This window comes from Kroppenstedtia guangzhouensis, assembly GCF_014637345.1.
GTDB classification, from domain to species: domain Bacteria; phylum Bacillota; class Bacilli; order Thermoactinomycetales; family DSM-45169; genus Kroppenstedtia; species Kroppenstedtia guangzhouensis.
The window spans coordinates 1-57,671 of record NZ_BMEX01000009.1 but is presented as its reverse complement, the minus strand read 5'-3'; the positions used below and the strand labels follow the sequence as shown (position 1 = coordinate 57,671).

Annotated in this window: 53 protein-coding genes and 1 pseudogene; 10 read left to right on the top strand and 44 right to left on the bottom strand. The window is 51.7% G+C overall.

The features are described 5' to 3' along the window. Positions 1-64: 64 nt before the first annotated feature. From codY to IEV46_RS12295, 3 genes are all read right to left on the bottom strand, one after another. On the bottom strand, positions 65-844 hold the full coding sequence (gene codY, locus IEV46_RS12305) for a GTP-sensing pleiotropic transcriptional regulator CodY (protein WP_188432853.1): 780 nt from the start codon (positions 842-844) through the stop codon (positions 65-67). A gap of 245 nt (positions 845-1,089) precedes the next feature. Then, on the bottom strand, positions 1,090-1,617 hold the full coding sequence (gene lepB, locus IEV46_RS12300) for a signal peptidase I (RefSeq protein ID WP_188432852.1): 528 nt from the start codon (positions 1,615-1,617) through the stop codon (positions 1,090-1,092). Between the two features lie 11 nt (positions 1,618-1,628). Next, positions 1,629-2,171 (bottom strand): DUF402 domain-containing protein, encoded by a 543-nt coding sequence (locus tag IEV46_RS12295; protein WP_188432851.1) that lies wholly within the window; start codon positions 2,169-2,171, stop codon positions 1,629-1,631. 462 nt (positions 2,172-2,633) lie between these two features. Here IEV46_RS12295 and proC point away from each other — a divergent pair, with 462 nt between their 5' ends. Continuing rightward, positions 2,634-3,464 (top strand): pyrroline-5-carboxylate reductase, encoded by an 831-nt coding sequence (gene proC / locus IEV46_RS12290; RefSeq protein ID WP_188432850.1) that lies wholly within the window; start codon positions 2,634-2,636, stop codon positions 3,462-3,464. A 59-nt stretch (positions 3,465-3,523) separates the two neighbouring features. On the opposite strand, the gene IEV46_RS12285 is transcribed toward proC, so the two are convergent. The 3 genes from IEV46_RS12285 to IEV46_RS12275 all read right to left on the bottom strand — a co-directional run bounded on the left by IEV46_RS12285 (position 3,524) and on the right by IEV46_RS12275 (position 6,310). After that, the gene (locus IEV46_RS12285) at positions 3,524-4,813 is read right to left on the bottom strand and encodes a S8 family peptidase (protein ID WP_188432849.1); all 1,290 of its coding nucleotides are present in this window, start codon (positions 4,811-4,813) and stop codon (positions 3,524-3,526) included. Between the two features lie 173 nt (positions 4,814-4,986). Further along, on the bottom strand, positions 4,987-5,433 hold the full coding sequence (locus tag IEV46_RS12280; RefSeq protein ID WP_188432848.1) for a GNAT family N-acetyltransferase: 447 nt from the start codon (positions 5,431-5,433) through the stop codon (positions 4,987-4,989). Positions 5,434-5,590: 157 nt separating this feature from the next. Then, the gene (locus IEV46_RS12275) at positions 5,591-6,310 is read right to left on the bottom strand and encodes a hypothetical protein (protein WP_188432847.1); all 720 of its coding nucleotides are present in this window, start codon (positions 6,308-6,310) and stop codon (positions 5,591-5,593) included. 216 nt (positions 6,311-6,526) lie between these two features. On the opposite strand from IEV46_RS12275, the gene yfhS reads away from it, so the two are divergent. Next, a complete protein-coding gene (gene yfhS / locus IEV46_RS12270; RefSeq protein WP_188432846.1) occupies positions 6,527-6,769 on the top strand; it encodes a mother cell protein YfhS in 243 nt (80 codons plus the stop codon). Between the two features lie 60 nt (positions 6,770-6,829). Here yfhS and IEV46_RS12265 read toward each other — a convergent pair whose 3' ends face one another. The 3 genes from IEV46_RS12265 to IEV46_RS12255 form a co-directional block, all read right to left on the bottom strand. Beyond that, positions 6,830-8,044 (bottom strand): VanW family protein, encoded by a 1,215-nt coding sequence (locus tag IEV46_RS12265; RefSeq protein WP_188432845.1) that lies wholly within the window; start codon positions 8,042-8,044, stop codon positions 6,830-6,832. A 150-nt stretch (positions 8,045-8,194) separates the two neighbouring features. Continuing rightward, positions 8,195-9,331 (bottom strand): A/G-specific adenine glycosylase, encoded by a 1,137-nt coding sequence (gene mutY, locus IEV46_RS12260; protein WP_229736082.1) that lies wholly within the window; start codon positions 9,329-9,331, stop codon positions 8,195-8,197. 23 nt (positions 9,332-9,354) lie between these two features. Continuing rightward, positions 9,355-10,764, bottom strand: coding sequence for a WD40 repeat domain-containing protein (locus IEV46_RS12255; RefSeq protein WP_188432843.1), 1,410 nt, complete (start codon positions 10,762-10,764; stop codon positions 9,355-9,357). Between the two features lie 375 nt (positions 10,765-11,139). Between IEV46_RS12255 and IEV46_RS12250 the strand changes: the two genes are divergently transcribed. After that, the gene (locus IEV46_RS12250) at positions 11,140-12,087 is read left to right on the top strand and encodes a mechanosensitive ion channel family protein (protein WP_188432842.1); all 948 of its coding nucleotides are present in this window, start codon (positions 11,140-11,142) and stop codon (positions 12,085-12,087) included. Between the two features lie 36 nt (positions 12,088-12,123). On the opposite strand, the gene IEV46_RS12245 is transcribed toward IEV46_RS12250, so the two are convergent. Beyond that, positions 12,124-12,270: a hypothetical protein gene (locus tag IEV46_RS12245; protein ID WP_188432841.1), complete on the bottom strand. Its 147-nt coding sequence runs from the start codon at positions 12,268-12,270 to the stop codon at positions 12,124-12,126. 255 nt (positions 12,271-12,525) lie between these two features. Here IEV46_RS12245 and IEV46_RS12240 point away from each other — a divergent pair, with 255 nt between their 5' ends. Further along, entirely contained in the window at positions 12,526-12,750 is a 225-nt protein-coding gene (locus IEV46_RS12240; RefSeq protein ID WP_188432840.1) for a hypothetical protein, read from the top strand. Positions 12,751-12,760: 10 nt separating this feature from the next. On the opposite strand, the gene IEV46_RS12235 is transcribed toward IEV46_RS12240, so the two are convergent. The 15 genes and pseudogenes from IEV46_RS12235 to IEV46_RS12165 all read right to left on the bottom strand — a co-directional run bounded on the left by IEV46_RS12235 (position 12,761) and on the right by IEV46_RS12165 (position 27,576). Further along, positions 12,761-13,645, bottom strand: a complete 885-nt coding sequence (locus tag IEV46_RS12235; RefSeq protein ID WP_188432839.1) for a DNA-3-methyladenine glycosylase family protein — start codon at positions 13,643-13,645, stop codon at positions 12,761-12,763. A 459-nt stretch (positions 13,646-14,104) separates the two neighbouring features. Next, on the bottom strand, positions 14,105-14,731 hold the full coding sequence (locus IEV46_RS12230) for a 3D domain-containing protein (protein ID WP_188432838.1): 627 nt from the start codon (positions 14,729-14,731) through the stop codon (positions 14,105-14,107). A 121-nt stretch (positions 14,732-14,852) separates the two neighbouring features. Further along, the gene (locus IEV46_RS12225) at positions 14,853-16,523 is read right to left on the bottom strand and encodes a putative ABC transporter permease subunit (RefSeq protein WP_188432837.1); all 1,671 of its coding nucleotides are present in this window, start codon (positions 16,521-16,523) and stop codon (positions 14,853-14,855) included. Then, a complete protein-coding gene (locus IEV46_RS12220; RefSeq protein WP_188432885.1) occupies positions 16,520-17,257 on the bottom strand; it encodes an ABC transporter ATP-binding protein in 738 nt (245 codons plus the stop codon). Before IEV46_RS12220 ends, IEV46_RS12225 begins: the two co-directional genes overlap by 4 nt. Before the next feature lie 16 nt (positions 17,258-17,273). Beyond that, positions 17,274-17,735: pseudogene (locus tag IEV46_RS12215) on the bottom strand (RNA-guided endonuclease TnpB family protein); the annotation flags it as partial. Positions 17,736-17,902: 167 nt separating this feature from the next. Beyond that, positions 17,903-19,255: a tripartite tricarboxylate transporter permease gene (locus IEV46_RS12210; RefSeq protein ID WP_188432836.1), complete on the bottom strand. Its 1,353-nt coding sequence runs from the start codon at positions 19,253-19,255 to the stop codon at positions 17,903-17,905. After that, positions 19,252-19,662 carry a hypothetical protein gene (locus IEV46_RS12205; RefSeq protein ID WP_188432835.1) on the bottom strand — a complete coding sequence of 137 codons (411 nt, stop codon included), beginning with the start codon at positions 19,660-19,662 and terminating at the stop codon, positions 19,252-19,254. Before IEV46_RS12205 ends, IEV46_RS12210 begins: the two co-directional genes overlap by 4 nt. 3 nt (positions 19,663-19,665) lie before the next feature. Next, positions 19,666-20,931 carry a hydroxymethylglutaryl-CoA reductase, degradative gene (locus IEV46_RS12200; protein WP_188432834.1) on the bottom strand — a complete coding sequence of 422 codons (1,266 nt, stop codon included), beginning with the start codon at positions 20,929-20,931 and terminating at the stop codon, positions 19,666-19,668. Between the two features lie 6 nt (positions 20,932-20,937). Beyond that, positions 20,938-21,480, bottom strand: a complete 543-nt coding sequence (locus tag IEV46_RS12195) for a helix-turn-helix domain-containing protein (protein WP_268235899.1) — start codon at positions 21,478-21,480, stop codon at positions 20,938-20,940. A gap of 305 nt (positions 21,481-21,785) precedes the next feature. Next, positions 21,786-22,373 carry a 5'-deoxynucleotidase gene (yfbR, locus tag IEV46_RS12190; RefSeq protein ID WP_188432883.1) on the bottom strand — a complete coding sequence of 196 codons (588 nt, stop codon included), beginning with the start codon at positions 22,371-22,373 and terminating at the stop codon, positions 21,786-21,788. A 19-nt stretch (positions 22,374-22,392) separates the two neighbouring features. Next, positions 22,393-23,706 carry an O-antigen ligase family protein gene (locus IEV46_RS12185; RefSeq protein WP_188432833.1) on the bottom strand — a complete coding sequence of 438 codons (1,314 nt, stop codon included), beginning with the start codon at positions 23,704-23,706 and terminating at the stop codon, positions 22,393-22,395. 60 nt (positions 23,707-23,766) lie between these two features. Continuing rightward, a complete protein-coding gene (locus tag IEV46_RS12180; protein ID WP_188432832.1) occupies positions 23,767-24,945 on the bottom strand; it encodes an MGDG synthase family glycosyltransferase in 1,179 nt (392 codons plus the stop codon). A gap of 363 nt (positions 24,946-25,308) precedes the next feature. Continuing rightward, positions 25,309-26,334, bottom strand: a complete 1,026-nt coding sequence (locus IEV46_RS12175; protein ID WP_188432831.1) for an HPr family phosphocarrier protein — start codon at positions 26,332-26,334, stop codon at positions 25,309-25,311. Positions 26,335-26,416: 82 nt separating this feature from the next. Continuing rightward, positions 26,417-26,881, bottom strand: coding sequence for a DUF6114 domain-containing protein (locus tag IEV46_RS12170; protein ID WP_188432830.1), 465 nt, complete (start codon positions 26,879-26,881; stop codon positions 26,417-26,419). Between the two features lie 143 nt (positions 26,882-27,024). After that, entirely contained in the window at positions 27,025-27,576 is a 552-nt protein-coding gene (locus IEV46_RS12165; protein ID WP_188432829.1) for a DUF6230 family protein, read from the bottom strand. A gap of 726 nt (positions 27,577-28,302) precedes the next feature. Between IEV46_RS12165 and IEV46_RS12160 the strand changes: the two genes are divergently transcribed. Together IEV46_RS12160 and IEV46_RS12155 are read left to right on the top strand one after the other, a co-directional pair. Next, positions 28,303-29,517, top strand: coding sequence for a helix-turn-helix transcriptional regulator (locus tag IEV46_RS12160; RefSeq protein WP_188432828.1), 1,215 nt, complete (start codon positions 28,303-28,305; stop codon positions 29,515-29,517). Between the two features lie 298 nt (positions 29,518-29,815). Then, positions 29,816-30,157 carry an IDEAL domain-containing protein gene (locus tag IEV46_RS12155; RefSeq protein WP_188432827.1) on the top strand — a complete coding sequence of 114 codons (342 nt, stop codon included), beginning with the start codon at positions 29,816-29,818 and terminating at the stop codon, positions 30,155-30,157. A gap of 77 nt (positions 30,158-30,234) precedes the next feature. On the opposite strand, the gene IEV46_RS12150 is transcribed toward IEV46_RS12155, so the two are convergent. From IEV46_RS12150 to IEV46_RS12125, 6 genes are all read right to left on the bottom strand, one after another. Then, positions 30,235-31,851 carry an ABC-F family ATP-binding cassette domain-containing protein gene (locus IEV46_RS12150; RefSeq protein WP_188432826.1) on the bottom strand — a complete coding sequence of 539 codons (1,617 nt, stop codon included), beginning with the start codon at positions 31,849-31,851 and terminating at the stop codon, positions 30,235-30,237. 381 nt (positions 31,852-32,232) lie between these two features. Beyond that, complete coding sequence (locus tag IEV46_RS12145) at positions 32,233-32,451, bottom strand: hypothetical protein (RefSeq protein ID WP_188432825.1); 219 nt, start codon at positions 32,449-32,451, stop codon at positions 32,233-32,235. Positions 32,452-32,727: 276 nt separating this feature from the next. Further along, positions 32,728-33,063 carry a hypothetical protein gene (locus tag IEV46_RS12140; RefSeq protein ID WP_188432824.1) on the bottom strand — a complete coding sequence of 112 codons (336 nt, stop codon included), beginning with the start codon at positions 33,061-33,063 and terminating at the stop codon, positions 32,728-32,730. 213 nt (positions 33,064-33,276) lie between these two features. Beyond that, positions 33,277-33,540 (bottom strand): hypothetical protein, encoded by a 264-nt coding sequence (locus IEV46_RS12135; RefSeq protein ID WP_188432823.1) that lies wholly within the window; start codon positions 33,538-33,540, stop codon positions 33,277-33,279. Positions 33,541-33,612: 72 nt separating this feature from the next. Next, a complete protein-coding gene (locus tag IEV46_RS12130; RefSeq protein ID WP_188432822.1) occupies positions 33,613-33,861 on the bottom strand; it encodes a hypothetical protein in 249 nt (82 codons plus the stop codon). Between the two features lie 28 nt (positions 33,862-33,889). After that, positions 33,890-34,027, bottom strand: a complete 138-nt coding sequence (locus IEV46_RS12125) for a hypothetical protein (RefSeq protein ID WP_188432821.1) — start codon at positions 34,025-34,027, stop codon at positions 33,890-33,892. 461 nt (positions 34,028-34,488) lie between these two features. Here IEV46_RS12125 and IEV46_RS12120 point away from each other — a divergent pair, with 461 nt between their 5' ends. Both IEV46_RS12120 and IEV46_RS12115 read left to right on the top strand, forming a co-directional pair. Further along, positions 34,489-34,806, top strand: a complete 318-nt coding sequence (locus IEV46_RS12120; RefSeq protein ID WP_188432820.1) for a helix-turn-helix domain-containing protein — start codon at positions 34,489-34,491, stop codon at positions 34,804-34,806. Further along, positions 34,791-35,756 carry a tetratricopeptide repeat protein gene (locus tag IEV46_RS12115; protein WP_188432819.1) on the top strand — a complete coding sequence of 322 codons (966 nt, stop codon included), beginning with the start codon at positions 34,791-34,793 and terminating at the stop codon, positions 35,754-35,756. The genes IEV46_RS12120 and IEV46_RS12115 overlap by 16 nt, the downstream gene beginning before the upstream one ends. 232 nt (positions 35,757-35,988) lie before the next feature. On the opposite strand, the gene IEV46_RS12110 is transcribed toward IEV46_RS12115, so the two are convergent. From IEV46_RS12110 to brxF, 6 genes are all read right to left on the bottom strand, one after another. Further along, positions 35,989-36,138, bottom strand: coding sequence for a hypothetical protein (locus tag IEV46_RS12110; protein WP_188432818.1), 150 nt, complete (start codon positions 36,136-36,138; stop codon positions 35,989-35,991). A gap of 13 nt (positions 36,139-36,151) precedes the next feature. Then, positions 36,152-36,859, bottom strand: coding sequence for a hypothetical protein (locus IEV46_RS12105; protein ID WP_188432817.1), 708 nt, complete (start codon positions 36,857-36,859; stop codon positions 36,152-36,154). Positions 36,860-36,872: 13 nt separating this feature from the next. Beyond that, positions 36,873-38,831, bottom strand: a complete 1,959-nt coding sequence (pglZ, locus tag IEV46_RS12100) for a BREX-3 system phosphatase PglZ (RefSeq protein WP_188432816.1) — start codon at positions 38,829-38,831, stop codon at positions 36,873-36,875. Between the two features lie 105 nt (positions 38,832-38,936). Beyond that, complete coding sequence (locus IEV46_RS12095; RefSeq protein ID WP_188432815.1) at positions 38,937-41,783, bottom strand: DNA methyltransferase; 2,847 nt, start codon at positions 41,781-41,783, stop codon at positions 38,937-38,939. Further along, complete coding sequence (locus IEV46_RS12090; protein WP_229736080.1) at positions 41,743-45,480, bottom strand: DUF6079 family protein; 3,738 nt, start codon at positions 45,478-45,480, stop codon at positions 41,743-41,745. The genes IEV46_RS12095 and IEV46_RS12090 overlap by 41 nt, the downstream gene beginning before the upstream one ends. A gap of 22 nt (positions 45,481-45,502) precedes the next feature. Next, complete coding sequence (gene brxF, locus IEV46_RS12085; RefSeq protein ID WP_188432813.1) at positions 45,503-45,958, bottom strand: BREX-3 system P-loop-containing protein BrxF; 456 nt, start codon at positions 45,956-45,958, stop codon at positions 45,503-45,505. Positions 45,959-46,468: 510 nt separating this feature from the next. On the opposite strand from brxF, the gene IEV46_RS12080 reads away from it, so the two are divergent. Next, positions 46,469-46,633 carry a hypothetical protein gene (locus tag IEV46_RS12080; RefSeq protein WP_188432812.1) on the top strand — a complete coding sequence of 55 codons (165 nt, stop codon included), beginning with the start codon at positions 46,469-46,471 and terminating at the stop codon, positions 46,631-46,633. A 240-nt stretch (positions 46,634-46,873) separates the two neighbouring features. On the opposite strand, the gene IEV46_RS12075 is transcribed toward IEV46_RS12080, so the two are convergent. The 4 genes from IEV46_RS12075 to IEV46_RS12060 all read right to left on the bottom strand — a co-directional run bounded on the left by IEV46_RS12075 (position 46,874) and on the right by IEV46_RS12060 (position 51,408). Further along, complete coding sequence (locus tag IEV46_RS12075; RefSeq protein WP_188432811.1) at positions 46,874-47,713, bottom strand: hypothetical protein; 840 nt, start codon at positions 47,711-47,713, stop codon at positions 46,874-46,876. 24 nt (positions 47,714-47,737) lie between these two features. After that, positions 47,738-48,514, bottom strand: a complete 777-nt coding sequence (locus IEV46_RS12070; protein WP_188432810.1) for a hypothetical protein — start codon at positions 48,512-48,514, stop codon at positions 47,738-47,740. A gap of 179 nt (positions 48,515-48,693) precedes the next feature. After that, positions 48,694-49,533: a hypothetical protein gene (locus IEV46_RS12065; RefSeq protein ID WP_188432809.1), complete on the bottom strand. Its 840-nt coding sequence runs from the start codon at positions 49,531-49,533 to the stop codon at positions 48,694-48,696. A gap of 24 nt (positions 49,534-49,557) precedes the next feature. Continuing rightward, positions 49,558-51,408: a hypothetical protein gene (locus IEV46_RS12060; RefSeq protein WP_188432808.1), complete on the bottom strand. Its 1,851-nt coding sequence runs from the start codon at positions 51,406-51,408 to the stop codon at positions 49,558-49,560. 327 nt (positions 51,409-51,735) lie between these two features. On the opposite strand from IEV46_RS12060, the gene IEV46_RS12055 reads away from it, so the two are divergent. After that, positions 51,736-52,653 carry a DMT family transporter gene (locus tag IEV46_RS12055; RefSeq protein WP_009710116.1) on the top strand — a complete coding sequence of 306 codons (918 nt, stop codon included), beginning with the start codon at positions 51,736-51,738 and terminating at the stop codon, positions 52,651-52,653. A 513-nt stretch (positions 52,654-53,166) separates the two neighbouring features. Here the strand turns inward: IEV46_RS12055 and rlmD are convergent. From rlmD to IEV46_RS12040, 3 genes are all read right to left on the bottom strand, one after another. Then, positions 53,167-54,561 (bottom strand): 23S rRNA (uracil(1939)-C(5))-methyltransferase RlmD, encoded by a 1,395-nt coding sequence (gene rlmD / locus IEV46_RS12050; RefSeq protein ID WP_188432807.1) that lies wholly within the window; start codon positions 54,559-54,561, stop codon positions 53,167-53,169. 121 nt (positions 54,562-54,682) lie between these two features. After that, positions 54,683-56,422: a type IV secretory system conjugative DNA transfer family protein gene (locus IEV46_RS12045; RefSeq protein ID WP_188432806.1), complete on the bottom strand. Its 1,740-nt coding sequence runs from the start codon at positions 56,420-56,422 to the stop codon at positions 54,683-54,685. A 470-nt stretch (positions 56,423-56,892) separates the two neighbouring features. Continuing rightward, positions 56,893-57,204 (bottom strand): hypothetical protein, encoded by a 312-nt coding sequence (locus IEV46_RS12040; RefSeq protein ID WP_188432805.1) that lies wholly within the window; start codon positions 57,202-57,204, stop codon positions 56,893-56,895. Positions 57,205-57,671: the final 467 nt, after the last annotated feature.

Here is a 57,671-nt window from a genome sequence, read left to right as displayed (position 1 = left end):
CAGGGTATGCCCCTTTCCCCGACAACAGCAAAAAAGCCGCCTGATTGGCGGCCATTTTGCCGAGTTAGCTCCGCGCTTTTTCAAGAGCGGGAAGCAATTTGTTGTTCAAAATCTTGATATAGGTTCCCTTCATCCCCAAAGAACGGGATTCCACCACACCTGCACTCTCCAGTTTGCGAAGGGCATTGACAATCACCGAGCGGGTGATGCCCACACGGTCGGCAATTTTGCTGGCAACCAACAGACCTTCTGTACCCTCCAGCTCATTGAAAATATGTTCTGCAGCCTCCAACTCGCTGAAAGAAAGCGAGTTGATCGCCAACTGGACCACTGCCCGGCTGCGTGCCTCTTCTTCAATTTTACCTGCCCGTTCGCGCAGAATCTCCATCCCGACCACTGTTGCACCGTACTCCGCAAGAACCAGATCATCATCCACAAACTTATCATTGATCCGGGACAGAACCAGTGTCCCCAGATGGTCCCCACCGCCCACAACGGGCACCAGGGTGGTGTACCCGTGTTTAAACATATCTTTCATTTCCACGGGATAAGCCGTCAACGGATCATCCACGCTCACATTGGGAGAGGTTTTTTCCACACCCATCAGCATGGTAGCATACTCTTCCGGAAATTGACGGTCCTTGAGATACTTCTGCATCCGCTCATTTTCGATCTCATGGTTGACAGCCAGACCGAGGATTTCCCCCTCGGGGCTCACCACATACAGGTTGGCACCGATCACATCACACAGCGCTTCCGCCACCTGATCAAAGTCCACCAAGTGGTGGCCTACATTTTTTTGAAGAATTTTTGAGATCTTACGGGTTTTGTCCAACAAATCCATTTTCCGTTCCCTCCATGGGCATGTAAGTTTTTCTGTGCTTTTATTCACAAATTGCACCGGAATTTTGTAGAATTACAATGGTGAATGGAGATGTACCGGGCAAAGCCGAATTGTAAATTATGTGAGAAAGTGGACGAAATCTCTACACTTCTCCTATTATGCAATGTTCCCAGCGAATTGGCATCAGCTTTTTGTGAACAGTTTTTGACTCTTGATATTATTTGAAATTGTTTCCACTGTTTCCATCAGAGGAATTTTTTCAACGACGGTCGCCAGAGGATAAATTCCACCTTCCCTTCAAGAAGTTCTTCCGGCACTTGCCCCACTCCGGGGTAGCGACTGTCCCTGCTCGCATAGCGATGACGGTTGTCCCCCATGACGAAAATGCTCCCTTTTTTGACTGTCACCGGCCCAAAATCCCCATCTTCGATGTCTGTGTCGATATAGGGCTCATAAACCTCTTTTCCATTACGATACAATCTTCCTCCCTTAATCTCAATCCGGTCTCCGGGCACTCCCACCACCCGCTTGACCAGATACTTTCCATCCCGGGAAGGATCCTTGAAGGTGACCACATCATTCCGTTGAGGACGGTTGAAGATAAAGTGTAATTTGTTGATCAACAATCGATCCCCATTCTCCAATGTGGGCATCATGGAGGTTCCGTTGACCACGGACAGTGCCAGCCCAAACTGGTTGATGACCAGCGCCGCCGATACAGCCAACAGGACCGTTCGCAACCAGGATCCAAACCGGGGCCTACCACCCTTCATCTCGCATCACTTCACCCCATCAGTTGTTTTTCATAGGAAAGGAATCGATGAACCCCCTTTTGCACAAACCCGGACGTAAAGGGCTCTTTGCCTTCCGTGACGAGATGTTCCAGTTGAGAAACCGCCTCTTCCACACGTTGTGTAATCTCACGGGAATAGCCGAGACGGCTCCGATTTCTTTCATAATCGTCACGATCCAACCAACGGTATGTCAGATCCGGTTCCACCAACAGGTCCAAATCGTAGTCTGTGTAGACCAACCCGTGACTCTCCAAGCTGCAAGGCGAAGCGATATTGCAATAGAAACGATGAGAGCCGGTGGTATCAATCATTATTATCGTATTGAACCAATGGTTTCTATGAAACTGACAGAGTGCCAACCCTTTGGAAAACCACTTGTGCCCATCAGACTCCGTCACTTCCACATCACGATTGGCCAACAAGAGGGGTTCCCCTGGATCCAACACCACCGATCGCTTCCATGAACGGTGGAAAGCACCTCCGTGTTTTCTGCTTTCAATCCGGAGGATTTCCCCCGCCCGAATGGATTTCATCGTTTGAATCTCCTTCCTACTCACTTTTATCTCCAAAAATGTCGGATTATAAAACATAAAAATCAGAATTGATCTGATGGACTGTAACTGTAAATCCCTTTTCCGGTTTTATTTGCAGACCGGAATCCTTGACATCCCTTCACAACCCGGTCATAATAGGTAAAAATCATAAGCGGAAGCAAAACGCGATGAAGGGGCCAGCGAGGCCGGATGTCCGTTCAGAGAGCCAACCCCGTCGGCTGAAAGGGTTGCCGGCAACATCCACCTCCGACCCACCCCGGAAGCGGGCGGCGATGAGCCGTGACGGACCTCTCCGTTATCGACGGGGAAGACAACCATTGTCTTTCATGAGTGGGACACAATCGTGTCAATAAAGGTGGTACCGCGGAAGAAACCCTCTTTCGTCCTTGGGACGGGAGAGGGTTGTTTTTTTACACTGAAATCCAAGGGAGGAGTGGAATCATGACGGATCGTCCAACATACTGTTTCATCGGTGCCGGCTCCATGACGGAAGCACTTTTGTCCGGCCTGCTGAGCCGGGGGATGTTGACGGGGGAGAGAATCACCATCATGAATCGCCAAAATCATGAACGGGTCCGTCAACTGGCCCGGCAGTACGGGGTCATTCTTCCCGCTGACCGTAAAAGCGCTGTTTCCCAGGCAGATATCGTCATTCTGGCGATCAAACCGAAAGATGCTGCCGAAGCATTGGAACAATGGGGCCGATATATTCGTCCCGGACAGCGAGTCATCTCCGTGATCGCCGGGATTTCCACTTCATTTATCGAGGAGCGACTCGCCACGGGAACCGCTGTCATTCGGGCCATGCCCAACACATCCGGTACTGTGGGTCTGTCAGCCACGGCTCTTTGTCCCGGCCTTTACGCCGAGGAAGCCGACCTGGAGGAAGCCGCCCGTTTCTTTTCCTCGATCGGAATCACCGTGGTGGTGAAAGAGGAAGATATGGATGCTGTCACCGGTCTTTCCGGAAGCGGCCCCGCCTATATCTACTATCTGGTGGAGGCACTGGAGAAGGCTGGGGTCTCCATGGGTCTCACCCCCGCCGTCTCCCGCCGCCTCACATTGCAAACCCTGCTGGGAGCCGCCAAAATGTTGCAGGAAACCGGGGAAGATCCGGCGGAGCTTCGACGAAAGGTCGCTTCACCCGGCGGTACGACAATGGCCGGTCTGGAGACACTTGCCCAACACAAGTTCCAAGATGCATTGATTCTGGCTGTGCAACAAGCGCGCAGGCGATCTCTGGAACTGGGTCGCTCCACTGCAGGCAAATAAAAGTCCCCTCCGACAGAAGAAGGCTTTTCCCTCGTTGGCACTGTATGGATGGTTACCTTTCAGACCGAAACCTCCCGGGATGAGAGATATTCCTTGGCCAAGTCGATCGCTTTGCCCACACGGAGATATCCGGCTTGATCCCCTGTCATCTCCCGGGTGGTAAACATCAAGATGCTTTTCACATCATTGGGACTCAATTGGGGGTTGGCTTCCAACAGAAGGGCCACAACCCCCGCACAGAAAGGAGTCGCCATCGACGTACCGGAGAGATTGATGTAATGTTCACCCACCCGATTTTCCGGCAATTGCCGCTCCAAGGGTGAATCCGGTACCGACAGGGAGATGATATGGGTCCCGGGAGCATAAACATCCGGTTTCACCAACAGATCGACAGTCGGCCCCCGACTGGAATAAGAAGCTTTGATATCGTCACTGTCATCGGGAGTGTTCCGGTCATCTGCGGCTCCAACAGTCAGGATGAGGGGATCCAGTCCCGGGGTGCTGATTGTTCCCGGGAGCGGACCTTCGTTGCCCGCTGCGGCCAAAACCACAATTCCTCGGTGCCAGGCCGCTTCCACCGCTTGTGCGAGGGGATCGTCCCGATAAGATTCAACAGCCGGTGCTCCAAGTGAGAGGGAAATAATGCGGATTCCGTATTTCTCCTTGTTCACCACACACCAGTCCACACCCTTGATCACTGTGGAGAGCTGGCCGCTTCCTTCCTTGTCGAGAACCTTCACCCCGACCAGTTTGGCTTCCGGAGCGGGACCGGCATACAAACCTTCCGATCGGTACCCGTTGCCGGCAGCATCCCCAGCACAGTGAGTCCCGTGTCCTTGATCATCATAGGGCTCTTTGCGACCATGGATCAGATCTTCAAAAGCGACAATGCGGGGGACTGGCTTCATCAGGTCATCGTGGGGATGGATCCCCGTGTCAACCACGGCGATCGTCACCCCTTTTCCTGTCAAACCTTCCCGAACCCGGACATCAGTCACCCCGACAGATTTGGTGCCAATATCGAGAAAAGCCCGCACTTCCCGGTCATGATAAATTTTGTAGACTCCTTCGTGATCCGCCATCTCCCGAATGGTGTTCGGGCTGACTTTGCCGTAAATACCGCCCACCAATCCCAACTCGCCGCCATATCGGTTACAGGAGGAATTTTTGCAGAGATCGATCACGTCCTGGTGCCGGCGGGAATCCGCCTCCCGGTTCAACCTGATGATCACCGGAATCACATCTCGTTCCTCATGGCCGCCAATCTCCCGAAACCGCCTCAACTCCTGGATAAGTCCCGGATCAAAGCGGTCCGGTTTCTCAAACCAAGCTGTCTCTCTCATGCTCATGACTCACACCTCCTACCCCGTAAATTGGTGATTGTTATATAAATCACCTGCCTGGTTAAGATTAAATAATTTAAAAATTACGATAATAAATTCCGAAAACGGGCCTGCCCGGTGATCAACGAGGACATCAGCAAATATGCCGACTTTGGCTCCTTGACGGCCCCCCATTGGATTTAATTGGCGGAATCCAACGCATCCTGCAGATTATAAAGCCATTTTTTCTCCAAAATCGAAGATTGGCGGGTTCCCTGATAACCGAGATGATGGTAAAAAGGATACAGTTTTTCCGTCCCTTCATCCACCATCACCTGAATCCGACGGACACCCTTACTGTAAAATCGTTTCTCCAACAGCTCTGCCAGCTGACGTCCCACTCCACACCCTTGGAACTCGGGATGTACCGCCAGGCAGTAGAAAAAGCCGGTGTCTTTTTCCATCGTCCCCACGATGGCACCGACCACCCGTCCCTCTGATTCAGCCACCACCACCAAATCCCGGTCACAGGCCAGCTGCTTTGACAAAATTTTCAATGTCTCCTGTTCCCGTTGACGGGAAGCCGTCAACTGCCAAATGGACATTACAGCATGGATATCGGAAAGTTGAAAAGAACGCAGGTTCATAGATAAGTCCTCCTGTGACGATGGTTAGATAAGTGTACTAAAAAGGGAACCGCCAATGCAATTGTGATCTTTCTGTGAAGAAAACGCTTACTCACCTTCGATGAATCTCATTTCTCCCGTTTTTTAATCCATTCTCTTTTCCTGAAAACCAAGGGGATCAAGCCCCGGAAACAGCTGTCCGGTCCGAATCCCGCTGTTTGATCCGGGAAATTTCCCCTGCCAATAACCAGGTCCAAATCACCAGCATAAACAAGGAACAAGCGATGAACCAGAGTACCAGCCGTTCTTCCCAGCGAAAGATGATAGCCGAGATCAGCAGAAAACCCCAAACACTGGAGGAAAACCCCGCAAATCGGCTGGTGAATTGCGCCGTACGATACATGATGGCGGTGTATATAAATCCACTCACGGCGAAACAAGAACAGCTGAACATTCCAAACAGTCGGGTCAACAGCTGTTCCCAATCCATGATATACCCTGCCAGTCGTTCCGTGGGAAGCTCCAGGAACATCCGGGAAAGTTCCGGCATCAAGGTAATTTGGATGAAATCATGCAACATCCACGAAGCAGCACCGATCACCCAAATCATCAGAGCCATTTGCAAGATGGGCCGGTATGTCGCAGCCAGAATCCGGGTCAAAACCACAAACACCCCGGTCAAGGCCAACACCGTCAACAAATTCATGGCCCAGGACCAAACAATGGCCGTCTCATGATGGTTGATATACAACATCCGGTTCCCCAGTGAATCAGGATCCAACCGTACCGGAAAAAGAATGATCAATACAACTGAGGAAAAAGTGACTACCGCCGCCCCTCGCGTCAACCAGAAAGCCCAATGAATTCCTCCTTTTATTCTCCACTCCGACCCCTCCATTTATTCCCACCCTTTCGCCTTGATTGATCCTTTTCATCTCGATATCTATGCCAGCTTCTATCAACCTATTTCTCTTTTCCTTGCCACTGTGGGACCAGTTTTTCCGCAAATCCCGGTTCATAAACCATTTGGCCTCTCCTGGATCTCTTTTTGTTTTCTTTATCTCATGCATGAAAAGAGCCGGATTTTCCATACTGTTGACGAGGTGATGTTCAGATGTATTCGGGAAGAGTGATGGATGAATTGACTGATGTCTCGGTCCCGGAGTGGGAAATGAATGAACTGACCCACTATCACTCGATATTGTCCTGGGTGGCCCCACTCCTGAATCAACGGGGGCTCCGTCTCCACCAACAAATCAACCGGGAAATTGAGCGGCGTGGTGGGGTTCAACGGGAAACGACAGATCATCCCGCCAAGGACGGAGAGAGACACAACGAACATCGTTTCACTTTTTGAGGGATCACTGAAAAAACCCTCTTCATCCGGTGATGGAAGAGGGTTTTGAGAGTTTATGTTTTACGGTGAAGTGAAAACTTCCACCGTCAAGTAACCTCCATTGGCGGAAGACTTGATCAAAATCGGTTTGGACAAGCTGTTTCGAAACTTGAAGTCCGGCCCGTACCAGGCCACTGTTGCATCACGTCCTTTGGGAACATAGTTGACTTCCTTACTGTGGGAATAGCGGGCGGTCACTTGCAATCCGGCGCGATCGACACTGTTGTACAGTGTGGAAGAGGTTTGGCAAATACCTCCCCCCATCCCGTCGGTAAACTCCCCGTTGACAATGACAGTCGCCATCTTATAGCCCCGTTGTGCTGTCCGTTGTCCCACGGTTTTGTTAAAGGAGAACTCCTCCCCAGGACGTAGCACCAGGTTGTTGATCGCTTGACTGGACAGACGGACATTGGTGGTCCGGTTGATCTCACCAGGGTTATAGCGCGTGGTGTACTTCCCGATCCGCTTTTGATCCACCTGTTCCAGCTGAGTGGCTGTCACCTTTGGCTTCAAAGTTTCCACCGGCAGCTTCCGGGATTTGTTGATCCCTTCGGGGAGGTTGGAGAGCCACTTCTCCACCTCTTTCACCAGGATGCGCTTTCCCTCCTGCTCCGGCTCAATCGGTGCGCCCAATCGTTCCATACGGGCATCCACAGCGGGGCGTTCCACATCTTTTTCCACCTTTTCAAACCATTTCTCCCACTTCTCACGATCCAATGTTTTTGGATCTTTGCCGTCAAAACCCATTTTCCTCAGGTCTGCTTCCCAGGTTTGGCCTTCATGGGTGAGGATCCATTTGAGTGGTTTCGGTTGCTCGGAGATACTTTTGGCACTCGTGTGCTCAGTGATTCCCCCTGTCACCAGCAGGGTGCCGATACCTAACATCAAAACCCCCGCCGTGATCGTTCCAAGAGCTGTTCCTACAGGCCCCAGCTTCTTCAGTGGGATCCGACGCAACACCGGTATGCCGGAGACTGTACCGGTAATTCTCTCTCCCAGTCTGCTCAACCATCCGGCAGTCGACGTGTCTGCAGGCCCTTTCTCCACCGGATCTTTTTTCTCCTCTGCTGCTGCGGCTGATTCCAATCCGGCGGAAGACAGCTTCTCCTGCTCACCGGTTTCGTCCCCGGGCGGAGCCGGCTCTTTCCCTGCTTCGACAACCTCTTTTGGATCCAATTGCGACTGTTCCCCATTCTCCTGTTGTTTACCTTGTGGGAGTTTGTTATTCTCCTCCAACTGCTTCCCTCTCCTTCAGACAAGGCTTGCGGAAGACGCTCCACCTCGTCCGCTGTTTTTGGACTTGATGGTATTGGAAACAGACTGTGTCAATCATTTACATATTCCGCATGTTTGTGAATTGTGCTCCCAAAAAGGCAGTTTTTATTTTTAAAAGAGACGACCTTGACGAAACCCATGGCTTCGAAGGGGAGGATCCAACGCCATCCGAACTGCCTTTCGGTATACATTGGGCAAGGCGTATTGCTCAATATCCTTTTCTTCCACCCAACGACAATTTTCAGGCAGATTCTCTTCTGACAGACACCACCCCTCCACCAGTGTGACAAACCAACGACGGTGACTGAACACGTGTTCCAGTTCTCCCACAACGGTTCCCAGCTCCAATTTCAGCCCGAGTGTAGCCCATTGATCCCTCAAGGCTCCACCCGGAACCGGTTCTTCTGGCAGGGATTCCACAGTGGGAAGTCCCCACATCCCCCCCAGCAATCCTTCCGGCGGACGCCGCTGGAGCAGAACCCGGGAGTCCTTCATGATCCAACCGAAGGTCATACGAACGGGGACAGGTGGCTTCCCTCTGGTCTTCACAGGCAATTCCGCCTGGATTCCTTCATGACGGGCCCGACACTCTCCTTGCACGGGACAACCCTCACAGGCCGGGGAAACCGGGGTACAGATGAGAGCCCCCAATTCCATCAAAGCTTGATTGAAATCCCCCGGACGATCTTCCGGAATCAACAGCCGGTCCAGCTCTTCAAACTTACGGCGAGTGGAAGACCGGGTCACATCGTCCCGCAAAGCAAACCAACGGGAGAGCACCCTGAAGACATTGCCGTCCACTGCCGGAACCGGACGGTTATAGGCAATGCTTAAAATCGCCCCCGCAGTATAGGGACCCACTCCCTTCAATCGGGAGACGGCCTCGGGATCATCGGGTACAACTCCACCGTATGTCTCCACCACTTCTTTTACAGCGGTGTGAAGGTTGCGGGCCCGGGAGTAATAACCCAATCCCTCCCAGGCCTTGATCACCTCTTCTTCGTCTGCTGCAGCCAGCTCTCCCGGTGTGGGAAATAAGGACATGAATCGTTCATAATACGGGATGACAGTATCCACCCGGGTTTGCTGCAACATGATCTCCGACACCCAGATCCGGTACGGGTCCTTGTTCTTTCTCCAGGGAAGATCCCTCCGGTTCTGATCATACCAGTCCAACAATTTTTTTCGGACCGCCTGGATCCAGTCATCATCAGGGGCTTGGATCGATCGATGATCCTTTCCACCCATGGAATGCCCTCCCTGCTCCATTCTCAGCTGTCTCGTTCCCGGGTGTTCGGCAGATTGCGAAGGTCGATCAACTTCAGAACCTGTCCCTTCGCCGACTCTTCACGAACCAGCAGTTTGTCCCGTTTCCCGGACAGGTGAAAACCAAGCACTTTCTGCCGGGTTCGATATACCTCTCTTTCCTCCATGTTATCCTTTACAAACAGGATTTCATGGTTTTGCGCCAACCAGACGCCCCCGGGGTCGAAGCGGACATAGTCCGAGTCGCTCTGTACTTGGTTATATACATCATATACCCGGGATTCCAAGGTCCTCAAGTCAACCAACTTTAAAATTCCGTTGATCGCATAGCACAGATAGTCACCGCCCGGGCTCAAAGTCAAATGCTTCAATCGGGTGGAAAGAAGATTTTGCTCGCTTTCCACATAGTGAAAAATTTTCCCGTCGGTAACATGAACCTCTTCAAAGAAGATTTCCCCGTCTTGCTGTTTTCCCGTGGGAAATGCCAGATATCGGCCCGCAGGATCCCAGGCAGGCTGTCCGACAATCCAACTTCCTTTCACAGCCCGGTAGAGCGTCTCCGTCTTCCCGTGGTCCGGGTGGAACACAGAGACTCTGCTTCCCAGGAGGACAGGGCGTTCTTCGGGATTTTCCTCGTTGTTTTTTCTTTTCTGTGGAGAAACCACATAGGCGAGCCGAGCTCCCTGGCGGCTCCAAACACCGGTATGACCGCCGGCCAATGTATACACCCGTTTCGCATCAGCGCTCCGGTAAATTTCATTTCCGATGAGCAGGTAGCGGCCGTCTGCAGACCAGTTGGCCCATTCCTCTCCGGAAACAGCCGCCTCTTCCACCCCTTTTTTAAGAATCACAGCCCGCCCCGACTGCACTGTGTACAAATGAAGAGTCAGTTTGGATCCGGACTTTTCACAATAGACAAAAGCATTGCCCTTCGGGGAGAGAGAGACCGGTTCTTTTACGAGAGGCAGAGAATCAGACACTTTCACCATCCGGCCACCCCGTTCCAAAAACAGCTTTCGGTCTTTTTTGGAATCCCGGATATGGATCTTGATTCCGTCCCCCAGGTGATGAACGGCGTTGCTGTCCCCATATTGGTTGGTCCAATTCACCTTTTTCAAGCGGTTGTTCTTCACATCAAAAATATAATATCCGCTTGAACTTTTCGTCTTTCCCCAGAAGTATAAATGGTCATTTTGAAACAGATAAGGGGTTACTTCCCGGAATTCAGCTTCAAACAATACGCCGGGTGGGCCGGCGTCCCGTCCCGTGACCCAGCCAAACCAGATCACCCCCCCACAGAGAAGCAACAGCAGCAGGACTGGCAGACCGCACCGTTTCCACCGGCACCGCCTGAACGCAACCATCCCTTTCAAACCTGGGGCCTCTTTGCCCCATTTTTGTCCATGGTTCTCCATCCGCCACGTCCCTCCGCGTCAGTGAAAACCTTTCCATTCATTCAGACAGTGGATATCGATGGCTCCAAACAGGTCAGCCAAAGCCGGACAAAAGTCCGGCTTTCCCTGCCATGGCAAAATACTCCTTTGCTTAAGTGTACCAAAAAAAACAGCGAGAATTAAGGGGAATCTTTTGAGCTGGATTTCCTTGTTTGAGCACACTCTCAGGCAGGGCTCAGTAATTGAGATTTCTTAGGGAAGTTGTCATAACCGGCTCAAGCGATGGATGTATCAGACACGATTTCAATCCTCTTCTCCTGTGCTATAATGGTGCAGAAATCATCCCCGGTGATCCCCCGGTTGATTCCGGATCACCGCACTGTGAAGGTGAAAGCTATGAAGCTGTTAATATATCACTTGTCAGGGATCATATGGATCAAAGAGATGGAAGGAATCCAAGACAAATTCAATGAAATTGCCGAGGATCCTACCCGTGAGCTGTGGAGTCCTCTGGTGGATCATGTTCTGATTCCGGCGTCACAGATCGCCCTCATTATCTTCCTGACTTGGCTCGCTCTCCGCTATCTCGGACAGGTGATCGATCGGTTGCTCAATCTGAGCCGGTTTCAAGAAAAACGCGGAGCGACTCTCGGACGTCTGATCAAGTCCGCCGCCCGATATGTCATCTATTTTATTGCCGCAATCGCCATCCTGGAGAAACTTGAAATTCCGGTCACTTCCATTTTGGCCGGAGCGGGAATCGTCGGGTTGGCGGTGGGTTTCGGTGCGCAAAGTCTGGTGAAAGATGTAATCAGTGGCTTCTTTATTATTTTTGAAGGACAGATGGAGGTTGGCGATTACGTCCAGATCAATGGGGATGTCACGGGAACCGTCGAGGAGATCGGTCTGCGGGTGACCAAGATCCGGGAGTTCAATCAGCGATTGCATTATTTCTCAAACGGGGAGATCTCCCGGGTGACCAATTACAACCGTGATCAGATGCGACCCCTGGTCGCCGTGACCGTCCCCTTTGAGACGGATCAGGAACTGGTTCAGAAGACCTTGAATCAGGTGAACGAAGACCTGGGGCGCCGACTGGCTCCCTTTGTGATCGAACCTTTCAGTATCTACGGAATCACCAACATCGGGAAGGATGGAGTGGAATACACCATTACGGCCGTTGTGACACCTGAAGAGTACTGGTCGACCGAACGGGAAATGCGGAAATCGATCATCCGGGCTTTCAACCTGAAGGGAATCGAGATCGCCTACCCGCACCAGATTATGAAAGTGTCCCCGGAGACCCCTACGATTTTCCCCGGCAAAGGGAATCTGGAAACGTAAAGGCTGAGGGAGTTCCCCCAGCCGATCTTTTCATCATCAGGTGGTACTTCTGACGACCGCTGCGATCACAGCGGTCACCCCCACAGAAATTCCCACCCATAAAGCCACTCGTTTCAAATCCCTGCCCATGGTTTCCACGTGGTTCACCTGACGGACCACTTTTTGCTTTCTCTTTTTAGCCATATGAAAGTGCACACTCCTTTTGAATGTTGTAATCTTCCAAGGGGATTTTATCCGTAGGGAAATCAGTCTTCTGTGGTCAATTTCAATTTATTTTACAAAAATAAAATGTTATTGTAACCTAGTTGCAACGTCTCCGTCACTGTTACACGTTTTTCCTCTGTGGCATATTCTGAATAAAAGGGCAGACCGGTGTTTTTGATCTCCTTCACATCCCCTCTGCAACAACGGGAATTTCAGCAGAGTCGAGGTGACCACATGTTATTTCGTGAGAAAATGATCGTCATCCACCAATCCTTCGGCACTCCCCGGGTGATTTATTCCCTACGCAACCGTCTGGAACGGCATAACATCCACAGTGAGCTGAGAATCCACCGTGGTAAGAAACAATGGACCACCTGCCAACTCCTCGTTCCCAAAAAGGATTCCCAAAAAGCATTGGATCTTCTCAACCGATACAAGCAGGAGTTGGAACAGGCCTGAGGGCTAAACTTCAACTCCCGCTGAGATAATCCCACAGATAAAATGTGGCATAACTCCGCCAAGGTGTCCAATTCTCCCCCCACTGCCGGACATCGGCTTCTGTCGGTTGCTGATCCAGCCCATAAGCTTTTTTCAGAGCATTTCGAAGTCCGATGTCCGCTGCCGGCAACAGATCGGAACGGCCCATTCCAAACAGCAAGAGGCATTCGGCCGTCCAGCGTCCCACCCCCCGCAAAGAGACCAGTTGATCGATCGCAAGCTGATCCGGAAGCGTTTTCATCCCTTCCAAATCCAGCTCTCCAGCAACAATTTTCCTCGAAATGTCGATAACATACTCCGCCTTCCGGCGATTAAACTGCAGTCGCTGCAGGTCCTCGTATTCCAAGCCGGCCACTTGGGAAGGGGTGGGGAAAACGGGCAACCATTCCTCTCGAAAAGGGATTTTCTCTCCTGCCCGTTCGATCAGACGCTCAATCAGGGTTGCCGCAAAGGCGAGGTTTAACTGCTGACTGATGATCGTTTTTATGAGGCATTCATACAAGGTGGGGTCCAAGACAAAGTGAAGACCTCTTCGTGATTCAAAAATGGGAGCCAAGCGGGGCTCCTTTTTCATCTGTTCATAAAAAGGTCCCAATTCCACATCCAGAGAAAACATCCGCCGGATCATGCCTTTTAAACATTGGCGATCCGCCTCAGAGAGCTCCTCCTCTGCCCGGACAAGAATTTGTGCACCGTCCCAGCCAATGCCCACCACCAACGGCCGGTCCTTCAAATGAAGGGTACGGTAAAAGAAACCCTCCCGGAACTGGTAGGCTGTCTTTTCAAAATGGGCCAGGCGACGGGTAGTCGCTTCAAAGGAGTAGGGTTGCACAGGCTCCAGTTGCAATACGACCATTCACGCCCCCCCTTTTTCGGAGTAACTTCCCCAATTATATCATTTCCTCTGGAAATGCTGTCCCAAGCGAGACTCCAGGGGGTCCTGACAAAGCCATTGGTGGAGGTCGAGACGCGCGACGGTCTCCGATCTCCTACAAACGCATTGCGAGACTGGGGAGGAAAGCGCCCTGGCGAGACTTGTGCTGTGGGTGCAAAAGCGAATCAAACTCCGCCGTCCTCACTCTTGTGGGTTCTTACCAATGTTTGTTGAAGGAGCACTGGAAGCGTTGTGAATTAGTGGCGGCCGGTCGGTCGGGATCGGCCTCACATGACCTTTACGTTGTTCTTACGATCCAAAATCACTCCATGTGAAACCCATCCCTCCCTGTGTTTCCCTCTGGAATTCCGGACACACCATACCCATACAGCTAACACCCAAAAGGCCACGGAAGCCCCATGACCTTTCTCTCGGTCCGGATTATTCCACCAACTCTACCCGAACTCCTTTTTTCACACCGAACCGACGGGCTTGATTCACTTGATCCATATATACATCGATCCGCTTTCCTTTGATGGCGCTCCCTGTATCCTGGGCGACACGATATCCGATTCCGTCGATATACACTCTGGACCCGATCGGGATCACCTCCGGATCCACAGCGATCGTCACTCCCTCCGCCACCCGGGCCCCGCTGGATGTGACACCGTAGGCGGGGTGGTCCGGGGATTTCCCTGTCGACTCGGGACCGGAAGTATAGGCGGTCAATGTGAATTCGCCGAGGGATTTCCCTCTGGCCATGACCGGGATCTCTTCTTCCTTCCTCTCATTCTGGACGACTTCCCCTTTGACGGGAACCCTCAGTTTCTGCCCCACGCGGATCAGGGATGGGTCTTTCAGTGCGTTCAACTTAGCGATGGTATGGACATCAGACCCATGTTCCCGGGCGATCCGGTACACGGTGTCTCCCTTTGCTACAGACACCGTGGTGTAGCTCGCCCCGGCCTCCGCTCGATCCGACCACGGTCCCCCGCTGTTCATCCCCGCCGCCAACACCCCTACTCCCGCCAGACTGAGAGCGGCCACGAACCATCGGTTTATGCTCATCGAAGATCACCTCATGAAATAATAGATTTCTTTTGCTAGATTCAATATCCATCTTCGCCCAATCCGTGGGGGGTTATACTTCCCGCTGCACAAAAAAACGGACCCAGAGGTCCGTTCTCATTCACACCTCGATTTTCCGATACCTTTCCCCGGCCAGGAAACCGAGACCCCGATACAGAGCGTAATTGCCACCCAATAACAACAGAAAAGTGCTTCCGTAAATCAGTGAGTCGGGCACATCGAGCCATTTCATCAGAAACACGATCAGAGCCACCAGGCCCGCCACAACCATTTGGATCATCATCATCAACAGGCCGTTGTAGCCGCCCCGGATCGCTTCCTGGGGAGTGTTCCAGTCGAGTCGGGGAATCATCAGATTGATGACGATTCCCACTCCGGCCATTCCGGCCCCCGCAGCGGACCCGAGGAGAAGTGTCCACAGGAGAACCCAAGCCCCTCCTCCCACCAGTATCTGCATCGCGACCACCACCCCAATCACAAAAAGGGTGAAGACCATCGCCAACAGCCACTTGGCCAATACTTGCTGACCTGGGGAGACGGGAAGGCTTTTGGACAGGGCGAATTGTTTACCCTCCCGGGAGATGCTGGAGACGGACACCCCGTTCACACCGGTGAGAAAGGCGATCGCCCCCACACCGCTCCAGATCAGAAGTTCCTCCATGAAAGGCAGGGATTGAAGATCCGCCACGTCTTGAGCCCCATTCCCACTCACCCACATCGGAACAAACATCATCAAGGGAAAAACCAAAACCCCCAGTATCGCCTGCAAAAGGAAAGCGGAAGTCCGGAACAGCATCCGCCACTCTTTTCGGAACATGGCTCCCAGTGGCCAACTCTCTTTCCCGACGGACTCCCTCCAGTCGGCACGGGTCCGCTTCCCGCCCATTCCTCCCGTGCCACCGAGCAAGCCCTGGTAATAGAGCCAATCGGCCAATTTCACCGCACCGATCGCTGCCGGCAGGCTGACTCCCAAAAACAGTAACCAGGCGACTCCCCCGCCTCCGCCGATGGGTAAACGAAGAAGCTCTCCCACCCAGGTTGCCGGGGGAAGCCAGTGGCTGATCGTTTCCGTCAGACCACCGGCGGTCAGCCAAGTTCCCAGCGTTTTCGTATCCTCCATCCGTTTCATCCAGTCGCCCCGAATCAACACCTGAAACCCCAGTATAAGCAATATCCCCAGAAATGGACCGATCGCACGCAGATAACTTCGGCTTCGACGAAGGTGGGTCACCCGCATCAACCCCATCGCGAGGACGGCAGCCAGGCTTAAGGGTAACAAGGGGAGAATCACCATCGTTGGGATCAGAGAGGCATAATATGGGAAACCCAGCTCCTCCGACCAGCCGTAGACGAGCAACCCCGGGAGAAAGATCAACGCCAGGAGGAGCACCTCTTCGATCCAGACACCAATCATCCGCGCGCCGAACACCTGGGCAGGGGTGACCGGGAGGGAAAGCGAACCCTCGCTGTCCTTAGCGAAGTAGAGTGTACCGATGATATGGAAGAAGCCGAAAATGAAAACTCCCACCAGGCCAGCCGCCGTTGTTAAAACCGGAAATGCATCCGCCTGCCCTGCCCATTTCAACCCCTCATATATCCCCTTGTAAAAAAGGAGAATCAATGAGCCAAAAGGGAGGAGACACAAAAGAAACAACAGCGCCAACAACGGTTCCCATATCCCTTCCTTCCGCACCAGATATCGATCTCTCAACACAGAGATCCGGAAATGACTTCTTAAAGAGACACGAATCAGCGCACGCCACACCCTCATCCTTCTGTCAGCTCCAGAAACAGGCGTTCCAAGGTTTGCTCATCCGCCACATCGCCGCCGGTCCCTTTGCGCAGTTGCTCCAGTTTTCCCGTGGCCACCAGCCGACCCTCTTTCAGAATGGCCAGACGGTCGCATAAACGCTCCGCCACCTCCAACACATGGGTGGAGAAAAAGACAGTGTCGCCCCTGTCGCTATGTCTGCGCATCTCTTCCTTCAGAATGGCCGACGATCGGGGATCCAGACCGACCATCGGTTCATCCAGAATCCAAACCGGTGGCTGATGGATCATAGAGGCGATCAGACTGATCTTTTGTTTCATCCCCCGGGAATAGCTGTCGATCAGATTCCCGATCACCGACTCCATCCCGAACCGTTCCACCCATTCCGGGATCCGCTGTTTGCGGATGTCCGTCTCCACCTGGTAAATATCCGCCATGAAGTTCAGGTATTCCAATCCGGTCAACCTGGGATAAGGATCGGCACCATCGGGCACATAGCCGATCTTTCTTTTTGCTTCGACGGGGTGATCAATGATGGAGACTCCGTCCACCTCGATCTCCCCCATATCCGGCTCCAGGATTCCGGTAACCATCTTGATCGTAGTGGTCTTCCCCGCCCCGTTGGGACCAAGAAAACCGAAGATCTCCCCCCGCTCCACTGTCAACTGCAAACCCTCCACCGCCGGTCTTCCTGATTTTCCATAGGTTTTACTCACATTTCCAAACCAGATCATAGGTTTCAATCAACATTCACGCCCTTCTGTCCGATTTAAGAAACAGGTTATTGGAAGCAATGTTTTTGGCCGCGTTGATGTCCCGATCGTGATGAACACCACATTCCGGGCATGTCCATACTCTAAGGTTGAGATTTTTCACGTCTTTGTTTCTGTAGCCACAGCGAGAACAGAGTTGGATGGAAGGAAAAGTTTTACCGACTTTGACAAGACTTCTTCATTTAGCCTTATACTCCAACATGGCCGCAAACTCAGACCATGACGCATCGGTGATGGACTTTGCCAGCTTGTGGTTCTTTACCATGTACTTGACTGGCAGGCCTTCCAAACAGATCACTTGGTTTTCGCGAATCAGTTTGGTTGACAGCTTATGCAGAAAGTCATGCCTTGCGTTGGCGATCTTTTCATGAATCTTTGCCACCTTGACTTTGGCTTTGTGCCAATTGGAACCGCCTTTTTGACGGCGGGACAGGATCCTCAAGATATCTAACGCAAAAAAGAGAGCAAAAGAGGTCAGGCTGAGAGGTGAAAACCATTCCCCTCCCTCGCCTGACGCTCGCTCTCAGTCCCCATAGCTGAAGCCAGGAGGAGTTTTCTCGCTCGCAAAGATATAAAACTCATCCCGGTCCCTTTAGCCCACCCCGACTAACCGACGATTTGGGCCAACATCCAGCTGGAACCATAGAAAACCATAAACTGTACTCCGGAACCCATTCCCAGAATCCGATTCAGTAAACCGCCAACAGTGGCAACCGCAAAGGTGACAAGGATTCCCACCAGCTCACCTTCATAGAAGGCGAGTACTGCAACCAACCCCATAAACATTCCGATGATCGCTTCATGGCTGATATTTTTCATCACCCAAACAGTCGCTTTCCGTGCATAGTTCATTGTAAATGGGTAAGCAATCAAGAAAGCCACAATCATTCCCAACAAACCATAGATCAAGAAATCCCAAACACTGAGCAAGCTGTGCAGATTATGGACAGGATCGCTCGTGAACACCGGAGGCGCATTGAACAGTGCCGCGGCGGGTCCGAGGGCAACGGGACTCAATGGAATTCCAAAGGCGACCAACGGAATCACGGTTTCTGCAATGTAGGTGGATTCCGTTACTCCGTTCATGACTGAAAGACTGGTCGTCGACTTCTTGTACAATCCACGTGTACGTGCAGCAGTTGCTTCTCCGAACAGCGATGTCATTCCCACAGGGCTGAAGGCAAAGGTAAGAGAGGACAGAAACGCGGCCCCACTTGTATACGCGGTCTGCCTTTTGGTCAACACCCGAAAGGGATTGGGAAAATAACCACTCCAAGAACGAACCTCCGGTGCCAGATGATACTCTTTCGGCCGGTCACGCAACAAACTCTGTCTGGCAGAAGAAGAGAGCGCAAACATCATATCAGCAAACATCGGCCCGATGGCAATCCCCAAGAAGAAGCTGATACTCAAGTTTTTCCCCAGATTGTCAAAGGCCATCAGATTCAAACTTTGCATCAACATTGCAAGGGGAAGGATCAGCACGATGCTAACATACCTTCCTTTGGAAAAGTATGCAATGATCACTGCGGCAACAGTGAAGATCACACCGGCAGATTCCTTGAATAAATCAGAAAACCCTGCAAGCAGTTGGGCAAAGGCAAGGGACACTGGCAGAGCGATAAAAGCGGCGAGCACCCCTCCCGAAACCATCTTGCGCAACGCCACATGGGGCACTCCAATCCTCCTCAAAGCCGCTGCGTGGTCCAGCAAAGGAACGGCCATCGTATCCCCGGGCACACCCATCAGTGCAGTGGGAATGGCATGGGTCAGATGTTTCGCCAAGATTGCCGACATAAAAAAGGCAAAAACCGCTTCCGGGGGTGTTCCCAGCAAAACAACGATTAATGTAAAGGGTACAAGAGTGGCGGTTTCATCTGTCCCGGAAATGAGACCGATAATTGAAAAAATAATTCCGCCAATGATCGCCAACAGTAATGAAATGAGGAGAACACTCATGAAGAACGGTCCCCCTTCCCGACGAAAATGTGGGAAATCCCCAACTCTTCCATCTCTTTGCGTGTAACCGCATCCTTTTGAATCATGTCAGCCTCTTCACTCGGATCAATCTGCATATCATGCAATATCGCCTCAATCTCTTCCGGGGAGGCTGTGGACTCGATGAGAAATCGTTTGGGCCTGAATAGGAGGGCAGCGATCAGGGTTGCCGCCAAACCACTCCCAATTCCCAACAGCAGAGAGTAAGAAAGGATCATCTTTTCATCCGCAATAGCTGGAAACAGCCGCTTGCCTGCCAAAAAACCGGTCAAGCTGAAGGTTGCACAAAGAATGATGGAAACAGTCACATGAATTGGATGGACTGTGTCGCCCAAAATTTCGATATACTTCTTTTCCGATTTTTGCATACGCTACCTCCGATTTCTGACTTTAGTCAACAAGTTAGTGATCGTATCAAAACGAACATCTTTCGCCTGCACTGCCAGTTCCACTGTTTGATCGATCTCCCATCCTTTCGCACCTGCCATGACCGCCAGGTTGCGGGCATGCAGTGCCATATGCCCTTCCTGGATCCCTTCAGCGGAAAGTGCTCGAACAGCAGCGAAATTCTGCGCCAAGCCGACCGCAGCAATCACACCGGACAGCTCCTCCACCGACCGGACCTTCATTATTTTCAGAGCCAGCTGGGCAATGGGATGAGAACGCGTCGCTCCGCCCACGATGCCAACCGCCAGCGGCATTTCCAATGTGCCCACCAAATTGCCGGCACTGTTTACTTCCCAATGTGTGAGGGAACGATATTGCCCCGAACGCGAAGCATAAGCATGGGCGCCAGCTTCGATTGCACGTGTATCGTTACCTGTGGCCAATACCACCGCCGAAATGCCGTTCATTATTCCTTTATTGTGTGTAGCGGCCCGGTATGGATCAGCCTCAGCAAATTCATAAGCACGAAGTATGTTTTGGACAATTGCATCCCCACCGATTGAAGCGCTTTCAAAAACAGCCCGTGCCCGCACTAATCGACGGTCAGCCAAATTGGAAATAATACGCAGAATCACTTGACCGCCGGTAATACTTTCAATCTTGGGGGCAACTGCTTCGGCCATGGTGTTGATCGAGTTCGCACCCATGGCATCTTTCGTGTCAACCAAGAGGTGAACCACCACCATTTTTTTCCGGGCAGTCTCAATCACATGTACCTCCAGATCTTTGGCACCTCCCCCCAGGGATACCAATGTGGGATCTTTTGCATTGCATTCTTGCAACAGTGCTTCTTTGTTTTCGTAAATTCTCCCCATGGCCCCATAAGGGTCGCTGATGCCAACCACTTGAATCTGCCCACGCATGATCGAACCTGTAACGGTGACATGAAACCCCCCCGTTTGGTAAGCCAATTTTGCAGCATGGCTGGCAGCAGCAATAACGGAAGGTTCTTCCGTCGCCATCGGAACAAAGCGATCCATCCCATTGATTTTAAAATTGAGTCCAATCCCCAGGGGAATCGACATGTATCCGATTGCGTTCTCCACCATACGGTCGGCCACCGTCATCTCAAGGGGAGTCCTTCCGCACAAAAGATCCCTCTCCTCCTGGGTCAAATCCGCTGCTTCGGCCACCATCTCCAGACGTTGTTCCGCCGTGAGACGATAAAAACCGGGTATACGTGTGCTCAAACGATGTCACTCCCTCACTTGTATAAAAATGGTTAACACTTTGGCTGATTGTTGATCGGCTGGCAGGAACAAATGTGGCTTCGTCCCTTTGAAATAGGCGCTGTCCCCTTTGTGCATCACATGTGAAGCGCTTTCGTAAAAGAGTTTGATGCTTCCTTCCAAGATAAAAATAAACTCATCTTCTTCATGGGTATACGATTCAATTTCTGCAAGGTCAGGATCAACTGTTACAATCATCGGCTCAATCTTGCTTGAACTGGGTTGGTTGGCCAATTTCTCAAATGCATAGCCGATTTCCAGGCTGTTTCCATGCGTGGTTCGTTTTTCTTTGGGGATGATCAACAGATCTTGCTCTTCCTCTTCTTCCCGTAACAACCACGCCAGAGGTTGGTTCAGTTCCTTGGCGATTTTGGACAGGGTTGCAACGGCGGCCGAGGCACGCCCATTTTCAATCTTGGACAACATGCTTTTGGTTAAATTGCATTTCTCCGCCAGAAGCTGCTGTGTCAACCCTTTCCGTAATCTTGCCTTACGAATGCGTTCTCCCAATACAGTGAGATCGATGGGTAAGCCCTCCCAAAGAAGCGTTGTGATTTTTTTCTGAGCGGTCGAGATGGGCTTTCACATGACCTTTTCGCTGTTCTGAACTGCCAATCCGTGTGAGACCCATTCCTCCGTGAGGTTGTTTTTCGCCAACGCTTCTCGAGTTTCTTATAATTCAACTATGTTGAATTATTTGATACATAATATACTCTACCTCTAATCTTTTGTAAATACCCAATTATAGGTCTACTCCCCGATCAGGATGTCATGATCAGACAAAACAAAAACGGACCCAGAGGTCCGTTTTCCCTTTACTCTCCCGAAAGTTCATCCAGAGTTTTGGTAAAGCCGGGGGCGAAATGTTCCAGAAAATAGTCGACCTCCGGCATTTGCAGTTGATCCATCCGCTCCTTCAGTTCATCCCGAGCCACGATGAATTCCCGGTTGCCGGCGGAGATCTCGGTGAGGCACTTCAGATAACCATCCAAAAGATCGGCTCCTTTCACCCAGCGATATAATTCGGGATCCTCGCTGAGGATCAGGGGCCGGTAACAGTCCTTGAGCTCTGCCGGCACCATATCGCAGAGGCGATCCGCCGCCAGAGATTCCAGCTCCCGGAATCCTTTCTGAATCCGGGGGTTGTGGTGTTTCACGGGACCGGGGATGTCTCCGGTGATCACCTCCGTGACATCATGAAAAAGAGCCAGGGTGACTGCCCGTTCCACCGGGACTTCTTTACCGTAGATTTCCGTGGCAATCGTGCACAGGGCATGGGTCAATACCGCCACATGATAACTGTGTTCCGCCACATTTTCCGGCATCACACTGCGCATCAGATTCCAGCGCTGGATCAGACGGAGACGGAACAGCTGAGCGAAAAAGGCATTCAAACTTTCCACCTCGGTCCAAGGATGTATGTCAGACAAGCTTTCCTTTCGCCATCGAAGCGGTCCGTCCCTCCCCACCCAACCGGGCAGGCCGGCCGAGACAACATTTTTCATATTGGTCGTGGATCACAATCACCGAGATCATAAAGATCAGACCGATCTGGGGAGCAAGGATGGGATAATCATACATTCCATGACCGAGTAGAGCAAAGATGATCGAGATCAGCACCCCCGCCAATCGCTTCTCCTCTTTGGTTTTTGCGGACTTTCGCCAGCGGCGTGCCCGACTGGTGGTGACCACGATCAAGCTGAGGAACAAAAGGAGTCCGACCACCCCGAAATCTGTCGCCATTCCCAGAAAAACATTGTGAGCATGGAACAGATACCGCCCCGTCAACTGATCAAACAGATAACTGAAGTGTAACGGGAGGACACCTGTCAACCAGTTTTCCGTAAACAACCGGAAGGAGTTCTGCCAGACAAAGATCCGGACCTCTGCGGTTGCAAACAGGGTCTCCTCCCTGGGAATCAATGTTTGGTTGGTATAGATCACCAGCCCCAGCATCACCAAGCCGAGGAACAGGAGGATGGTGCGTTTCCGGTTTCCTGTCATCCAGACCTGGATCAGAAGCCCGATCACCAAGCCCACCCAGGCCCCCCGGGAACCGGTGCACCAAATGGCAAGGCAAATGACGGCAAAGGTCACAAAAGCTCCGGTCTTCCGCCAACGACCCACCAACACCGAAGAAGCATAGATACTGAGAAGAGCCAGGCAGATCAACATGGCGGCAGCCAGGTTGGAATTGGATGCGGTGCCGATGCTGCGGACGGATGCAGCCTGTTGCATCGGATAAAAACCCAGCAAATAAAAAAGAGTGGACTTTTTAGTCGGAATCCAATCCACACGTTGTAGAATGGTCACAACTGCCGCGTACATACCAAAAAGCCAAAATTGGAGGTAATACTTCTGAAATCGCCGCCAATCCCAGTTAAGTCCTACCTTGACCCAGCGGGAAAGAAGATAGTAGAGACCGAACATCAAGACTGGGATCAATCCGACGGGCAACCAACCCATCAAGAGATAAGGATTGAAAAACCAACTGATCAGAGACCAGACCATAAATCCGAGAAAAATACGCTCCGGCCATCCGAGGAGATTCCATTTGTCTTTGTTCGTGAAAAGGATGACAACCCCCAGTAACAACAACACCACCGCAGGAAAAACCGGTGATATAATAATGGTGATTCCCAACAACTGCATCCAGCGTTCATTACTTCTCTCTTTATGCGAGCCCATATCCACAAAAAGACTCCCTTTATCCCAAAATTGCAGTACCCTCAGCATTATATCCATCCATTGGGAAAAGAACAAGATATAGAAAAACATGAACCTCGGGGTATGAAATCAGGGAGCCAAAAGGTTGAGCACGGCTTCAATACTGTGGGAGGGATGAATGTTTTGCCTCCATTCCAACATGCGCTCCCGGAGTTGGTCAAAACAAGGGTCTCCCGCCAACAGCTTTTCGAACCAGACGCTCAGCCCATCATCATTTGCCACCACTTCCGCCAGTCCCTGCTCCTCCATGAATCGGCCGTTTCTTTCCTCATGTCCCGGAATGGAACCATAGATGAGCAGAGGCTTTCCCTTGGCAATGGCTTCGGAACAAGTCATGCCTCCCGGCTTGGACACGATCAAGTCCGCCGCATCCATCAAGTCCGGCATCTCATCGGTGAATCCCTGGATCCGGATGCGGGGGTGTTGAAGCCCGGGATCCCTCTCCAGACTTTCTTTCAATCGCCGGTTGTGACCGGTACAAACCAGAATCTGCATGGAATCCTTCCATTTAGCCGCCATCTTGACCAGCCGGTCAGTTTGCCCCATCCCCATACCCCCACCCAGTATCAAGACGGTCGGCAACTGGTCGAGCCCCAGCTTACGTCGGGCCGTTTCCCGGGTCTGCTCCATCCAAAATCGGGAATCCGTCGGGATCCCCGTCGCATAAATCTTTCCCGGTTCCACTCCCATCTGTGTCAGTTGTTCCTTCACCCCGACATGAGGTACCAGGTAACGGTCCACTTCCGGCTGAACCCAAGAACCGTGTGCGGAAAAATCGGTGATCAAGGTGCAAATAGTCACCGGATATCCTTTCCTTTTCAGCCGGGCCATTCCCGAACTGGAGAAGGGATGGGTGGAGATCACCAAATCAGGTTGTTCCCGTTTGACATAATCGGACAAGCGGGGATACAGGGTTCGGTAAAGACACCACTGCGCCCATTTGGGGAAAGCACGGGAATGATGGCGCCCATAGATGATTTTCCAAAGAGAAGGAGCTTGCTCCAGCATCGAAAGATAGGAATGGAGCAACATCCGGCTGACCCGGGGACGCAGCTCACATCCCAATTCCACGACCCTGACCTCAACCCCCGGGTTTGACCGCTGAAGCCCTTTTGCCAGGGCTTCAGCGGCTTTCGTATGTCCTGAACCAAAATTCTCCGATACGATCAGGACTTTTTTTCCCTCGGGACACGCCTCTTTTTCCACCTTTAAGAGAGCGGGATCAGCCCAGGTCGCTCGGTCGATCATACCCGTTCCACCTTTCCCCCACACCGGACCGGTGACCGGTGTTTGGGCTGGAATCACCTTCGTTTATCGTCCGTCTTCATTGGAATTGCTCCTTATTATACCACAGACGACTGCTGGAAAAATCATCGTCCCTTCCCCCTTCTCTTCATCAAAAAAGACAGGCACCGATCCGCCTGCCTGAAGATCACCATCATTAAACGTGATTTTGCCTTCAGAGGTTTCTCCAATTCGGGATCCAGTCAAAAAAAGGGACCCCCACAGATGGGAAAGATCCAACTGTCACGGAAAATGAACACAGGAAAAAGGCTGCCCGGAAGGCAACCTTTTTCCTGTCGCAGTTGCAAAACGCCCCTGACGACTTCTTCATTTCCCTCCCAAGAATTGTGACATCCCCTGGACTGCTTCCCCGGCATCCGCTCCCTCAGCAATTACTGTGATTTCCGTGCCGGATAAACGCCGCATCAGGACCATCCTGCCCCACTTCTTTGCATCATACTCTTTGTTCCCATACCGAAGTGTAAGCTTGGATTGATACTTCTTCGCCTGATTCACGATCTCCAGAGCAGTGAAATAGCGGTGCAGCTTCACTGTTTTTTCATTTTTGACTCCATCCGGTGCCCCATCATCGGGGGAAGTTCCCGGATCCCGGGATGGCTCATCCGCCGGAGGCTCACCTGCTTCAGGAGGTTCCACCGGGTGACCGTCGTCTCCTCCCTTCCCATCATCCCCTGTCTCCGGATCTTCTTTCTCTTTGGAGGGAGCAGCAGGATCTTCATCAATCTCTTTCTCCTGTTCATCAGAGAGTATCCCGTTGATTTTTTCCTCCGCCTCAGATTTACTCATGGAAGAAAAACCGCTGCGCAAGTCAATCCAGATGCCGCCTTTGGGCCGTGCCAGCGAAACTTCCTTCAGCGTATCCAACTCGAGGGAATGCATGGCCGCTTCCTCCGCCTCCATGCCTTCGACACGGAGATACACATCGTGAAGGACGATGGAGGGCATCAAGGAGTCGATTTGCAAGGGTTTATCAAAACGGATAAAATCCTCCGGCTTGATTTTAAATCCAATGGCACTGGCTTTCAACGACAACCCCTGAATCGTCACAGGGCCCGGATCCTGCATGCTCACCCCCCAACTCCCCTGGCCGGTGGAATAGGATCCGCCCATTCTCATTCCGGATATTTTGGATTGTCCGATATTCATTTTCAACACCAAACCATGATGACCGGATCCCAGCCCCAGCAACATCCCTTTGGACTCAATCCGGTCCGCGCGGATCACCAGGGCTTCCGATGTTTTCCCGGATCCGGCGGCGGACACGGAAGGTACGGAGACCATGAGAAGTGATAAGATCAAGTAAACAACAACAAACAGCTTTCCTTTTTTCAACGGCGTTCCCCCTCCCGCGTACCGCAGATCCCCTGTTCAGGGAACGGGAAACCACTTTTTTTCAATTGGATAACGGCTTCCATCATCCGGTGGCGGATTCCCGGATCTCCACTTTTTCATCTGAAGAACCCCCGTCTGTCCCAGCTTGGCCCAAGCTTTTCCCCCCATCCCAGGCTACACAAAGACATCCGCCCACGATTCCCAGCAGCATCCCGATCACCATGCCGCCTAAGGCCCCCATCAGGGAGAGGATGGAGAGGAGGATCCCGAAGATACCGAGAACCCGAACATAGGAGGGCATAAACCAACCGATGATGCCACAGGCTAGCAAAAGACCCCCGAACAGGATTCCGGTGAAGGCGAAGTTACCTGGAACAAAGGTGAGCCAGTACAAATGGACCGGGATATACAAGGTGAACAGCCCGGACAGGATGAGCAATATCAATCCCGCTCGGGGTCGGTGCACCGATCTTTCCTTTTTAGCGCCCCTTTTGGACAGGTCTGTCCCGGGCGGCGCCTCTTTTTTCATCACATCCGACTCACCCATGCCGAATCACTCCTTCCTGAAAACTTTTTTGAATCAGTGGTGGCCAGGTCGGCCGGGATTGGGTTTCACATGACTTCTTAACTGCCATAATCTCTTCATGTGAAACCCAACTCTCGAACGGCTCTTTCACAATATTTCCAGTATCACTTGATTTTGTGCAACTCCAGTTTCATTCCCGGTAGCGAAATGCTGTTATTGTAGAGGTAATGTCCTTGGATCTTCGGCTTCTTCAACACCAAAACCGGTGCATTCATCTCAAATTTCCGACGGAAATCATTGGAGTAGTTATCTTTGATAGTCAGCTTTTTGAAATTATGGTCCGCCGCGATCCGGGTCATGTCCAGCACCATTCCGGTGGATGTGACTTCCCCGGAGGCAGTGATCATAATCCGGAATTTGGTACCCCCGGGCGCATTGACATCTTTGTACAGTTTCAACCCCTTGATTTTGGCATCCATCTCAGTGGCCACCTGGGGGACCGATTTTTTTTCACTGGTTTCCCCCACATGGGGAAAGAGCTTAAACTTTGTGATGTTGATCTGATCCGCCTCAATCGTAAATCCCCCGACGCCGGCTATGGGCACGGCCATCGCCACCCCCCCCGCATAGATACCGGAGACCACAGCCATCAGAAGCGCCAGCGAAATCGTCAAACTGGACCAAAACAACTTCCCGCGATACCTCAACAGATTCACCCCATCCTTTGGATTCTGTTTTGATCTGGAAACGACGTCGACCCATCCATGACTCGGATCCCGCTTTGAAAGCGATTACAGGAAAGGGCTTCTAAAGGTGACAGCCTCTCACCCGTTTCATCATTGGATCCTTTTCCCAAAATAACTGACAGCAGTCGGGGGTGTACTACCACCCGACAAAAGATCAATGGCCTTTTTGGTGTTATCAGGAATTGTATAATCATTCATACTCTTCAGCAACCCTCTTTATTGGGGAATAGAAACCCCCATAAACATAGGGGGGCACTCCAATTTCATGCGTTTGACAGGGTTGATTCACCAAAAATGGGCAATGGAGGGGATCGTGGTCCTACCAAAGTGACCTTTTCACCACAGGGGTACTACAATCCAGACGGGCTGAAGCCCTGGAATGAAGGTTGTCATCCTACCCAGCGGGAAATTTTACGGGAGGGGGGGTAGGGGCAACATTCTTCCTCTGGTGATACTTTGTAATATGGCTTCGCCCTGCCCGATGGTTAGATTTGGAACAGACAGGCTACACCCCGTTGCTGGATGGCAGAGCGCGACCGGGGAAGACACGACGGGTGCAAAGGTCGCGTGGTAGCACATGATCTCCCCATCCAACACGTGGTTCATCAAGAACCCTAATATTGATATACTTCATTCAAGATGAAGAGCCTGTCATCCGGACAAAGTGAAGAATATTCAAAGAAGGGGGCGGTTGGGATGCAGATTCCAGCCTTTTTGACCACTCCTTTGATTCCTCGTCAAGAACTGCAACAAATAATCGATACGATCCACTCGGGCTACCGGGAAGGTCTGGCCAACTGGAAAGTGAAACTGTCCACTCTTCATGCAACGGAAGAGGAAAAGCGCTCCATCCATGAGCTGTTTCATTTTCTGATGCGAAACATCAGTATGATCCCCTCCCAGTCCGAAGAATTTGAAAATAAGTTCCTCCATTTGATCCGGCGGCGCCGGTCCGTCCTGAACAACGCCCGGATCATCCTCACTCTGGGGATTTTTGAGGAAATCATCATGGAGTTGCTCTTAAAAGACCCGCATCTTCCTGAGATTCATACTTACTATCGCTGGCTTCATTCCTTGGTTCTCTCTCTGACCTTCTCCGTTTACCATCAAGAATGCACGAAAGAAAATACTGGCTCTTCAGAAAGTGGGACTTTCCCCGACGAGATCCGGAAAAGTCCCGACATCCACTCCCTGCCCTCCCCCTGGCAGACAATTCTCCGCTTTGATGAACTGCTGTTAACCTCCCGCTCCCTGGAAGAGTTGCTGACAGATTCGGTTCAATTTATCGTGGAAAAAACCCAGTTTCAACGGGGAGCCCTGTTCTGGTACTCCTCCGTCACCCGTACCGTGGAAGGCATCTATTCCTATCAGGTGGACCTCACCGAAGTGCGGCAAGTTCGGGCATTGGAATCCAACATCCCGGGAATTGCATGGGCCATCCGGGAGACTAAACCCATGTATCTGCAGGACGCCAAGCTTTTCTTTCCCCTCCATTATGTAAAACAGTTTCGGCTGACTTCCTTGCTGGCTTGCACCCTGTACGGGGAAAACAGGCAACCTGTGGGCTTTCTCCTGCTGGACCAAGACGGGAAACCCTTCGATCCCCCGGATTCCCAACGCTCCCATCTGTTGGAGATTTTGGTCGCCCGGGTCTCCATGGTACTGCGGGTCAAGCTGTATGAGAGCACTCCCTTCTTCCCCAGCCCCCCCGCTTCCAAACTGCTGACCCGCAGAGAGCAGGAACTCCTGCAGATGATCGCTTACGGCTACTCCACCAAACACATCGGCGAGATACTCCATATCAGCGAGCATACCGCCGCAGAGTACGCTCAGACCACCCTGAGAAAACTGAATGCCAAAAACCGTCCGGAAGCTGTTGCTAAAGGCTTTCGCCTGGGAATTATCCAGTAAGGGTTATATCCGGTCCGGGAATCGGAAACCATAGATGATAGATTCCCAATAACTACCGAAGAGAAAGCCCTGCTCCATCTTGACGCACCCTGTCTTGAAATACTATAATTCTACAAAAGAAGTGAAAAGAACTTAAAAATTCCATTCCGGAATTTTCGGTTAAGTTCGGGGGGACGGCGAACAACCTCCCCTTTCCCCCACCCCCATAAGGACAAATCCTCTCCTTTCACCCCAAACGATGTCCATGGTTCCCGGTTCGGCGAAAACGTCGACATCCCTTCAAAGGTGGTGTATAACCATGACAGCTCTCCTTCATTTCAACATGCAGGACGGAGACTGGGTAAGAGGAAAAACGAACAAAGACGAGCTGTTCCAAGGATATATCGAGTCGATCAACTTAAAAAAAGGAACCGTGAAAATCCGGGTGACTCAATCGGACAACCAAAAAATTATCGGTGAGATTTCTGACAGCACCCCGGACCGGATCCGTCTCTTGGAAGAGATGCCGCCGGATCGGGAAGGTCATCTCCTCAATTTTATCGATCTCGCCCTGTCCACCAAGGACAAGAAATGGTTTATGGAGTTGACCGACACCTTGAAACAGACACGCGTCATGAAAAAAGACGGATTGGCTTCCTGACGGATTATGATAAAAAAGGGGCCACCGCGCTTGGAGGCGGGTGGCCCCTTTTTTTCGTTCCCTGGAAAATATTGTGGTTACAGATACATTTCTCTCACTTTTTCCTGTAACGCTTCATCCTCCAGATACTCATCATAGGTGGTCATCTTGTCCACCAGACCCCGGGGTGTGATCTCCATGATCCGGTTAGCCACTGTCTGGATCAACTGGTGGTCGTGGGAGGTGAAGAGAATCGTCCCCGGAAATTCCTCCAACCCCTTGTTCAAAGCCGTAATCGACTCCATATCCAGATGGTTGGTCGGCTCATCCAGAAGGAGAACGTTGGCTCCGGAGAGCATCATGCGGGCCAACATACAGCGCACCTTTTCCCCTCCGGAGAGTACCTGTGCCTTTTTCATCACTTCATCCCCGGAAAAAAGCATCCTTCCCAGAAATCCGCGGACAAAGGTCTCCGATGGATCCGGGGAGTATTGACGGAGCCAATCGACTAGGTTGAGATCCACTCCGTCGAAGTATGCATTGTGATCCTTGGGAAAATAAGAACGGCTGGTGGTGATTCCCCAATGAACCTCCCCGGCGTCGGGTTCCAATTTCCCGGCGAGAATCTGCAGCAGTGTCGTCTTTGCCAGACCGTCCGGCCCGACAAAGGCCACCTTGTCTCCTTTATTCAGGGTGAACCGAAGGTTGTCCAACACCTTTTCGCCGTCCACGGCTTTCGACAACCCTTCCACCCGGAGCAGATCGTTCCCCGCTTCCCGCTCCGGCTCAAAGTGGATGAAAGGATAGCGGCGGGAGGAAGGCTTGATATCCTCCAGACTCAGTTTCTCCAGCATTTTCTTGCGGGAAGTGGCCTGCCGCGCCTTGGACTTGTGAGCGCTGAAGCGGGCGATAAAGGTCTCCAGTTGTTTCCGCTTCTCCTCCAGCTTCTTGTTCTTCTCCTTGGCCATGGCAAGCGCCAGCTGGCTGGATTCGTACCAAAAATCATAGTTGCCCACATAGAGACGGATCTCCCCGAAATCGATATCCGCCATGTGGGTGCAGACGGTGTTGAGGAAATGACGATCGTGGGAGACGACAATCACGGTGTTGTCAAAATTGAGGAGAAAATCCTCCAGCCACCGCACCGCCTGAATATCCAAATGGTTGGTTGGCTCATCCAACAGCAAAATATCCGGTTGGCCAAACAACGCCTGGGCCAACAGCACCTTCACCTTGTCATTGCCTTCCAGGTCCTTCATCTTTCTGGTGTGAAACTCCTCGGAAACTCCCAGCCCCGATAAGAGCTGAGCCGCCTCCGCCTCCGCCTCCCAGCCGTTCAGCTCGGCAAACTCCCCTTCCAACTCCGCCGCCCGCACCCCGTCCTCCTCGGAAAAATCCGGTTTGGCATAAAGAGCGTCTTTCTCTTTCATAATGTCATAGAGCCGTTCATGGCCCATGATCACCGTTTCCAGTACCGGCACCTCTTCATATTGGAAATGATCCTGCTTCAGCATCGCAATCCGCTGACCGGAAGCCACCTGAACCTCGCCTTTGTTCGGCTCGATCTCCCCCGCCAGGATCTTCAGAAACGTTGATTTCCCCGCCCCGTTGGCCCCGATCAGGCCATAGCAGTTGCCCGGGGTGAACTTGATGTTCACATCTTCAAACAGCTTCCGCCCGCCGAAGCGCAGGCCGACGCCTTGCACCGTAATCATGTACGCATCCGTCCTTTAAACCTGATCCATTCCCACCTATTGTAACATGGAATTCCAAGGAGGGGATGGGGAGTTCGATGGAAGACAAAGAAGAAAGCACAGTATGTGTCCCAACAGTCGGAAATATGTTAAAATACCACTTGACGAAGGAAGAACGATCTGTCCCGACTTTCCGGACCGAGAAAAAACCTCACGTGAAGTTCCCGCTTCTCGTGAGGTTTCCGGCCCCGGAAAACGGGACCTGCGCCAACGTTCTTCCTTCGTCTTTATTATATCCAAGGCGGGTCAATACAATGCACTGCACAGAGATGTTGGCCCATTTTCAACTGAATCCCACCCAGGTGAGTCGTTTGATGCAAAGAAACCGCCCCCCAGGCGGCTTCACTCCTGGTCTTCATTCACCTTCCGGATCTTCTCCATCACATCCATCGGACCGTCAAACACGGGACCATCATACACCTGGGCCTGCATCAGGTCGACCTCCCGATCCGCCTCCTTTTCATCCTCTTGCCCTTGTGGAGATGGCCCCTCTTCCGCCTGGCCCGTCAGTTCCCCGGCTTTTTCATAGACATTCTTCTCGTTTTCATCTTTTGGTTTCATGTGATCCTCCCTGAGCTGGAAATCGTTTATAAGGGTAGGATGCGCCGGGAACGGTGAAATACACATATACTTCTAAGGTGAAGAGAAGGGATTCTCACGTTAGGGCATTATCAAATCAACTTATCGAAAACTCCGAAGAAGAGGCCTCTTGCTCCGGCTCCAGGCTTCCCCTTTTTTGGCCGGGAATCAACGACTGATATCCAGTGATCTATCCCAATTAACTGAACATTCGTAATCACTTTCTCCCGAAGCCGGATGTCCGGATCATGTTTGTGATTATTTGCTCCCGACTCCCGTCTTTTTCTGTAACAGATAAACGTCCTGGATCACATATCCTACCGTTTCCGCCGTCTTATTCTGCTTTGCTTCCATCCGGGTCAACTGCTCCCGGATCCCGGCCATCTCCTCTGATACGTACCGATACAATCCGGTGATCTGTTGGTCCATGTCCGTGGCCAGCTTGTCCACCTTCTCCGTAAGGGTCCCCACCTTATTTTTCAGCTGTTGTTGTCCTTCCTTAAGGATCCCCACCTCATTTTTCAGCTGTTGTTGTCCTTCCTCCAGGCCTTCCAGCTTGGCCATGATCGCGGCCAGCATCTCCCGATCTGTCACCGGTTATTCCCTCCCATCTGCTACGGTAGGCCTCCCCCACGAAGCCGGTATGGATCACCAGCCAGACCATTCGCCGTCGGGGTCTGCCAACATCACCGGGTGGTTGTTTTAGCATAAGTATACCCGTTTTGGGTCAGGGCGTCATCTTCGTCTCCTATAAAAGGAAAAGAATCACTCATCTTTCCCCAGTATGTGTTGCACTGCTTGATTGTTTCAATTGAGTTTGCTGACGCGGGTGGGATGTTTCGGGTCCTTTGGATTGGGAACCTGGTAGACGGAAAGAATTTCGAAATCGATGCAATCCGTTAAAGCATCTCTCATATGAGTCGCTGCGTGTGGGTGATGATCCAACAGCTGTTTTCTCAGGTAATTCAGACCGACAAAGGATTTATCCCCGCTGTTCTCAAGCCGGTCGACGTGTTCGATGATGATCTCCACATGCCCATTATAAAATGCCCCTTTGGAGTCCCCAATCAACCCCTACTTTCCGGAATCATCACAAAATAGGATGGGCCTTCAGAGGGCTCCATCCTTTTCACTATTTCTTCCTTACCGTTGGGAAACCACTTCCACATCCGATGCCTTGACGAAAACGTAGCGGTGGTTGAAGTGGATCCGGTAGTATTCATCGTTTCCGGTCACCAGCTTGTGGTTGGCATAGGGGTCATGGGTGAAGACCGATGCGTGGTAATAGTCGCTGTTCACCTTCTCCTCGGCCACATAGATCTGGCCGGCGGGGAAAGAAAAACCCCGTTCGGGGTTCAATTCAGCTTTCAATTGGACCGTTGTTGAAAGCAAATACATTCTCGTTAACGAACTTCCGGCATCAACCTTCACCAGGCTCAGTTTTTATGGGTTTCAATTCTGCTGTTACCGAGATAGAATCACCGGTGATCTCCTGCACCATAAACACGGATAAGGACATCATGACAGCTGCAACCAACCCAAATTTAATCCACTTCATCCTGAAATACACCTTCCTTGTGTAAATCCTGTTGTAAATAATACATATTAACGATCGCCTTCTGAAATTCTTCCTTGTCCAATTTTTCTTGGGACTGTGCCAATTTGGATAGGGCAATATGTTATGTTCTTTCGGCAACCGTTTATTTTCCCCTCCAAAACTTCTGTTTTAAAAGTTCGACATAACAAGACATAAATCGTCATGAATTATAAGGTTCGGCCCTTCATCTGATTTAAAGTTTTTAAAATTTCTTATAAATATGGGCCAAAAACAACTTACAATCCGAAGATAACGTCAAAATTAGAATACAAAACATATAAAGTACCCATTTTCTTTTATCATCATTTGTTATATAATTCTGGAAAAAGCCCTAACCAGAGGGAGGATTAATAATAAAACCGCTTGGTTTAACTGAAATCGGTGGAATCATCAGGAGAGTCAGAAAGGAAAAGGGACTGAGATTGGAAGATGTCGCAGACGAAAATATTTCCCCTGCCACAGTCAGTAATCTGGAACGGGGGGTTTCCCATGTTAAACAAGAGAAAATGTACTATCTCTTGGACAAGCTGGGAATATCAATCGATAAACTTCCGGAGCTCATCATAGATCAGAAGGAAGAATTTGAACGGGAAAAGTTCAACCTGTTCACCATCGAATCACTCAGAGACAATGGATTTCCTGAACTTGCCCTGGAAAAATTAAATCAGATGCAACTTGAAGACCAGCATCCGCTGGCGGCTTACGCCTATTTGATCAAAGGCAAATGCTCAACAGTCTGAAAAAGTGGAAGCAAGCAGAAAGAGCATTTTTTGATGCGATTCGCCTGGATCAAAGCCATACAACATATAGCCGTCGTAGTAATATTGAAGCCGCCAGCTTCACAGGTCTCTCCTTGTGCAGTTACTACCAAAACAATCTGGAACAAGCAATCACCTATACAAACAGTGGGTTAGATGCATTTGTTGATGAGGGAGAACGAATTCAATACAAGTATGTGCTGCTACAAAACAAAGCCATGTTCCTGGAAAAGATGGGCCGTCCAGTTGAAGCCCTCAAGGTGATTCAGAATGCATGGGAATACCTTCCTGAAATCGAACAAGTGGAGGTTGTCCTCGGTTTCTACTGGTTACGTGCCGAGCTGCTCCGTAGGATCAAAGATTATGATACGGCTTTGCAGATTGCCAAGGAAGGATTGGAAAAGGCACGTCTGACTCATGAAAATGCCCGCAAGTTCGACCTCTGGATTGTAACCGGAAGTACATATATGGCAATGAAGCGTTGGCCTGAAGCGGAGTCTTGCTTTGAAGTAGCTTTGAAAATGGAAGAGAAGTTCCCGAACCGAGAAATAGTGTCCACAGCCTATACTCGATTGGGTATACTTTATTTACAACAGGAAAGATGGGAAGAAGCGAAAGATTCCATCCAAAGGGCTATTCAAATCGGGGAAGAGTCAAATGATATCCTTCGTCTCGTATATGCTTTAACCACTATGGGATATTACCACAAACACCGGAAAGATTACCATGAGGCGATCAAACACTACAAACAGGCTGCAGAATTGGCTCAAAAACATCAACTTAAAAACAAAGAATACATTGCACTTTTCGAATTGACCCAATGTCTGGAAACGGTTGACGAAGAGGAATTCTTGGCCGCACTTAGAAATATGTATAAAATACAAAAGGAGTTATACCAAAGGGAGGGTATTGAAATTGATGAATTGGAGTAGGCTTCTTCTTGGTTTTATACTCTTGTTTACGATTTCGTTTTTTTCCACCCCATCCGACGCAGTCAACCCTAACGGGATGATCAATCTCAGTGGAACCAGCAATAGCGTACCCTCCGATGGATAAAACTGCTCAAAGGAACCGGGAAAGCCTTATTGCCCGGTTTTTTTGATCCCGATCTCAATCAATAGAAAAACCCACCTCCTCTGAGATGGGCTTCACGTATTCTATCCCTCAATCCTCTTCAAACTCACATTCCCTGAACTTCAATGTCCGGCCGTTTTCCTTGACGGTTCGGACGACGTCTTCGGGGGCTCCGTCGGGGAGGTGGGCCTGAATTTCCACCTGGATGGTGACTTCGGCTCTCTTTCCACCCGCAAACACAGATCAACTCCCATCATCGACGTCCCACCATCACCATATCCAACCCTTGCCGAATTACCTGAAACTCCTCCCCTCCCAAATCCGAAACCGCTATCGAATAATCGAAGGGGAAGAAGATCGGATGGTTGTTCAGTATGTCCAGTGGCATAAAATCCTGTTCAGAAGCATGGAGAAGCACATTTACCAACCAGCGCTTCAATTCGAGGGAGCGCACCTCGTGCTTGCGGGAAATCGTGTTGATCCACTTTGTGTTGGTCTCGATGACCCCCCAGGAGCGCAGGCTGGTCAACACCGCTTCCGTCGCCACTTCCACATGCCTGCGGTCCCCGTACAATGCTTTAATCTTGCGTCGGATCTGATGGCTGGCTATTCCATCTTGCAGCCGAAATCCGCTTCCCATCTCGTTGACCAGATCCCGAAATAGAGGGAATGCCAATGCCGTCATCCCATAATGGAGGGCCAACCGTTCTTCCGGCAATATGGACTGGATGATCTCCAGCCCTTTCTGCTGAAGATCGCGATGATCCCCCTCGACGAGACCCCAGATTTTCATCAGGATCGTCACCGAATTTTTCCGGGATTTTGTTCCCCGTATATCTGCCGCCAAAAAGGAGTCCAGCTTCTCATACATCTCTTTTGGACGGGTTCTTATCAATTCTTCGGCTGTGTAATCCAAATGGCGCAACATGATCTTTCGGTCGAAACCTACGGCTTTTTTCACAGTTTTTCCCTCGTTATTCCGATTTGCGAGTCACGTGGACAAAGGGCACAATCACCTCTTCCAAGCTGATCCCCCCATGGCTTACAATCATTTCCTTTTCATGGATAAAGGCTTCCCCACTTCGGGCCAGCAGAACGGAACTGCCTTGGGGGAGACCAAACCCCGGCCAGGCGTGGGAGGGATGGGCTTGTGCCGCACGGTCGCGCAGTGACTCGTCGCTGTATATTCTAACACGTTCACCACGACTGTGGGCAAGAACCCCTTCGGAAATGCGGCCGATGCCACAGCTCTCCTCATTCCCGTGATCCGATGTGAGATACAAATCGAAACCCCTAGCCAGGAGGTCGTCGATCAAAGCTTTCAGATATCCCTTTTTCAACCAAAGGTCGATTTCCTCATAGATCCCCTCCTGCCCCTGGATCGCCCCATGCATCAAGCGGTCGATGGTATCCACGACCAGACCCGCGATCTGAGTCTGATCTTTCTGCAACGCTTGGATGTGAGTGGAATCGTACACTCCCAGGCCCAGCCCTTTTTCAAAGGTCACCCTCATCTTGGAAACCTGATGGTTCTCCCAAAAGAGCTTCCATGCTGACGCTTCTTTTCGGGTGGTGTGCAGGGTTTTGGGGAACAACAGGGGTGGCTCCCCGGTGAAGATCGCCTGTCTGGATACGGAAGTGATCGTGGGCACCCAAGCGAACACACCGTTTTCCTCCATATTGAACTCTAGTTCCAATGCCTCCCGAATCTGGTTCCACTGCACAAAACTCATCCCATCCACCACCATGAGAGCCACCTTCGACCGTCGCCGGTAATCGAGGTAATGGGGAATGTGGTGCACCATCACCGGGCGGGGTAAGTGAGGCAGATTGGGCAGTGCCCGATATCCATGGAGCATCCAGTTGGCAAAGGCGGCATCCAGCCCTTTTTCCAGAGCGGCGATCCTCCGATTGGTCTCTTCATCCAGCTCCGTTAACAACTTTAGTCGGAGATGCTTCAACCTGCCGAATTGCATGGCCCGGTGAAGCCATCCCTTGTGGTCAGAGAGGTCATCCCCACCCTCCAGCTTTTCTAACAGGTGGTTCAGATGCTGTTTTTCTTCGGCCACCGGGTCGCTATGGATCCCGACGTGGGTCCATTCCGGCAGGCGGTTCGCATCGATTCCCCTCACCCGGGACAGCTTCCCTTCCATGAAAAGGTGTTCCACAAAAGGCCAAACCTCCGGATGACGAAACATTTGCATCTCGAAACCATATTGTTCATCAGGGGGCAACGCCTCTTTCCCCTGCTCTTTCTCCACAGACCATTTTTTCAGGCTAGTGAACCATTCCCTTTGAATGTAGTCAAAAAAGGCGCGGGAAGAGGAAACGATCTCCTCCACCGGCAAGCGATTCAATTCGGGACGAAGACGTAACTTGCCAATCAAAAACTGTTCCAGAGACTTCGGATACCGAATCCCCCGCTCATGTTTGGCAAAGAGGTGTTTCATCAAATCGACGGGGTTGTCGATGGTATCATAGGGTACCTTAAACACCTTGCGCAGGATGAAGTCGCAGGTGGCGGAATCAGAAGAGGGGCCCGTGTATTCTTCGTAGACGATGTGCAACCGATCCAGTTGCTCCCCGTCCAGCTCACTCACAATGTTGGCGGACAATCGGGGAAAAAGAGAAGAAAGGCGGAGATCGACACGATCTCCCGCCTTTAAGAAGTCATAGGGCAAATGGTCCAGGGAATCTTCTTTCACCCGGAGGAGAATGTGCGAGGAACGATTCTGCAAACGCTCCCGGCAAAAGGACTCATACCGGTAACGAAAGGTGACCGGGTCCTCATAGGGGATCAGTGTCAACCCCCGGTTCTGAAGTTGGGTCAGCAGTTCTTCGTCCAACAGCAGGTCATCCGGGTCGGAAACCAAGTACAAGCGCAGGAGCGGTTCGTCAAAATGATGGAGAATCCGATCGCGCCAGCTGCTCATTTCTCTCTCACCTGTCTTTCCCGTGGGTTCTCCCCTATTAGAGTTAGAAGCGTTGTGAATTAGTTCTGGCCGGGTCGGTCACCCTGTAACGATTTTTTCGCAACGCTAGAGCCCGAGGCGAATCTGGGCATGGTCGAAGTAGCGGAGCAGCTTTTCCTCCTCCTGCAGCACTTTTTCCGGGAGGCGTTCCCCCACCTTCACGATCCGTTCATAATCCTTTTCATCCCAAGCCTTCTCAAATCCGGCACGGATCGCTTCGGTGCGGAACTGCCTCAGTTTCTTGCGATTCCCCTCCAGCTCCTCCACATAGCGATTGAACTCCCGCAGCAGGGACTTCTCCCGCAGTTTCTCCAGGTCCGCCTGTTTGTTGGGGTCGGGCACATACCAGCGGTCTTTCGCCTTGGCGATCAACTCTGGATCCTCCTTGTCCCGGTTGCGCAGATCACTGTAGTTTTTGCTCAGGTAACTGTGAATCGGGCTGGGCACCGGTCCTTCTCCGAGATAGCGAAGAAAATTCTGCTCCAGCAGATCATCCAACTCCGGCAAAATCTCATGCTTGGCGAGGTACTGGATCTCCTTGGTGAAGTGAGGATGCAGATCCTGCCGGGTCTGGGGCTTTTTCATCAGCTGTTGGCGCAGCCACTCGATGGCACTGTTCTCATCGGAGACAAACAGGTTCATCTGAACAAAGGATTTGGCGAGGATGCGCTGTTTATCGTACTCGGCCACTTGGCTGTCCAGGAAGACCATCCCGTCCCGCAGCGGAAAGCGCTGGGCCACCTCCGCCTGAAACTCTCCTGAAGACAAGGGCACCGGATACCCCCGCTGCACATGATAGGCCACCATCCGGTCGAAGAGGACGCGAGGGGTGCGCTCCATGTCGATCTGCACTTCCCCTTTTTTGCCGAGGAAGGGGGCCTTCTGAGCCAAATGCCCCTTGACGAATTCCCACACCGACCGTTCCGTCCCGGCGGTCTGTTGCAGGTTTTGTGTCATCGCTTCTGTCGGTTTGTAAGCCGAGATCACCAGGTCCTGTTTGACGGCAACAGTGGTGGTGACCGCTTTGAAACTGCCCTGCTTCTTATCCAGTGCGGCGACATGGGCAACGATAAAGCCCGCTTCCTGTAAGGCGAGTTGGATCGTGTTCCAGACGCTGGCCTGGGAATTGGAGAACTCCACAGTCATCCAGCGGCCGGGCTTAAGGACACGGTAAGCCTCACGGAAACAGTCGGTCATCAGCTTCCGGTAGTCATCCAATGTTTTACCCTGGGTCTTGTTTTCAATGGCTTCCGGCTTGTTGTTGGTGAAGACTCTTAGCCAAGATTCCCACAGGAAATTAAGTTCAGAGTACATGATATTGGCACCGAAGGGTGGATCGAGAAAGATGTAATCAATTGAGTGAGAATCGATACAACAGTCGGACAAACTATTGGTTTCAACCAATGTTTTTTTCTGAGCGAAATGGTTTGACTCAAGGAGTTTCGCTAACCTGTTAACCTTACCTTGAAGGATATATTCAAGGGAAACATCTACAATCTGAGAGCCAACATATAATGTTCCGCTTAAATACCTATTAACTTGCGAGAAATGATTTGGAGCATATCGAGCAATCTTAGCCATCCCTAAAACTGCTTGTTGTACGGTATAAAGCAAATAGGAACGCATTGACTCTGTACTGTGAGAAACCAAATGATAGGCCTTGGATAAAGTCATTAAAGCACGTTTACTATAAAAATGATGCACATGAGTTATTCCTGAATGGTAACCAGCACGCCATGTATCTCCCCAATTTTCCCCTTTAAACATCATTCGATCCTTCGGATACCAGTAAGGTATCTCACTCCCTTCAACCTTCTCAATCAGCCCCAAGTCCCACTCATCCGGCTTCTTCTCAAACCGCCTCTTCCCCACCCGATAATTGATCAACACTGGGACTTGCTTCACCTGGCGGATCGTCTCCTCGATCGCTGAATCATAGTGGGTGATCCAGGCCCGTTCCATTTTCCGCTTGTTCAACTCCGCACCACAGCCGGGGCAGGAGAACTCCTTCTTCACTTTTCCCGCGTCTTGATCCACCGCCGCTTCCCAAAACACAATCTCCTCCGTACACTCGGGACAGACAAACACATCGCTCCATACCGTATAGTTGATCCGGCCGATCACCGGCTTTCCATCCTCGTCCATCTGCAATACGCCGTCAATCACATGCCGGGTCTCATACATCCACCCGCATTCCTGCTCCACTTCTTCCAGGATGCGCTCCGCTTCCCTCTTAAAAGCCTCGGCGTCCACCGGGGTGTTGTAGTTGTAGGCGATAAAGGTGGCGGCGGGAGAGAGGTCGTTCAAGATCGCCTTTCGTGCTCCCAGCTGGGAGAAGGGTTTGCCGGTTTCGTCTAGGATGGTGCCGTCCTCCCGGACCTGGTAGCCCAGGCTCTCCACCGCGGACCGGTCCCCGCACAGCTGGGCGGCGACACCGGTCATGCCGGTCCCGGCGAAGCCGTCAAAGACCACATCCCCCGGTTCAGTATAGTGCAAGATATAGCGCATGATGGCTTTGTGGGGGACTTTGGTGTGATAGGAGTGGGCATTGTAGATGGGGTCGTTTTTCCCCTCCGAGACGTCGGCGGCGAAGGGCTCCCGATGATACTCCCTGGCTGGCTCTCCCCCCTTCGCTTTCCGCTCTTCCTCCCATTCCTTCATCATCTCCGGGATGAAGGGGTTGGGGCAGGCGGTATAATAGGGCGGGTCCGACAGGGCGAGAATATCCTCATCCTCGCCCTTCGGAAACCCTTCCAGCTCCCTCAGTTCCGGCAGTTTTTTGCGCAGCTCTTCCGTAAAGTGGGCCCGCCGGGCTTCCTCGCTGTCAAAGGTTCGCCCCAAACAAGTGACAGGCTGATCGGTCTGCTTCTCTTCACCGTCCACCAAGGACAGCTGTTGGATCTTTTCGCTCATGGTGTGCCTCCTCTTCTTTCAGCATGATCCGCACGTTGGAACCGGGTTGGGAACCGACCTGCTCCTGCAGCATCCGTTCAAAGCGATTCCGCAGTTCATCGATGGTGAGGGGACTGCCGTCGCCCATCATTGCCTTCACCTGATCCATGGAGATTTCCACCCGATCAATTCCCTGGAGCAACTCCTGGATTGCCTGGATCAGCTTCTCCTCGATGGGGAAGGTCCATTCCTTTTCCTCGATTAAGCGGCGGATGGGCAGTTGCTGCTCTTTCCGTAACAGTTCAATGTTTTTCTTCACTTCGGAATCGCTCAGATTGGAGATAAGAATCTCCGTCCAATCTTCCAGCAGGGTTTGCAGTCGACCCTCCATCTCATCCAAGTGGATGTCCGTAATCCGGGGTTCCTCCTTGGGGCGGAATTGGCAGTGCGGACAGATCGGCTGGCTTTCCAGCTGATCTGGGGTCAAACTCCAGCAGGACTTCAGGGATTTCAGTTGCTTATACCACTGATCCAGGGCAGAGAAAGGAAGCAGATCGATGACGGACAGCTGTTTCAAAGCGTCCAGCCGGCAATCCTGGAGCAGGGCTTGTTGTTGGTTGTGCTGGGTGGCATTCAGTCGGGATTGATTGTGAAGGGTCAAGTAAATGTTCTGATACTCCGCCTTCAAATCCCGGATCCTTTGCTGTTCGCTGTACCCCGCTTCCCCGCTTTTCAGAGCCTGCAACAAGTCCTTCAGGGAGGCGTCCACTTTTTTTTGCCAAGGATGATCTGGGGCCAGCTGATTCTGAGCGGTGACCAAGTATTGAGCGGAACGGGTCCATTCCTGGGTCTTTTGTTGCAACTGTTGAAGCCGTTTCATTGCTTGCAAGTCTTCCCGCCGGGTTTGGATCTCCTCCACCGAGTATCTGAATTTCCGCAGTTTTGCCGGCGTCTGATACACCTGGATATGTTCCATGAACTTTTTCAACTCTTCCAGCTGATGACGGAACTGCTGAATCTCGGCATCGGAGAGCAGGTTTCCCTCCCAGGTGGGGATTCCGGTCCGGATGTCTTTCAAGGCGATGGCCGCTTCCTGGGTCCATCGATCCGCCGCGATCACCATCTGACCGATCCCTTGCTCCAGAGCGTTTGTTTTGAGCAGGGCCCGATTCACATTCAGCATCTCAAACAGCGCTTCCAGCTCCCGCAGAGGCAGGTCGCCGGATTTGCTGATATGGCTGAATTGCGTAAGCTGGTTGAGGGGTAGCCGAATCAGCTCATCCCACTTCATCGCATCATAGGTGGTGCCGTCGATGGTGATCACAATATCCCCGCTGTAAACCAGGGCGGCGAGAACGACAGCGAAGAACTCCGGCTCCAGATTGCGCTCCACTGTCCATTGAATATCGTCCTCTGTCCCTTGGACCGTTTGCACCGTTTCGATCAGTTCGGAACGGTTGAGCACTTGGCCGGGTCCCTTGGCCTCCAGTTTTTCCAGCACCCAATCCGCAAAGCCCGACCCACGGACATTCAGTTTCTGATCCTTTCCCAACAGCACCAAGCCTGACAGGATAGCGGTGCCGTTTTGGGTCCTGGGCGAGGAAATATCCTTGATGGCATCTACTGCATAGCCGGGCAGGCTTGCCTTGGTGATCGGGGTGCTCAGCTTGCTGAAGGAGGGGTATTCCGGATATTTTTCCTCAAACCAGCTCTTCAGGCAATCCCCCGCCGCTTCATCGATGATTTCACGGACCGTCGCATGGGCATGGGCGAAGATGCTCCATTCGGCCAGTTTCTTGGTTACCCCTCGGTAGGTGATCTTGAAAGCAGTGGGCATGTGCTGGCGGAACCACTCCACGAGCTGTTTCCGATAGCCATCGGCTTTTTCCTCATACAGCCTGCGAGTGCTGCTGGCCGACGTTTCTTTCATCTCCTCAGCCCCGGCGTAGAGCCTCAACCAGCGCATGAAGTGTTCATCCCGATCGACAAATTTGAAGAAGACTTCGTCAGGCTTCTCTTCATCTTTGAATTTGGGCGGATCAAAAGGTTGCAGGAAGTAGACATAGAAGTCCCGCTCCGGCTGGGCGGTGGACCGTTCATTGGGGGCACCGAAGAATAAGTACCCCTGCCGTGTCACTTTCCGATCGTGCCAGGGAAGTTCATGCAACCAGATTCGATAGCCGGATCTGTAAGAGGTCTTGGAGTTTTCCGTCACCTCAGCGAGTAACTTAAAGTAGTATCGGTCCAGCTGGTCATCAGAGAGGGTCTCCGACTTCTGCTCGATCAGGTCGTCAACAGCGATATCTTTTTTGATATCCAGGTAGTATTGGCCATTTGCTTCGTTGGTGGAAATATATTGCCAGCTGACCGTTTTCAGGATCTCCCGGAGTGTCACCTCGATATCCCCCCGGAGAAAACCGGAGGGATCCTTATCATCCAAAACTTCGGTGTGGAGGAACAGGTCATCCCGGAGCTCCTCGGGAGTGACTCCCACCGGGGAGTAGATATCATCGGTGGTCAGGCGAAACACCGCCAACGCATGGATGATCCGCATCGCCAATGGACGGTACATCGGCCGGGTAAAGGCGTTCTGGATCCGGTCCTGCAGGATTTTGGTCTTGTTCATCACCTCTTTGACGTCAGCATTTCCCTTAAGGGAGGCATCATTTTCGATGTAAGGCCAGTAACTGTCATAAGAGATAACACCGGGCCGCTCTTGCGGTACCTCTTGATCCATCACCTTTTTCATTTCGTTGCTAATCGTCTTCAAGATGACCCGCTTTTCCGCCACGGATACTTTTTCAAAGGTGGACAGATACGCCGGGTGGACGGGAAAGAGGGAGACATATTCCTCCAGCTTTTCGTTCAGCTTGTGATACAGGGGTGTAAATTTCTGCAGGTGCTCCCGGATGAAGGCCTTCTGCTTCTCATCCTTTTTTAGAAGGCGCCGGGAGACGACATAGGCAATATCCTCACGGACGATGTTGACTTGTTCAAATCGCTCCTTCACCCGGCGTAGCTGATCGGCGACAAAGTGAAAATTCGGATTGTCAAAGAGCATCTCCTGCACCCCGGCGATGAACCGGAATCGGGTTTTCCCGCAGAATTCCCCGATTTCGCGCAGAAAACCCAGGTCGAGAGCCAGTTCCTGCTCTTTACGTGTGCGGAGATGGTCCAGGAGTTCATCGACAACCAACAAAAGGCCCTGCTCCGGGTACACTTCATGAAAAGCCGCCATCATCTCCATCAAGCTGTTCTTATTGTTGTGAACCTGATCAGCAGGTGGGAACTGAAAATCGACATCTATTCTTTCCAAGCTGTCTTCCAGCTCACTGCAGATAATATCGCGGAGGGACATCTTAGACGAACCGATTTCCACCCGGATCACTTTAAACTTTCCTTCGATCTCCTTCGCCTTTTGAGCAACCCGTTGATTGCTCAGATGGGCACAGGTCCCTTTCATTTCGGCGACTGTGGAAATCACACTCATGAGATGCGATTTACCCGTACCGTAGTTACCGACGATCAACAAACCCTTGTTATCGGCATAACGGTCCATCTGCAACTGTTCAATCACCAATTCATCCAAAAGTTCCGCCATGCGATCGGAGATCACATAGGTATCCAGCAGTTGATAAGCGTACTCCTGTTGATTGGCATCCGTCAGCCGGATGATGGACTCGATCGGCTCAAAGTGAACTAGCTCCCGATATTTCATCATTCTCACACTCCCTTAAACTCTATACCCATAAAACAAAGGCTTGGGGAAAAGGAATTTTCATATATTCCGGATGACCCGGCTGTGCATAGCTCAATGCATTTCCATCATACTCCCCCGGCCAACAGACAAGGATGGTCTTATTTCCGCTGACGCTCTCAAACAAACGTAAGGGGTCCTGTTGCAAATCCGGATGAAAAATCAACTCGATCTGGTCGAAACAGAGGGTCTCGCTTTCGGTTTGATGGACGATTTCGCTAACCATACGCCCTACCTTTAACGGCCTTTTGTTGAGAGGATGTTCTTTCAGACGTTCACTCAAAAGCAAACTGAGGTTCATATGTACGGCATCCAGTTGTTTCAACAACTCCGTCAATGATTGCTTCTTCTCCTCTGTATGAACTAGAAAGATGAGTCGGTGACGTTGGGAACGGACTTGATCCATTTTTTCACCCAGTTGAACCAATAACGAATTCATTTACCCACCTCACCCCATCCATCGTATAAAAATGAAAGACAACTGCCTTTCAGATATCAAGAGAGTAAGGTCTACCATTTAGCCATTGATCTGAGTTACCCGTGTAATCTAGGTCGTAAAAATGCCTGTAAGGTCTATTGTATCAAGGATGGTTCCATTCCGGAACAGCCCACCATCTTTTCCAGTATGATATAAACCCATAATGGCCTTGATCTGAGCATATCAAAAAAGGTGTGCCAAAAATGGCACAGGTTTGTTTGAAATCCACCGGATACAATGCGGAATATATAGAATATTATATCCGCGGGCAAACATCTGTGCTATACTTTTATCAGGACCCGTAATATGGGAAACCCGGCTTCCCACCCGTAACGGTTCATCTTCTCCGCCCTGACCTGCCTTTGGTGCCAAACTGGAGACTCCTCCTTCCCTCAAGGAGAGCCCAGAGCGGAGACTGAGGAAAGGGGGTGCAGGCAAGTGGAATGATTCCACTTGAAGGGAGGTGAACCTATGCGGGAGTTCTTCCTTCAGGTTTTGCGCGAGGGTTGGGCCTTGGTCAAACTGGTGATCCCAGTGATCGTCGCCCATCATCTCCAAAAAACCCGGAAAAACACGAAGAAGCCCGGTTCCCCAGGCCGTTACCGACGGAACCGAGCAAAGCGCTCCAAGCGCTAACCCTCGGACCCGGTGGCAGCCGGGTCCGTTAGTTATTCTGTTTCCATTGTACCCCACTATTCCGGAGTCGTAAACAATCGGATTGGTAAAATGGAGGAAGTATCACGAATTGAGCTGTTGCTCAAAAAATTCATCTTCAGGTTTTGCGCGAGGGTTGGGTTTTGGTCAAACTGGTGATCCCAGTGATCGTCGCCCATCATCTCCATAGAGGTCGGATGCGGATGTCTCATTACCCAGGCCCTACGATCTTCCCACCACATCCCGCCACGTCTTGTCCCGGAGTTCCACCGGCAAAAAGTCGGTGTTCGGATACTCAATTTCGTGGTGTGTAAAGACTTCCTTGGGTGCCAAGGGATGGTCCACGCTGACATCCATCCCCCGGTATCGGGCCAACCAGCCAAAACCCATGGCAGAGATGGAACAAAGTTTTTGGTCGGGAGCGGAAGCATACTTTCTATTCTCCGCTTCCCGCTCCAAGTAATTCATCAGGGCAGACTCAACTTGCTTCGGTCGGTTTTCCAAGATTGCTTCAAGTACAACAATCGTTTCTTTTAAGATCCGCACTCTCCAGGGAATCTTCATCCCTTTTAATACAGAAAGGTGCTCCCGTGCCCCATCATCGTTACCCAGGATCAAATACTTGACGACAAAACCCGTCCGACCGATTTCGTTCAAGATTTCCGGTTCCTGTTCATCTTTCCAGCCGATGAGATGGGCCATGGAGTCGATCAGCTCCCGATGCTGACTGATCAAAGCCTTCATCAGATTGGAAAAATACTCGATCCCGGAGCGGGAGATGAAAGCCTCTGTATAGCGCGGGTGATCCGGTGTGTTGTAAGGCTCCGCCAACAGGATCGCTTCATCCGATTTGGCCGATAAATAAAACATCTGCTTCGCACCCACCACATCCCGATCAATCGCGATCTTCTTCACGGCGATGATTTGTGCAGCATAAGAAACCGAATCCGGAGATTTAAACCTATACGTACCCTTTTTCATAGCGTCCGTCGCGAGTTTCAAAGTCTGTTTTTTTCTTTCCGCCAAAATGATCAACCGTTGCTTTGCTTCATCTTTGTTCAATTCCTCATCACTCCTGTGATCATATTAAGGTGCCCGTGGGGCACGAGAGTTTACCAATCCCGACTTCTGTGGATCTGTCGTCCATTCCTCCCGCCACTGATGATGACCTTGATCCGGTCGACGATCTCTGAAACCTCTAGTGTCGATCATGGTCTTGCTCATTTGCTGACCGTTGGGGGAATACATACCTTGATATGGAATGTCGTCTAGAGCCGCTTCTAAAAGATCACCCGCTTCCTGAGTCGCAAAATCCGATTCGGCTTGCATTTCCCTTGCCTTTTGATCAATCCACTCCCGGGACATCTGTCGGACTCGTCGTGCCGGGCCGCCTTTGGCTGTAGAAGGATTGTAAGCGGGATCAGCCGGGTTGTAATAATTGGCCCAGCCATACTTTGAGGTGTCCCACTTGGACTCCACCACCACGATGTGTTCAATCTCACCGCGGTCGTTTCGCATGATAAACAAGCCATCGATACCGTTGTTCCGGTTTCCCCCCACTTTGGTGGGCAGCAGTTCATAGCCGAGGGCGGCCATTCGCCTCTCCATCAACACTTCACCCAGGACTCCTCTTTGCTGGGGGGTCAGTTTGTTTCGGATATAGGGCAGGTCTTCCAAATCGATTTGGTGTTGCTCAAAGAGCCGTCGTAACCGGTCTTCATTCGTCGTTCCTTTGAGGTTCCGGAAGTTGATACTATCTAATAGTTGAATTCTTGCTTGGGAGAGTTGGGATGAAGACGCAGAGGTACTGCTTCCACCCCGGACAAACTGAACGAATTTCCCCAGAGGGCCGTCCGCTTCCACCACCCGGACATTCGGGAAGCCAATGAAAAAGAGGCTGTGAGGATTCCCGCCCTTTCACAGCCTCTTTGTTATGGATTTATCACATTGGTGCTTTCATCTGAAGTTAAATCAATCACTTCAAGTGCATTGTATACCTCTACTGTAGAGACAGCAGGCGGGGATGTCTCATCACCCAGGCCCTACGATCTTCCCACCACATCCCGCCACGTCTTGTCCCGGAGTTCCACCGGCAAAAAGTCAGTGTTCGGATACTCAATTTCGTGGTGTGTAAAGACTTCCTTCGGTGCCAAGGGGTGGTCCACGCTGACATCCATCCCCCGGTATCGGGCCAACCAGCCAAAACCCATGGCAGAGATGGAACAAAGTTTTTGGTCGGGAGCGGAAGCATACTTTCTATTCTCCGCTTCCTGCTCCAAGTAATTCATCAGGGCAGACTCAACTTGCTTCGGTCGGTTTTCCAAGATTGCTTCAAGTACAACGATCGTTTCTTTTAAAATACGGAGTTCCCACGGAATCTTCATCCCTTTTAACACGGAAAGGTGCTCCCGTGCCCCATCATCGTTACCCAGGATCAAATACTTGACGACAAAACCCGTCCGACCGATTTCGTTCAAGATTTCCGGTTCCTGTTCATCTTTCCAGCCGATGAGATGGGCCATGGAATCGATCAGCTCCCGATGCTGACTGATCAAGGCCTTCATCAGGTTGGGAAAGTACTCAATCCCGGAGCGGGAGATGAAGGCTCGTGAGTAGCGTGGGTGATCCGGTGTGTTGTAAGGTTCCGCCAGCAGGATTGCTTCATCTGACTTGGCCGACAGATAAAACATCTGCTTCGCACCCACCACATCCCGATCAATCGCGACCTTCTTCACGGCGATGATTTGTGCAGCATAAGAAATCGAATCAGGAGATTTAAACTTATACATGCCCTTTTTCATTCCAGCCATATTGAGTTCCACAAACTGTCTTTCTTCTTCAGCAATCGTGATTATAAGTTGCTTAGCTTCATCCTTGTTCATCGCCTCTTCACTCCTATGATCATATTAAGGTGCCCGTGGGGCACGAGGGTTGACCAACTCTGAATTCTGTGGATCTGTCGTCCATTCCTCCCGCCACTGATGATGGCCACGATCCGGTCGACGGTCTCTGAAACCTCTGGTGTCAATCATGGTGTCACTCATCTGCTGACCATCTGGAGAATACATTCCTCTGTACGAGTTATCATTTAAAGCCGCTTCCAAAAGTCTTCCTGCTTCCCGAGTCGCAGGATCCGATTGGGCGCGCATTTCCCTTGCCTTCTGATCAATCCACTCCCGGGACATCTGTCGAACCCGTCGTGCCGGGCCGCCTTTGGCTGTAGAAGGATTGTAAGCGGGATCAGCCGGGTTGTAATAATTGGCCCAGCCATACTTTGAGGTGTCCCACTTGGACTCCACCACCACGATATGTTCAATCTCACCGCGGTCGTTTCGCATAATAAACAAGCCATCGATACCGTTGTTCCGGTTTCCCCCCACTTTGGTGGGCAGCTGTTCATAGCCGAGGGCAGCCATTCGCCTCTCCATCAACACTTCACCCAGGACTCCTCTTTGCTGGGGGGTCAGTTTGTTTCGGATATAGGGCAGGTCTTCCAAATCGATTTGGTGTTGCTCAAAGACCCGTCGTAACCGGTCCTCATTCGTCGTTCCTTTGAGGTTTCGGAAGTTGATACTATCTAATAGTTGAATTCTTGCTTGGGAGAGTTGGGATGAAGACGCAGAGGTACTGCTTCCACCCCGGACAAACTGAACGAATTTCCCCAGAGGGCCGTCCGCTTCCACCACCCGGACTTCGAAGGCCTGGGGAAGGAGGGATTTCAGTTTGTGCCCGTGGTCGGTGATCCAACCGCCGCCGATCCCCATCAAACCGGCCAAGGCCCCGGCGAAGAGGGCTTTTTTCCAGTTCACCTTGCCTTCCTTCAAAGCATCAAAGGTGGCGGTATCCCCTGCACCGGCTGCAGCACCGGATCCAAACCGGGGGAACCAGCGGCCCATCCAGGAAGAAGTGACCGCCAATCGTCCCAACACCCGGACGGTCACCCCAAACACGCCCAGGGCCACCATCCCCGCGATGCCACCGTACACGGCATCCATGGCGATCTCCGAAGCGGATCCGCCACCCAACCAACCACCCATGCCCCCGAAGGCCATTCCGATAAGGACGGAGAGTCCCAGAGTGGGAAGCCAAATGGTTAAAAGGAAGGCGATCAAGGCGACGACGAAGGCAAGTAAGATGGAACCCAATTGGAAGTAGGAAGTGCCGATCGGGTGGTCCGGACAAGGGTTTCCACTTTGAGAAGTTGCGTATCTTGTGCTTGCCGTGGAAGCCAAGTAGATGTCAGACGGATCTTGTGAAATCTTCGGCGGATCTATCGGCTTCGGGGGCGGGATCGGGTTAGGCGGTTCGATTGGCTTGGGTGGTTCGATGGGCTTAGGTGGTTCGATCGGCTTAGGTGGTTGAATCGGATTTGGTGGATCTATCTTGGGTAGCTTCGGAGGGGGAGGCGGATCTATCCTTGGCGATTTCAGCCCCGGAGGAGCGGAATCAAGACAATCTCGGTTGTGAAAGAAAACCGGTGCGGAAGACGCCAACAAAACCGAATCCCCCTGGCCGGTGGGCGGTTCCAGATGTGTGGGTGTATCCACATCCGTAGGAGTTTCGATCCGGGTGGGTGTGTCTACATCTGTCGGAGTTTCTACATCCGTTGGGGCTTCCACGTCTGTAGGAGTATCCACTTCGACAGGAGTATCAATCACAGGCTTTGAAGGGGCTTTCAAACAGTCATCTGCCAACTGAAGCGAGCAACCTGTTAAGATAAAAATCAAGGACGTCAGAAAGATAAAGCGATAGCGCAAAACCAACCCTCCTTGGAAAAGGTTGGTTCGAGTATACTTTATTAGATTGCAATTTAGTAATAAGACCTTTGGGATAAATACGTCATATCAAATGTCCAATATCTCGCCACAGATGATCTCGTTCATTTGAAGCGGATGAACAAGCCGAGCGAGGGCAAGTCTTCCATCGACTTCAAATGCCCGGGGTCAGCTATCGCTTTACTTACAAGATCAATCAAGCCCAGATAAATCCCAGGCTTTGCGACAGCGACGAGTCACTCCCCACCCCCACCGACAATTGTGTATATTGGTACTAATCATACCTCGTATCGGACGGGAGGTTTTGGGATGTCCAAAGATCGTATGATCGCTTATATTCAGATGGGCTCGGCGATGGCGATTGTGGGGAGTCTGGTGACAGCCAGCAAGATGACGGTGGATCGGATCCCGCCTCATTTGGCGTCGGAGTTGCGGTTTATCGTGGCCGCCGCTGTTTTGATCCTGCTGTTGTATCAGAGGGAGGGCGGGTTTCATTTTCGCCGCAATCGACCCCACCTGAGCCTCTTGTTCTGGCAAGCCTTCTTTGGCACTTATCTGTTCAATCTGTGCCTGATGTATGGGGTTCGCTGGACCACCGGGGTGGAGAGTGGGATTATCACCAGCTTCACTCCGGCGGCGGTGGGGCTTCTCTCCTTCCTGCTGCTGCGGGAGCGGCCGGGATGGATCCGCTGGGTGGGGATTTTGTTCGTGGTGCTGGGAACGGGAGTGATTCAGGTTCCGGGGGCTGCCGGAGGGGATGGCCAGGGGACGATGTCCCTGTGGGGCAATCTGTTGGTGCTGGCGGCGGTGATCAGTGAAGGATTTTTTATCACTCTGGGGAAAAAATCGACGAACCATGTCTCCCCCCTCTATGTCTCCACCCTGGTCAGTCTGTATGGGGTTCTGTTGTTTCTGCCGGGGACGTTGGAAGAGCTTCGTCACTTTGACTGGGCTGCCGTTCCCTGGGAAGGATGGGCCCTCATTCTCTACAATGCCCTGATCGTCACCGTTGTCGGCTTTTTGTTGATGTATGCCGGAGTTTCCCGGCTGCCGGCCAGTTCGGCAGGACTGATGACCGGGCTGATGCCGGTCAGCGCCGTCCTCCTCTCCGCCTTGTTGCTGGGCGAGCCCGTCACCTGGATCCACGGGCTGGGCATCCTGGCCGTCCTGACCGGAATCGCCCTCATTTCTCAGGAGAAGGAGCCGGAGCCGATGACGGCGGAATAAACCCTGACCTACCTGTTGCGACAGGAGAAAAGCAACCTGCACATTGGGGTGGCAGGTTGCTTTTACATATGGAAACCGCAATCTTCACAATTCGCGTACAAGTCTACCATCAAGAAGCAAAAGTATGATAGGATGGGGATGCGTAGTCCTCCGAGGCTGAGGCGGGTTACAAACCCTCCGGAACTGTACCGAGGTACGGGGAAGGAGGTGATCGGGATGAGCCAGGAAGCAACCATAATGCTGGTCATGTTGGTTGTCACGGTGGGTTACTATGCCTACCAGATTGGTTCCTCACGAAAAAAGTAATCCGCCCCGGGCCAGCAACCTAAGCGGATTACTTTATAGAAAACTTGGGTTTGCAACCCACAATCAGCCGAAGCGGATTGCGCGTCTGGCGGGTGTAAACGGCACCCGCCTTTCTTCATTCTTACCCGTATCTTACCATACCATCCTCCACGTGTACAGATCCAAAGATCCTGCAGGGCGGATGGAGCACATGCGAGGGTTTCCCCGTCACACCTCTCGATTCTCCCCCCACTCCCTCCGAAACACCGTCACACACTCAACGTGGCTGGTGTGGGGGAACATGTCGACGGGTTGGACCTGGCGGTTGGTGTAGCCCCGCTCTTTCAGGTATGCGGCATCCCTCGCCAGGGTGGCGGGGTTGCAGGAGACGTAGACGAGGCGGTCCGGGGACATCCGGACAGCGGCGTCCAAAAGTTCGGGGGCGCAACCTTTGCGGGGCGGGTCAACGATGATCACATCGGGCCGGATGCCTTCCCGTGCCCAGCGGGGCATCACTTCCTCGGCGGGACCTGCTTCAAATGAAGCGTGGGCGATTCCGTTCAGCTCCGCATTGTGGCGGGCATCTTCCACCGCCTGGGGGACCGACTCGACACCGAGCACCCGGGCGACATCTTTTGCGAGATAGAGGCCGATGGTGCCAATGCCGCAGTAGGCATCGATGACAGTCTCTTCACCTGTCAGAGCCGCCAAACGGCGCACCTGCTCGTACAGCACCTCGGTCTGCACCGGGTTCACCTGGAAAAAAGAATGGGGTGAGATGGCAAAGCGGACGTGGCCGATCCAGTCATGGATCACCGGCTCTCCCCAGAGGACCCGGCTCTCTTTGCCCAGGACGACGTTGGTCCGGTGAGGTTGGATATTTTGGATCAGGGAGGTCAATCCCGGAACCCGCTCCCGCAAGCCGGCCACCAGTTGCTTCCGGTGGGGGAGTTCCGGCCCGTTGGTGACCAGGACCACCATGACCTCTTGGGTGTGAATGCCGGTCCGAACCATGACATGACGCAGGCATCCCCGATGTTTTTTCTCGTCATAGGGACGAATGTCCAGTTCCCGGATCCACTCTTTCACCTGTTGGATGGTCCGGTCATTTTCCGGCTGTTGGATCAGGCAGCGGTCAAAGGGGATGATCTGGTGGGAGCCGGCGGCGTAAAAGCCCGCCTCGACCTTCCCTTTCCCTCCGCCGACGGGAACCTGGGCTTTGTTTCGATAACTCCAGGGTTCCTCCATGCCAAGGACCGGGAGGATCGTTACCTCCTCCAGCCCCCCGATCCGGGCAAAAGCGTCCACCACCTGCCGCCTTTTGGATTCCAGCTGGGCGGGATAGGCGATATGTTGCAGTTGGCAACCGCCACACTGAGCAAAAACAGGACAGAGGGGGTCCACCCGGTGGGGGCTCACCTGGATCACCTCCTCCAACCGGGCGTGGGCGTAGGTCTTCTTCACCCGGCTCACCCGGGCGGCCACCTGCTCCCCGGCGATCGCCAGGGGAACAAAGACGGTGAATCCCTTGTATTTTCCCACCCCGTCCCCGGTATGGCTCTGGCCCGTGATGGGAAGTGTGATCCGTTCACCCGGCTGGACCGGGGGCTTTGGTTTCAACATAACCTTTCCGACTCCTTCACGAATTTCAGTAAATTTCCCGGGGAATGATTCCCCGCCCTCTTCACCAACTCACCGCTCCCAGGGACTGGAATCGGCAAGTTTTCTTACCTGTGTACAATGATCATATGTTTCCTTTTGCCGGGCGAATAAAAGTCTTGTCCACCGCCAACTCCGGTACTTTTTTTACCACTACGGCCTGACCCTGGCGAAGCTGTTTCAGTATGTTCGGGTGGATCACTTCTTCTTCACTTTGCTGCACGGTTCCCAATCTTGTCGGCCGTCTACCGATGAGAGACTCCTCCGTTTGCAAAGTTTTCTTGTTGATCCACCGAGTCCCCACCACACTGGACATATATTCGGCAGATTGGGGAACATCCTGCCGGTGGATAATCTTCACATTGGTATTCCCCACCACTTGGGCCACCAATTCTTCACCGCCGGCGGCCGCCAAATCAGCCAATTCCTGCGTTGCAATCAGGCAACAAAAACCAGCTGACCGGCTCTTATTGATCAGATTCACCACTTGGACTCCGGCAAACAGATTAAACTCATCCAGCACTATATATATGTACTCTCTCTCACCACTCCCTTCCTCTCCAAGGGCGGCTGCGACGGTCTTCAAATCTTCCACCACCATGGCGCCCAATGCCGGAGTAAAGGAAGAATAGCTGAGTCCGGAAAGAGAAAGCATCACCACTCGCTTTTCCCGGACTGCTTCCAGCAAGTCGATTACATCATCCCCTTGATCTTCAAACAAGGGGCCGACATCACTCTCTGTCAGCAGGGCCAGACGGTCTTTCAAGCCTTCGATGGCATTTCTGTGTCCGGCATCCAATCCGTTGATATATTGTTTAATCCGGTCGGCTTCCCTTTTGTGAACTTCATCCAGTCGTTTCACTTTCTTCATCAAGTTGCGGGTTTCCAACAACTCAGCCACCTTGTGCAAATCCGACCGTTCTCCAGCCAGCTGCAACACCCGGAACACTGTCTGGAGATACCGTTCCGCTCCCCGCTTATAGTAGGGCTCGGACCATTCTTCAAAGCCCATCAGCTTGTCCTTCAATTCGGTGGGTACACCATGACGTAAGGGATTGTAATGGGTACTCCCTTTGTAGGTGAATCCTTGAAAGACTCTGCCGGAGGCTTCTGCCATCTTCCGCACGGAATAAAAAAATCTGGAATCCCCTTTCCCATCCACCACGATGACCGGTTTTCCACGACGGATGGCACTTTCCAATATAACGAGCAAAGTATTTGTCTTCCCGGCACCCGTCGCCCCACAAATTAACGTGTGCATATTCAATTCTTCATCCTTCAGAATCACGGGTTTTCCCTCTTCCCCCACTCCAATCGCCACTCCATTCTCCACTGCCGGCAACCGTTCCAGCTTTCGCCCGGACACAGTCTTCTCCACCATCACGGGTTCTTTCACCGGAAGTCGCAACAGCTCCGGTCGCCTCTGCACCAGCCATATTCCGATTCCGGCCAACAAAATTCCGACACCGAAAGAGGCGGGAAGCATCCGAGGAACACTGGAGAGAAGCCCGTCCACGATGACCCCTGAAGGATTTCCCGTTGAAAATCCATCCACCATTATTTTCAACAATTGGATAAATTCCCTTACGTAATTCCCAAAAAAGCCGAAGACCCCCAGCACCGCGCTTAACAATAAACCACTGAGGGTCAACCATCGAGCCTTCCATCGATAATACGTGCCGAGCACCGTTAAAATCAAGGCAATCATCAAAGGAATGAATCCAAAAAAAATGAACAGGATCAGGCCGATCCCATTAAAAATGGAACGGACTGCCTCTTCGGTCTCATCATCCGTCCGTTGCTCAATGGGCTGTTCCCTCTCCAAAACCATCCCCCCCCGATAAAACCTCCACAAAACCCCCAAATTCCGACCAAACAGCCCATTTGGAGGAATGTTTGACATCTCAGCAATTGAATCAAATCAAAAAATAAAAATCGAACCACTTACTTTGAATTGTAAGGCTTTGCCTGTTGAAAAACAACAATCTTGAAGTGATGTTCTTCTTGTGTCGCAGTATAAACGATTATAAAGTAAATTTGGCCACCGGTTCTGGATAAAAGCTTTGGTGTCGAATTGGTCTTCGTTCCACAGCTTTTTAAGGCGGTAGGCTCTTTTGTATTTATACTAAAAAGCCGGGAAAATTTCCGGCTTTTTTTCGTCTCAATCTTTTATTTGTAATACAAGTAAAACGACAAACCTCCCGCTGGTAAGGGGAGGCTTGGGCGCAACAAAATTTTGTTTGGATGTTGTGAAAGAGAAGTGAGTCTATCTCTAATTTCACAACTTACCGGTTATCACGAAGTAACGTCAATAACTGTCTTCTCTTTCTTGGCGGCATCCACCATCAGGATGACAGCAGTAATAATATGCATGATCATTCCCACAAAGGGAATCCAAGCCACACAGGAGGTGACGATTCCCAAGATACTTCCGTGTTTGGGGGCTCCACCACTGGCGGAGACGACCAAGGTGGCAATATGAAGCAATAACATCACCACAAGAGCGTAGTAACCGCTTCCGATCACCAAGATCCCCCCGAGCACAGGAATCCCCAACAAAGCCTCAAAGCCACCGGATACCCACTTCATGATTCGTGCAGCTGACAATAAAGATACCTCCAAACAGATAAAATATGATGTCCACGGCTATCAAGCCATCATCCGGGATGCCATGCGTCAAAATGCAATATTTTCTCCACAGCATACCAGATCATCTTTTAAAGAGCTTAACGCCACTTCGACTACAAAATATAATTCTACGTGGTTTAAATTTTTCCTTTTGGGGCCACGTATTTAATGTGTTCCCCGATTGATTTTCCAATTTCCACCCGATATAATGGGGGTGGAGGAGGTGCAACTCCTCCACCTTCGGGGCAATCGGTCGACCACCGCGGCGGCCGATCCGCCCAGGTTTCTCTGTGAACCCGGAACAGTATTTGGCGTTATCTGCCGGGCCACAGGTTGGTGACGGCCGTCCTCAGGAGTTCGATCAACTCGCTGAGGACGGCTGTTTTAGGCAGGTCAACGAACAACAGGACGAGCAAAGCGTGCAAAAGCCGCTTCCATCGTTCCCT

Excerpts from the sequence above, each read along its gene's own strand:
- codY (WP_188432853.1), bottom strand. The coding sequence starts at position 844 with ATGGATTTGTTGGACAAAACCCGTAAGATCTCAAAAATTCTTCAAAAA.
- lepB (WP_188432852.1), bottom strand. The coding sequence starts at position 1,617 with ATGAAGGGTGGTAGGCCCCGGTTTGGATCCTGGTTGCGAACGGTCCTG.
- IEV46_RS12295 (WP_188432851.1), bottom strand. The coding sequence starts at position 2,171 with ATGAAATCCATTCGGGCGGGGGAAATCCTCCGGATTGAAAGCAGAAAA.
- proC (WP_188432850.1), top strand. The coding sequence starts at position 2,634 with ATGACGGATCGTCCAACATACTGTTTCATCGGTGCCGGCTCCATGACG.
- IEV46_RS12285 (WP_188432849.1), bottom strand. The coding sequence starts at position 4,813 with ATGAGCATGAGAGAGACAGCTTGGTTTGAGAAACCGGACCGCTTTGAT.
- IEV46_RS12280 (WP_188432848.1), bottom strand. The coding sequence starts at position 5,433 with ATGAACCTGCGTTCTTTTCAACTTTCCGATATCCATGCTGTAATGTCC.
- IEV46_RS12275 (WP_188432847.1), bottom strand. The coding sequence starts at position 6,310 with ATGGAGGGGTCGGAGTGGAGAATAAAAGGAGGAATTCATTGGGCTTTC.
- yfhS (WP_188432846.1), top strand. The coding sequence starts at position 6,527 with ATGTATTCGGGAAGAGTGATGGATGAATTGACTGATGTCTCGGTCCCG.
- mutY (WP_229736082.1), bottom strand. The coding sequence starts at position 9,331 with ATGGGTGGAAAGGATCATCGATCGATCCAAGCCCCTGATGATGACTGG.
- IEV46_RS12255 (WP_188432843.1), bottom strand. The coding sequence starts at position 10,764 with ATGGAGAACCATGGACAAAAATGGGGCAAAGAGGCCCCAGGTTTGAAA.
- IEV46_RS12250 (WP_188432842.1), top strand. The coding sequence starts at position 11,140 with ATGAAGCTGTTAATATATCACTTGTCAGGGATCATATGGATCAAAGAG.
- IEV46_RS12245 (WP_188432841.1), bottom strand. The coding sequence starts at position 12,270 with ATGGCTAAAAAGAGAAAGCAAAAAGTGGTCCGTCAGGTGAACCACGTG.
- IEV46_RS12240 (WP_188432840.1), top strand. The coding sequence starts at position 12,526 with ATGTTATTTCGTGAGAAAATGATCGTCATCCACCAATCCTTCGGCACT.
- IEV46_RS12235 (WP_188432839.1), bottom strand. The coding sequence starts at position 13,645 with ATGGTCGTATTGCAACTGGAGCCTGTGCAACCCTACTCCTTTGAAGCG.
- IEV46_RS12230 (WP_188432838.1), bottom strand. The coding sequence starts at position 14,731 with ATGAGCATAAACCGATGGTTCGTGGCCGCTCTCAGTCTGGCGGGAGTA.
- IEV46_RS12225 (WP_188432837.1), bottom strand. The coding sequence starts at position 16,523 with ATGAGGGTGTGGCGTGCGCTGATTCGTGTCTCTTTAAGAAGTCATTTC.
- IEV46_RS12220 (WP_188432885.1), bottom strand. The coding sequence starts at position 17,257 with ATGATCTGGTTTGGAAATGTGAGTAAAACCTATGGAAAATCAGGAAGA.
- IEV46_RS12210 (WP_188432836.1), bottom strand. The coding sequence starts at position 19,255 with ATGAGTGTTCTCCTCATTTCATTACTGTTGGCGATCATTGGCGGAATT.
- IEV46_RS12205 (WP_188432835.1), bottom strand. The coding sequence starts at position 19,662 with ATGCAAAAATCGGAAAAGAAGTATATCGAAATTTTGGGCGACACAGTC.
- IEV46_RS12185 (WP_188432833.1), bottom strand. The coding sequence starts at position 23,706 with ATGCTGAGGGTACTGCAATTTTGGGATAAAGGGAGTCTTTTTGTGGAT.
- IEV46_RS12180 (WP_188432832.1), bottom strand. The coding sequence starts at position 24,945 with ATGATCGACCGAGCGACCTGGGCTGATCCCGCTCTCTTAAAGGTGGAA.
- IEV46_RS12170 (WP_188432830.1), bottom strand. The coding sequence starts at position 26,881 with ATGGGTGAGTCGGATGTGATGAAAAAAGAGGCGCCGCCCGGGACAGAC.
- IEV46_RS12160 (WP_188432828.1), top strand. The coding sequence starts at position 28,303 with ATGCAGATTCCAGCCTTTTTGACCACTCCTTTGATTCCTCGTCAAGAA.
- IEV46_RS12155 (WP_188432827.1), top strand. The coding sequence starts at position 29,816 with ATGACAGCTCTCCTTCATTTCAACATGCAGGACGGAGACTGGGTAAGA.
- IEV46_RS12150 (WP_188432826.1), bottom strand. The coding sequence starts at position 31,851 with ATGATTACGGTGCAAGGCGTCGGCCTGCGCTTCGGCGGGCGGAAGCTG.
- IEV46_RS12145 (WP_188432825.1), bottom strand. The coding sequence starts at position 32,451 with ATGAAACCAAAAGATGAAAACGAGAAGAATGTCTATGAAAAAGCCGGG.
- IEV46_RS12125 (WP_188432821.1), bottom strand. The coding sequence starts at position 34,027 with ATGAAGTGGATTAAATTTGGGTTGGTTGCAGCTGTCATGATGTCCTTA.
- IEV46_RS12115 (WP_188432819.1), top strand. The coding sequence starts at position 34,791 with ATGCTCAACAGTCTGAAAAAGTGGAAGCAAGCAGAAAGAGCATTTTTT.
- pglZ (WP_188432816.1), bottom strand. The coding sequence starts at position 38,831 with ATGAGCAGCTGGCGCGATCGGATTCTCCATCATTTTGACGAACCGCTC.
- IEV46_RS12095 (WP_188432815.1), bottom strand. The coding sequence starts at position 41,783 with ATGAGCGAAAAGATCCAACAGCTGTCCTTGGTGGACGGTGAAGAGAAG.
- IEV46_RS12090 (WP_229736080.1), bottom strand. The coding sequence starts at position 45,480 with ATGAAATATCGGGAGCTAGTTCACTTTGAGCCGATCGAGTCCATCATC.
- brxF (WP_188432813.1), bottom strand. The coding sequence starts at position 45,958 with ATGAATTCGTTATTGGTTCAACTGGGTGAAAAAATGGATCAAGTCCGT.
- IEV46_RS12080 (WP_188432812.1), top strand. The coding sequence starts at position 46,469 with ATGCGGGAGTTCTTCCTTCAGGTTTTGCGCGAGGGTTGGGCCTTGGTC.
- IEV46_RS12065 (WP_188432809.1), bottom strand. The coding sequence starts at position 49,533 with ATGAACAAGGATGAAGCTAAGCAACTTATAATCACGATTGCTGAAGAA.
- IEV46_RS12055 (WP_009710116.1), top strand. The coding sequence starts at position 51,736 with ATGTCCAAAGATCGTATGATCGCTTATATTCAGATGGGCTCGGCGATG.
- rlmD (WP_188432807.1), bottom strand. The coding sequence starts at position 54,561 with ATGTTGAAACCAAAGCCCCCGGTCCAGCCGGGTGAACGGATCACACTT.